This window comes from Streptococcus cristatus (genome assembly GCF_001578775.1).
Taxonomy (GTDB): domain Bacteria; phylum Bacillota; class Bacilli; order Lactobacillales; family Streptococcaceae; genus Streptococcus; species Streptococcus cristatus_A.
This window is the reverse complement of the sequence record NZ_KQ969062.1, coordinates 1,537,604-1,589,593: the sequence shown is the minus strand read 5'-3', so window position 1 is coordinate 1,589,593 and position 51,990 is coordinate 1,537,604. Positions and strand designations below refer to the sequence as shown.

General features: G+C 43.7%; 48 protein-coding genes, 2 tRNA genes, 2 pseudogenes and 1 CRISPR repeat array (1 of these 53 running past the window's edge). Of the genes and pseudogenes, 45 read left to right on the top strand and 7 right to left on the bottom strand.

Annotated features, from left to right (window positions below; genetic code table 11):
- Nucleotides 1-1,282: tRNA uridine-5-carboxymethylaminomethyl(34) synthesis GTPase MnmE (gene mnmE / locus SCRDD08_RS07770; protein WP_231089354.1), on the bottom strand; the 1,282-nt coding region annotated here is incomplete at its 3' end.
- A gap of 219 nt (nucleotides 1,283-1,501) precedes the next feature.
- On the bottom strand, nucleotides 1,502-2,116 hold the full coding sequence (locus tag SCRDD08_RS07765; RefSeq protein ID WP_061423125.1) for a CD20-like domain-containing protein: 615 nt from the start codon (nucleotides 2,114-2,116) through the stop codon (nucleotides 1,502-1,504).
- 229 nt (nucleotides 2,117-2,345) lie between these two features.
- Between SCRDD08_RS07765 and rpiA the strand changes: the two genes are divergently transcribed.
- The 15 genes and pseudogenes from rpiA to csm6 all read left to right on the top strand — a co-directional run bounded on the left by rpiA (nucleotide 2,346) and on the right by csm6 (nucleotide 17,567).
- Nucleotides 2,346-3,023, top strand: a complete 678-nt coding sequence (gene rpiA / locus SCRDD08_RS07760; protein ID WP_061423124.1) for a ribose-5-phosphate isomerase RpiA — start codon at nucleotides 2,346-2,348, stop codon at nucleotides 3,021-3,023.
- A gap of 13 nt (nucleotides 3,024-3,036) precedes the next feature.
- Complete coding sequence (locus SCRDD08_RS07755; RefSeq protein WP_061423123.1) at nucleotides 3,037-4,248, top strand: phosphopentomutase; 1,212 nt, start codon at nucleotides 3,037-3,039, stop codon at nucleotides 4,246-4,248.
- 26 nt (nucleotides 4,249-4,274) lie between these two features.
- On the top strand, nucleotides 4,275-5,087 hold the full coding sequence (locus SCRDD08_RS07750) for a purine-nucleoside phosphorylase (RefSeq protein ID WP_061423122.1): 813 nt from the start codon (nucleotides 4,275-4,277) through the stop codon (nucleotides 5,085-5,087).
- A gap of 224 nt (nucleotides 5,088-5,311) precedes the next feature.
- Nucleotides 5,312-6,019 (top strand): purine-nucleoside phosphorylase, encoded by a 708-nt coding sequence (gene deoD / locus SCRDD08_RS07745; protein ID WP_061423283.1) that lies wholly within the window; start codon nucleotides 5,312-5,314, stop codon nucleotides 6,017-6,019.
- 2 nt (nucleotides 6,020-6,021) lie between these two features.
- Nucleotides 6,022-6,822 carry a hypothetical protein gene (locus SCRDD08_RS07740; RefSeq protein ID WP_061423121.1) on the top strand — a complete coding sequence of 267 codons (801 nt, stop codon included), beginning with the start codon at nucleotides 6,022-6,024 and terminating at the stop codon, nucleotides 6,820-6,822.
- Complete coding sequence (locus tag SCRDD08_RS07735) at nucleotides 6,792-7,523, top strand: NAD-dependent protein deacylase (protein ID WP_061423120.1); 732 nt, start codon at nucleotides 6,792-6,794, stop codon at nucleotides 7,521-7,523. The genes SCRDD08_RS07740 and SCRDD08_RS07735 overlap by 31 nt, the downstream gene beginning before the upstream one ends.
- A 57-nt stretch (nucleotides 7,524-7,580) precedes the next feature.
- Nucleotides 7,581-8,600 carry a CRISPR-associated endonuclease Cas1 gene (gene cas1 / locus SCRDD08_RS07730; protein WP_061423119.1) on the top strand — a complete coding sequence of 340 codons (1,020 nt, stop codon included), beginning with the start codon at nucleotides 7,581-7,583 and terminating at the stop codon, nucleotides 8,598-8,600.
- Nucleotides 8,587-8,913, top strand: coding sequence for a CRISPR-associated endonuclease Cas2 (gene cas2, locus SCRDD08_RS07725; protein ID WP_061423118.1), 327 nt, complete (start codon nucleotides 8,587-8,589; stop codon nucleotides 8,911-8,913). Before cas1 ends, cas2 begins: the two co-directional genes overlap by 14 nt.
- Before the next feature lie 108 nt (nucleotides 8,914-9,021).
- A CRISPR array of direct repeats spans nucleotides 9,022-9,639; the repeat unit is 37 nt; unit sequence GATAGAACCTCCCTAATCCTCGAGAGGGGACGGAAAG.
- 224 nt (nucleotides 9,640-9,863) lie between these two features.
- Nucleotides 9,864-10,598, top strand: a complete 735-nt coding sequence (gene cas6 / locus SCRDD08_RS07720; RefSeq protein ID WP_061423117.1) for a CRISPR-associated endoribonuclease Cas6 — start codon at nucleotides 9,864-9,866, stop codon at nucleotides 10,596-10,598.
- Nucleotides 10,579-12,909 carry a type III-A CRISPR-associated protein Cas10/Csm1 gene (gene cas10 / locus SCRDD08_RS07715; protein ID WP_061423116.1) on the top strand — a complete coding sequence of 777 codons (2,331 nt, stop codon included), beginning with the start codon at nucleotides 10,579-10,581 and terminating at the stop codon, nucleotides 12,907-12,909. Before cas6 ends, cas10 begins: the two co-directional genes overlap by 20 nt.
- Nucleotides 12,910-13,012: 103 nt before the next feature.
- Nucleotides 13,013-13,402 carry a type III-A CRISPR-associated protein Csm2 gene (gene csm2, locus SCRDD08_RS07710; protein ID WP_061423282.1) on the top strand — a complete coding sequence of 130 codons (390 nt, stop codon included), beginning with the start codon at nucleotides 13,013-13,015 and terminating at the stop codon, nucleotides 13,400-13,402.
- A complete protein-coding gene (csm3, locus tag SCRDD08_RS07705; RefSeq protein WP_061423115.1) occupies nucleotides 13,399-14,124 on the top strand; it encodes a type III-A CRISPR-associated RAMP protein Csm3 in 726 nt (241 codons plus the stop codon). Before csm2 ends, csm3 begins: the two co-directional genes overlap by 4 nt.
- Before the next feature lie 11 nt (nucleotides 14,125-14,135).
- On the top strand, nucleotides 14,136-15,044 hold the full coding sequence (csm4, locus tag SCRDD08_RS07700; RefSeq protein ID WP_061423114.1) for a type III-A CRISPR-associated RAMP protein Csm4: 909 nt from the start codon (nucleotides 14,136-14,138) through the stop codon (nucleotides 15,042-15,044).
- Nucleotides 15,041-16,188, top strand: a pseudogene (gene csm5 / locus SCRDD08_RS07695) (type III-A CRISPR-associated RAMP protein Csm5). Before csm4 ends, csm5 begins: the two are co-directional and overlap by 4 nt.
- Nucleotides 16,185-17,567, top strand: a complete 1,383-nt coding sequence (gene csm6 / locus SCRDD08_RS07690) for a type III-A CRISPR-associated CARF protein Csm6 (protein ID WP_061423113.1) — start codon at nucleotides 16,185-16,187, stop codon at nucleotides 17,565-17,567. The pseudogene csm5 and the gene csm6 overlap by 4 nt, the downstream one beginning before the upstream one ends.
- Nucleotides 17,568-17,687: 120 nt before the next feature.
- Here csm6 and SCRDD08_RS07685 read toward each other — a convergent pair whose 3' ends face one another.
- On the bottom strand, nucleotides 17,688-18,596 hold the full coding sequence (locus tag SCRDD08_RS07685) for a LysR family transcriptional regulator (protein WP_061423112.1): 909 nt from the start codon (nucleotides 18,594-18,596) through the stop codon (nucleotides 17,688-17,690).
- 110 nt (nucleotides 18,597-18,706) lie between these two features.
- Here SCRDD08_RS07685 and SCRDD08_RS07680 point away from each other — a divergent pair, with 110 nt between their 5' ends.
- The 12 genes from SCRDD08_RS07680 (at nucleotide 18,707) to nt5e (ending at nucleotide 31,562) form a co-directional block, all read left to right on the top strand.
- Entirely contained in the window at nucleotides 18,707-19,522 is an 816-nt protein-coding gene (locus SCRDD08_RS07680; protein WP_061423111.1) for a hypothetical protein, read from the top strand.
- A 145-nt stretch (nucleotides 19,523-19,667) separates the two neighbouring features.
- Nucleotides 19,668-20,513, top strand: a complete 846-nt coding sequence (locus tag SCRDD08_RS07675) for a hypothetical protein (RefSeq protein ID WP_061423110.1) — start codon at nucleotides 19,668-19,670, stop codon at nucleotides 20,511-20,513.
- Between the two features lie 27 nt (nucleotides 20,514-20,540).
- Nucleotides 20,541-21,512, top strand: coding sequence for a hypothetical protein (locus SCRDD08_RS07670; RefSeq protein WP_061423109.1), 972 nt, complete (start codon nucleotides 20,541-20,543; stop codon nucleotides 21,510-21,512).
- A 213-nt stretch (nucleotides 21,513-21,725) separates the two neighbouring features.
- Nucleotides 21,726-22,532: a dihydroorotate dehydrogenase electron transfer subunit gene (locus SCRDD08_RS07665; RefSeq protein ID WP_061423281.1), complete on the top strand. Its 807-nt coding sequence runs from the start codon at nucleotides 21,726-21,728 to the stop codon at nucleotides 22,530-22,532.
- A 12-nt stretch (nucleotides 22,533-22,544) separates the two neighbouring features.
- Complete coding sequence (locus SCRDD08_RS07660; RefSeq protein ID WP_061423108.1) at nucleotides 22,545-23,483, top strand: dihydroorotate dehydrogenase; 939 nt, start codon at nucleotides 22,545-22,547, stop codon at nucleotides 23,481-23,483.
- A gap of 203 nt (nucleotides 23,484-23,686) precedes the next feature.
- On the top strand, nucleotides 23,687-24,379 hold the full coding sequence (gene pyrF / locus SCRDD08_RS07655) for an orotidine-5'-phosphate decarboxylase (protein ID WP_005589646.1): 693 nt from the start codon (nucleotides 23,687-23,689) through the stop codon (nucleotides 24,377-24,379).
- Nucleotides 24,380-24,426: 47 nt separating this feature from the next.
- Complete coding sequence (gene pyrE / locus SCRDD08_RS07650) at nucleotides 24,427-25,056, top strand: orotate phosphoribosyltransferase (RefSeq protein WP_061423107.1); 630 nt, start codon at nucleotides 24,427-24,429, stop codon at nucleotides 25,054-25,056.
- A 112-nt stretch (nucleotides 25,057-25,168) separates the two neighbouring features.
- Nucleotides 25,169-26,695, top strand: coding sequence for a glycosyltransferase family 39 protein (locus SCRDD08_RS07645; protein ID WP_061423106.1), 1,527 nt, complete (start codon nucleotides 25,169-25,171; stop codon nucleotides 26,693-26,695).
- A gap of 59 nt (nucleotides 26,696-26,754) precedes the next feature.
- A complete protein-coding gene (locus tag SCRDD08_RS07640) occupies nucleotides 26,755-27,408 on the top strand; it encodes a uracil-DNA glycosylase (RefSeq protein ID WP_061423105.1) in 654 nt (217 codons plus the stop codon).
- Between the two features lie 8 nt (nucleotides 27,409-27,416).
- Nucleotides 27,417-27,881 (top strand): NUDIX hydrolase, encoded by a 465-nt coding sequence (locus tag SCRDD08_RS07635; RefSeq protein WP_061423104.1) that lies wholly within the window; start codon nucleotides 27,417-27,419, stop codon nucleotides 27,879-27,881.
- Between the two features lie 12 nt (nucleotides 27,882-27,893).
- Nucleotides 27,894-29,162, top strand: a complete 1,269-nt coding sequence (locus tag SCRDD08_RS07630; protein WP_061423103.1) for a dihydroorotase — start codon at nucleotides 27,894-27,896, stop codon at nucleotides 29,160-29,162.
- Between the two features lie 141 nt (nucleotides 29,163-29,303).
- Nucleotides 29,304-31,562, top strand: coding sequence for a cell surface ecto-5'-nucleotidase Nt5e (gene nt5e, locus SCRDD08_RS07625; protein WP_061423102.1), 2,259 nt, complete (start codon nucleotides 29,304-29,306; stop codon nucleotides 31,560-31,562).
- Between the two features lie 23 nt (nucleotides 31,563-31,585).
- Here the strand turns inward: nt5e and plsY are convergent, their stop codons facing one another.
- Nucleotides 31,586-32,230, bottom strand: coding sequence for a glycerol-3-phosphate 1-O-acyltransferase PlsY (gene plsY, locus SCRDD08_RS07620; protein ID WP_061423101.1), 645 nt, complete (start codon nucleotides 32,228-32,230; stop codon nucleotides 31,586-31,588).
- Nucleotides 32,231-32,452: 222 nt separating this feature from the next.
- Here plsY and parE point away from each other — a divergent pair, with 222 nt between their 5' ends.
- From parE to SCRDD08_RS07555, 13 genes and pseudogenes are all read left to right on the top strand, one after another.
- The gene (parE, locus tag SCRDD08_RS07615) at nucleotides 32,453-34,402 is read left to right on the top strand and encodes a DNA topoisomerase IV subunit B (RefSeq protein ID WP_061423100.1); all 1,950 of its coding nucleotides are present in this window, start codon (nucleotides 32,453-32,455) and stop codon (nucleotides 34,400-34,402) included.
- A 34-nt stretch (nucleotides 34,403-34,436) separates the two neighbouring features.
- Nucleotides 34,437-34,826 carry a DUF1310 family protein gene (locus SCRDD08_RS07610; protein WP_061423099.1) on the top strand — a complete coding sequence of 130 codons (390 nt, stop codon included), beginning with the start codon at nucleotides 34,437-34,439 and terminating at the stop codon, nucleotides 34,824-34,826.
- Nucleotides 34,823-35,212: a DUF1310 family protein gene (locus SCRDD08_RS07605; RefSeq protein WP_061423098.1), complete on the top strand. Its 390-nt coding sequence runs from the start codon at nucleotides 34,823-34,825 to the stop codon at nucleotides 35,210-35,212. Before SCRDD08_RS07610 ends, SCRDD08_RS07605 begins: the two co-directional genes overlap by 4 nt.
- A gap of 348 nt (nucleotides 35,213-35,560) precedes the next feature.
- Nucleotides 35,561-36,307, top strand: a complete 747-nt coding sequence (locus tag SCRDD08_RS07600; protein WP_061423097.1) for a DUF6261 family protein — start codon at nucleotides 35,561-35,563, stop codon at nucleotides 36,305-36,307.
- Between the two features lie 26 nt (nucleotides 36,308-36,333).
- Nucleotides 36,334-36,938: pseudogene (fic, locus tag SCRDD08_RS07595) on the top strand (protein adenylyltransferase Fic).
- A 224-nt stretch (nucleotides 36,939-37,162) separates the two neighbouring features.
- Nucleotides 37,163-39,613, top strand: coding sequence for a DNA topoisomerase IV subunit A (parC, locus tag SCRDD08_RS07590; RefSeq protein WP_061423096.1), 2,451 nt, complete (start codon nucleotides 37,163-37,165; stop codon nucleotides 39,611-39,613).
- A gap of 62 nt (nucleotides 39,614-39,675) precedes the next feature.
- A complete protein-coding gene (locus tag SCRDD08_RS07585; RefSeq protein ID WP_081104271.1) occupies nucleotides 39,676-40,779 on the top strand; it encodes a branched-chain amino acid aminotransferase in 1,104 nt (367 codons plus the stop codon).
- 92 nt (nucleotides 40,780-40,871) lie between these two features.
- Nucleotides 40,872-41,102 (top strand): DUF2969 domain-containing protein, encoded by a 231-nt coding sequence (locus SCRDD08_RS07580; RefSeq protein ID WP_061423094.1) that lies wholly within the window; start codon nucleotides 40,872-40,874, stop codon nucleotides 41,100-41,102.
- A 50-nt stretch (nucleotides 41,103-41,152) separates the two neighbouring features.
- Nucleotides 41,153-41,233, top strand: a tRNA-Tyr gene (locus SCRDD08_RS07575).
- A gap of 9 nt (nucleotides 41,234-41,242) precedes the next feature.
- Nucleotides 41,243-41,314, top strand: a tRNA-Gln gene (locus tag SCRDD08_RS07570).
- Nucleotides 41,315-41,476: 162 nt separating this feature from the next.
- Nucleotides 41,477-42,679 carry a 30S ribosomal protein S1 gene (rpsA, locus tag SCRDD08_RS07565; protein ID WP_061423093.1) on the top strand — a complete coding sequence of 401 codons (1,203 nt, stop codon included), beginning with the start codon at nucleotides 41,477-41,479 and terminating at the stop codon, nucleotides 42,677-42,679.
- Between the two features lie 247 nt (nucleotides 42,680-42,926).
- Nucleotides 42,927-43,643 carry a matrixin family metalloprotease gene (locus tag SCRDD08_RS07560; RefSeq protein WP_061423092.1) on the top strand — a complete coding sequence of 239 codons (717 nt, stop codon included), beginning with the start codon at nucleotides 42,927-42,929 and terminating at the stop codon, nucleotides 43,641-43,643.
- A gap of 4 nt (nucleotides 43,644-43,647) precedes the next feature.
- A complete protein-coding gene (locus tag SCRDD08_RS07555) occupies nucleotides 43,648-44,013 on the top strand; it encodes a hypothetical protein (protein WP_061423091.1) in 366 nt (121 codons plus the stop codon).
- Nucleotides 44,014-44,141: 128 nt separating this feature from the next.
- On the opposite strand, the gene SCRDD08_RS07550 is transcribed toward SCRDD08_RS07555, so the two are convergent.
- From SCRDD08_RS07550 to SCRDD08_RS07540, 3 genes are read right to left on the bottom strand one after another with little or no spacing between them, the layout of a single operon-like run.
- Entirely contained in the window at nucleotides 44,142-44,894 is a 753-nt protein-coding gene (locus SCRDD08_RS07550) for a hypothetical protein (protein WP_061423090.1), read from the bottom strand.
- Nucleotides 44,894-45,751: an ATP-binding cassette domain-containing protein gene (locus tag SCRDD08_RS07545; protein WP_061423089.1), complete on the bottom strand. Its 858-nt coding sequence runs from the start codon at nucleotides 45,749-45,751 to the stop codon at nucleotides 44,894-44,896. Before SCRDD08_RS07545 ends, SCRDD08_RS07550 begins: the two co-directional genes overlap by 1 nt.
- Nucleotides 45,748-46,116, bottom strand: coding sequence for a GntR family transcriptional regulator (locus SCRDD08_RS07540; RefSeq protein ID WP_061423088.1), 369 nt, complete (start codon nucleotides 46,114-46,116; stop codon nucleotides 45,748-45,750). The genes SCRDD08_RS07545 and SCRDD08_RS07540 overlap by 4 nt, the downstream gene beginning before the upstream one ends.
- 152 nt (nucleotides 46,117-46,268) lie before the next feature.
- Between SCRDD08_RS07540 and SCRDD08_RS07535 the strand changes: the two genes are divergently transcribed.
- From SCRDD08_RS07535 to SCRDD08_RS07515, 5 genes are all read left to right on the top strand, one after another.
- Nucleotides 46,269-48,164: an ABC-F family ATP-binding cassette domain-containing protein gene (locus SCRDD08_RS07535; protein ID WP_061423087.1), complete on the top strand. Its 1,896-nt coding sequence runs from the start codon at nucleotides 46,269-46,271 to the stop codon at nucleotides 48,162-48,164.
- Between the two features lie 353 nt (nucleotides 48,165-48,517).
- Nucleotides 48,518-49,381: an Rgg family transcriptional regulator gene (locus SCRDD08_RS07530; protein ID WP_061423086.1), complete on the top strand. Its 864-nt coding sequence runs from the start codon at nucleotides 48,518-48,520 to the stop codon at nucleotides 49,379-49,381.
- Nucleotides 49,382-49,459: 78 nt separating this feature from the next.
- The gene (locus SCRDD08_RS07525) at nucleotides 49,460-50,641 is read left to right on the top strand and encodes an MFS transporter (protein ID WP_061423085.1); all 1,182 of its coding nucleotides are present in this window, start codon (nucleotides 49,460-49,462) and stop codon (nucleotides 50,639-50,641) included.
- Nucleotides 50,642-50,896: 255 nt separating this feature from the next.
- Complete coding sequence (locus tag SCRDD08_RS07520) at nucleotides 50,897-51,301, top strand: PaaI family thioesterase (protein ID WP_005589681.1); 405 nt, start codon at nucleotides 50,897-50,899, stop codon at nucleotides 51,299-51,301.
- Nucleotides 51,282-51,990, top strand: the 5' portion of a protein-coding gene (locus SCRDD08_RS07515; RefSeq protein WP_061423084.1) for an HAD family hydrolase. Its footprint extends 53 nt past the window's final position; only the first 709 of its 762 coding nucleotides appear in the window; the start codon lies at nucleotides 51,282-51,284; the stop codon falls past the right edge of the window. Before SCRDD08_RS07520 ends, SCRDD08_RS07515 begins: the two co-directional genes overlap by 20 nt.

Below are 51,990 nucleotides of genomic sequence, written 5' to 3'. Positions count from 1 at the left end.
GGGTCAGATCGACTTGGAGGAGATCTACAGGCATGCCTAGTTCCAGTCCCTGATTGACGGCTTGCAGGCTTTCGACAGCCTTTTCGATGAGAGAGATATGACGGGCATTGGACAGATAGGTGGCGTCTTGCTCGACAATTCCAGCATTCTCAAAGAAGAGCTGATTGATGCGATCCTCGATTTTATCAATATTTTGGTTGTGGAGGACGGAAATATTGATTGCATCAGTCGGCAGCTGGTCTAGTTCAATCTTCTCTTCAAGGTCAGTTTTGTTAAGTAGGACGATGCGATTGCTGTCTTGGCTGATTTCAAGTAATTGTTTGTCTTGGTCAGTTAGTTGCTCGCTGGCATTGAGAACCAAGAGAACCAAATCAGCTTCCTGTAAGGCTTTTTTAGAGCGCTCAACGCCAATCTGCTCCACAAGATCATCCGTTTCCCGAATCCCTGCGGTATCGATGAGCTTGAGTGGTACGCCGTTAATATTGACATACTCCTCGATCACATCACGAGTGGTTCCCTCGATATCGGTCACAATAGCCTTGTCCTCGCGCAGAAGGTTGTTAAGCAGGCTGGATTTGCCAACATTAGGTCGACCGATGATAGCGGTAGAAATACCTTCTCGCAGAATCTTGCCGCGTCGAGCAGTTTTGAGAAGATGGGTCAGAAGTTGCTCAAATTCAAGTGTTTTTTCACGAATGATTTCCGTAGTTGCTTCCTCAACATCGTCGTACTCAGGATAGTCGATGTTGACCTCGACCTGAGCCAGTGTATTGAGGATTTCCTGACGGGTGCTGTTGATAAGGTCAGAAAGAGAGCCGTCCAGCTGCTTGACAGCATTGTTCATAGCTTTATCTGTCTTGGCCCGGATGATATCCATGACAGCCTCAGCCTGAGTCAAATCCACGCGCCCATTGAGAAAGGCCCGCTTGGTAAACTCGCCAGGCTCTGCCAGTCTAGCCCCCTCGCGGATAGCCAGCTGCAGGATTTCATTGGTGACCGCAATTCCGCCGTGGGTGTTGATCTCGATGATATCTTCACGGGTGAAAGTCTTGGGAGAACGCATGGCCCCGACCATGACCTCATCCAGAATCTCCTGATTTTGAGGGTCAACGATATGGCCGTAGTTAAGTGTGTGGCTGGCCACTTTGCTTAGATCCTTGCCTTTAAAGATTTTTTGGGCAATAGCAAAGCTGTCCGTCCCGCTTAGTCTGACGATACCGATGGCTCCTTCGCCAAGAGGGGTCGAAATCGCAGCGATGGTATCAAATTCTCGTGTTATCATGTATATCCTTTCTGAAAATCTATTTTGCAAACATCTGTCCCAAATTCATCCAAAAAGTTTTTGAGATTTGTGCATCATTTTGTCCTTGTTTTGCATTAATTAATAGGTATAATAGGAAAGTGATAGTTAAATCTTTGTGTCTTAGTAAAATGCGACTGACGGCTAGAGTTCTTTCAAATATTGGTAGAAGATAAACAGCTGTCGGGTAGGATATTTATTTTACTCTAAACCTGTTCCTATCTTGCTAGTCAGTAGGAAAGAACCGTCTTCGTTTTTTGAAAAAGTTAGGATAACGGCTTGATATTTGCTTCCTACTGGTAAGTAGGTGATGGTTTTTAATTCAGAGCCGCTGACAGTAGAAGTAGTTTCGTCAGTTGGTGTGCCGTGGTCGCGAATGACGTCGTCGTATTTTGTTCCGCCTGCACCTCTTTTCAAAATATCGCCCTCTTTGAGTGCATCAAATTCTGCTTTTGTCCATGTAGACTTCGTATTTTCTTCTTTTTCCTTTTCTTCTTCTCTTTCTGACGAATCAATATAGGAACGATAAGAACTCGAAAGAGTATCAAACCTTTTTCCCATTTCATTGAACATACGGGAATAGAATGATAGAGTGACAAGTGCGATGATTAAGGAGAAAAAGGAAATGACAGAGCCAATTATAGCCAAAGTTTTCTGTTTCTTTTGGTTAATAATGAGACCGATAATAGCAAGGATAAGAGCAATAGTACCGATAAAAAAAGATAGATAATTGATGATTGGTATCCAGGAGCCAAGTAAAGCGATTGCTCCAAAGACAATAGCTAAAATACCTAAAACTTTATTTTCTTGTTGCATTATAACAGCCTCCTCAGATTTTCTGTAGCTTACTACTTGAAATATGTATTTCTTTTAGTAATTTGCCTATCTTCATTGTAGCGTAAAATAGAACTAGGAGCAAGATTTTGAGGAGATTTTCGTAAAATGAAGCACTGTTAAATCGTGAAGAACCGTTTAAAAAGCTGAAAACACTTTCAAATTTCAAAGAATTGTGATATACTAAACATAGTTGATTTGAGGAGGTGCTATGGAAACTCTAAAGAAACTAGCAGGCATCAAGGCTGCTGAATTTGTCGAAGACGGGATGGTGGTCGGTCTGGGAACAGGTTCGACTGCTTACTATTTTGTCGAGGAAATTGGTCGACGTATCAAAGAGGAAGGCTTGCAGATTACTGCAGTCACCACCTCTAGCGTTACTAGCAAGCAAGCAGAAGGCTTGGGCATTCCGCTGAAATCCATCGATGAAGTGGATCAGGTCGATGTGACCGTTGATGGAGCTGATGAAGTGGATCCTCAGTTCAACGGCATCAAAGGCGGAGGCGGAGCCCTGCTGATGGAGAAAGTTGTCGCGACACCTACCAAGGACTACATCTGGGTGGTTGATGAAAGCAAATTGGTTCAAAAGCTAGGTGCTTTTAAGTTGCCAGTCGAAGTAGTGCAGTATGGTGCGGAGCAAGTTTTCCGTCGCTTTGCTAAGGCAGGCTACAAGCCAAGTTTCCGTGAAAAAAATGGCCAACGTTTTATCACGGATATGCAGAACTTCATTATTGATCTAGATTTAGGTGTAATCGAAAATCCAGTCGAATTTGGCCGAGAATTAGATCATATCGTGGGCGTTGTTGAGCACGGCCTTTTCACCCAAATGGTCAACAAGGTGATCGTCGCTGGTCAAGGTGGCGTAAACATTTTAGAAGCAAATAACTAGAAAAGAGGTTTTCATGTCAAAATTTAATCGTATTCACTTAGTCGTTATGGACTCAGTCGGCATTGGGGCAGCACCAGATGCTAACAATTTTGTTAATGCAGGGGTGCCAGATGGAGCTTCCGATACGCTGGGACATATTTCTAAAGCAGTCGGTCTAGATGTGCCAAATATGGCTAAGCTAGGCTTGGGCAATATCGAGCGTGAGCAAGCGCTGAAAACTGTACCAGCTGAGGAAAATCCAAGTGGTTACTATACTAAATTAGAAGAAGTTTCTTTAGGTAAAGATACCATGACAGGCCACTGGGAAATCATGGGTCTGAACATTACTGAGCCTTTTGATACTTTCTGGAACGGCTTCCCAGAGGAAATCTTGACTAAAATTGAAGAATTTTCTGGACGTAAAGTTATTCGTGAGGCGAACAAACCTTATTCTGGCACGGCAGTTATTGACGACTTCGGGCCTCGTCAGATGGAAACTGGCGAATTGATTATCTATACTTCTGCAGATCCAGTGCTTCAAATCGCAGCTCATGAGGAGATTATTCCTTTAGATGAGCTCTATCGTATCTGCGAATACGCTCGCTCTATCACCTTGGAACGCCCTGCACTTCTAGGCCGTATCATCGCTCGCCCTTATGTGGGGGAGCCAGGCAACTTCACTCGTACAGCCAATCGTCATGACTATGCAGTCTCTCCATTTGAGCCAACTGTTTTGGACAAACTCAATGAAGCGGGTATTGATACTTATTCTGTTGGTAAGATTAACGATATCTTCAACGGTGCTGGTATCAACCACGACATGGGCCACAACCAGTCCAATAATCATGGTGTAGACAATTTGGTTAAGGCTATCCAGTCTGAGGACTTCAAGTATGGCTTCTCATTTACCAACTTGGTAGACTTCGATGCTCTTTATGGTCACCGTCGTGATCCGCATGGCTATCGTGATTGTCTGCAGGAATTTGACGCTCGCTTGCCAGAAATCATTGAGAACATGCGGGAGGACGACTTGCTCATGATTACTGCTGACCATGGAAATGATCCGACCTATGCTGGAACAGACCACACTCGTGAGTACATTCCTCTCTTGGTCTTTGGTAAATCCCTCAAGGGGAACGGTCACTTGCCTGTCGGACATTTTGCGGACATTTCAGCAACCATCGCTGACAACTTCGGTGTGGACAAGGCTATGATCGGTGAAAGCTTCTTGGACAAATTGGTATAAGCATAAGAGAGTGAGGAAAATATTTTATGACAACATTATCTGAGAAAATCAAAGCAACGGCAGCCTTTCTGAAAGAAAAAGGCATGGCAGAACCTGATTTTGGGCTGATTTTGGGCTCTGGTTTGGGAGAATTGGCTTCTGAAATCGAAAATGCCGTTAGTCTTGACTATGCGGATATTCCAAACTGGGGTCGCTCAACTGTCGTTGGCCACGCTGGAAAATTAGTCTATGGAGACTTGGCAGGACGTAAAGTCTTGGCGCTGCAAGGCCGTTTCCATTTCTATGAAGGAAATCCTTTAGAAATCGTTACTTTCCCAGTGCGTGTGATGAAAGCTCTTGGTGCGACAGGTGTTATTGTTACCAATGCTGCCGGTGGTATCGGTTATGGTCCTGGTACACTGATGGCCATCACTGACCATATCAATATGACTGGTCAAAATCCTTTGATTGGTGAAAACTTGGATGAATTTGGTCCACGTTTCCCTGATATGTCTAAATCTTACACCCCAGAATATCGTGCAACTGCTCATCAAGTCGCTGATAAGCTTGGCATTAAGCTGGATGACGGTGTCTATATTGGTGTTACCGGTCCAACTTACGAAACGCCAGCAGAAATCCGTGCTTATAAGACGCTCGGAGCAGACGCAGTTGGCATGTCTACTGTTCCCGAAGTGATCGTGGCTGCCCATTCAGGCTTGAAAGTTCTCGGAATTTCATGCATTACCAATCATGCTGCCGGTTTCCAAGAAGAACTCAACCATGAGGAAGTGGTTGAAGTAACAGAGCGTGTCAAAGGTGATTTCAAACGACTACTTAAAGCCATTCTTGCTGAATTGTAAGAAAATAAAATATTAAACAAAGGAAAGGTAGAGCGAGGTGTTCAGATGTGAACACGAGCGGAAAACTATCTTTCAAATAAACACAGAAAGGATGGGCGTCCGAGTTTAAATTGAACTCGGGCTAGAGGCGGTGCAAAAAAGATAAATCTACCTAGATGCAGTCGCATCTTCGTTCAATTTCCTATTTTTGCTTTGCCTCTTTTAAGCCCTTAGTATCTTATATTATGTCTATCCATATTGCTGCTAAGCAGGGTGAAATTGCTGATAAAATTCTTCTTCCAGGGGATCCTCTTCGTGCCAAGTTTATTGCGGAGAATTTCCTTGAAGATGCTGTTTGCTTTAACGAAGTGCGGAACATGTTTGGTTACACTGGTACTTACAAGGGTCAGCGGGTTTCTGTCATGGGAACTGGGATGGGAATGCCATCTATTTCGATTTATGCACGTGAGTTGATTGTTGACTACGGTGTGAAGAAATTGATCCGTGTGGGAACTGCGGGTTCGTTAAACGAGGATGTTCATGTCCGTGAATTGGTTCTAGCTCAAGCGGCTGCGACCAACTCAAACATCATTCGCAATGACTGGCCACAGTATGATTTTCCACAAATCGCTAGCTTTGATTTGCTAGACAAGGCCTACCATATCGCCAAAGATCTCGGTATGACCACCCATGTCGGAAATGTCTTGTCATCAGACGTTTTCTATTCGAACTATTTTGAGAAAAATATCGAGCTGGGCAAATGGGGCGTGAAAGCTGTTGAGATGGAAGCTGCGGCACTTTACTATCTGGCTGCCCAGCACCAAGTAGATGCCCTGGCTATCATGACCATTTCTGATAGCTTGGTCAATCCTGACGAAGATACGACAGCAGAGGAACGCCAAAATACCTTCACCGATATGATGAAGGCTGGTCTGGAAACCCTGATTGATTAAGCATGAATCTAGATTTAAAAGAAGAAATTCTCTTTGCGATTTCCCGTTATGACTATGCTTATGCCTATAAGCTGGCGCAACAGTTGATGAGCGGCTCACCAGTTTTGACAAAATTGTTGCATATTCTGGCAGAGCGCAGAGAGCTCAATATTCTGCCAGCCATGGATAAAGAGTTGAAGACTGCCTTGCAGATGCAAAGTGGTTTTCAGCTTTTTTGTCATACCGATTTGGCTGATGAGCAGCTGGCTAACTATCTCTATGATTTGGAAGCCAAGCTGCGCATTGAGCAGATTATTGATTTCGTTCGAGCGGTTAGCCCGGCGATTTATCGGATTTTCATTCGCTTGATCAAGCTGGAAATTCCTGATATTGAGCACTTTATCCATAATTCTCGTGAAGCCAGCTATGACCGTTGGAAGTTTGAACGGATGCGGGAGTCGGATTATGCTGTCTTACAAGCCTTTCATGCAGAAAGCACGGTCAATTCATCCAGTCTGACAGAGTTGATTTTGCATTTGGATCTGCCGGAGTCTGTCAAGGAAGAGGTCAGACAGCTGCGGGAATTGGAGAAGTCAGTCCGAAATCCGCTGGCTCATCTGATTAAGCCCTTTGATGAGGCAGAATTATATCGGACAACAGGCTTTTCCTCCCAGCATTTTATGGAGATTTTGGTGGACTTGGCTCGCTTCACAGGGATTGTCTACGATCGGGAACATTTTTATTTTGATGAGGCAAACCGCTTGGTTAGAGCTTTATTGACAGGAGAGGAAAAATGGATAAAACACAGCAGTTGCAAGACATGATTGACCAAAGTCAGAATATCGTTTTTTTCGGTGGGGCGGGTGTCTCGACCGAGTCTAATATCCCTGACTTTCGTAGTTCGGATGGAATTTATAGTGTCAAGCTGGGTCGGCATTTTACAGCAGAGCAGCTAGTTTCGCATACCATGTTTGAGCGCTATCCGCAGGAGTTTTTCGACTTTTACAAGAAATACCTGCTCTATCCAGATGCCAAACCCAATGCGGCTCACGCCTATCTGGCTCATCTGGAGAAGATCGGCAAGCTCAAGGCTGTAGTGACGCAAAATATTGACAGCCTGCACGAAATGGCTGGATCAAAAAATGTCCTCAAATTGCACGGCAGTGCGGATAGAAATTTCTGTCTAAACTGTCAGCGATTTTATGATTTGGAGGCATTTTTAGCTCTGTCTGGAACGGTGCCCTACTGCCCTGACTGCGGTGGCATAATCAAGCCTGAAGTGACCCTCTATGAAGAGCCCTTGGATATGGAGACTTTTCAGCAAGCTGCGCAAGTCATTCATCAAGCCGACCTGCTGATCATCGGGGGCACTTCCTTGGTGGTCTATCCCGCAGCCAGTCTCATCCAGTACTTTGCGGGCAAGCATCTGGTCGTTATCAACAAGACTAGTATTCCACAGGATAAGCAAGCTAACCTCGTCATCGAAGGCAAGATTGGGGAGGTGTTTGCGCAGTTGAGGCAGTAAAACTAAAAATGTTTTTTTGCTAGAAAAGTTTGGTTAGAAAATGAAAATAGGATTTTTATGGCTGATTTATATATTCAAAATTCCTCTTGTAGCTTGTCGGTGAGGGAGCAGCGTGTGCTTGTGAGAAACGAGGAGCAGATCCTTTTGAAGGAAATTTCTTTTAATCTGATTGATAATATCTTGGTATTTGGTAATGCTCAGCTGTCTACTCAGCTACTGAAAGCCTTGGCTAATAGGGACATTTTTGTGTTCTATTTCTCGAGCAAGGGCGAGTTTCTATTTTCCCTTGATTCCTTTAGGAAGGAAAATTTTGAAAAGCAGCGTAGTCAGGCTCGGGCTTCTTTTGACTCGGACTTTTGCTTGGGCATTGCTCGTAAAATCGCTACGGCCAAAATCGGAAATCAGCTCAATCTGCTTCAGGCTTTTGATGAAAATGACTTGCTGGACCAGGAGGATTTCAAACGCTTTGGAGATGCGCTGGTAAATCTGGAGCAAGCTAGAAGTATCGCGGAAATTATGGGAATCGAAGGGAGATTGGCTAAATCTTACTTTTACCTCTTGAACTTACTGGTCATTGATGGTTTTCATTTTTCTGGTCGAAGTCGGAGGCCAGCTCTGGACAAGTTTAATACCCTGCTAAACTTTGGCTACTCCATTCTTTATTCTTGCTTTATGGGCTTGATTCACAAAAATGGTCTGAGCTTAGGCTTTGGAGTGATGCATCAGCCACACGACCATCATGCTGTCTTGGCGAGTGATTTGATGGAGGAATGGCGGCCGGTGATCGTGGACGATACGGTGCTGGGGCTGGTCAATCGTCAGGAAATTCTTGAGGAGCATTTCATTGAGAAGGAAGACGGTATCTTTTTGACGCCTGAAGGGATCGAAATCTTTTCTCGAGCTATGAGGGAGAGGATCTTGGAGATTCATCACTATGTCGAGCTGGATAAGAACCGCTACACTTTTCTATATGCGGCGGATCAGCAAATCAAATCCTTGATCCGGAGCTTTGAAGCCTTGGATCCAGCTGAGTATGTGTCGAGCTATACGGGAGGAGGGAAAGATGGTCTTCTTTAATCTTGATGATGATGAAAAAGAGTTTGCCAGAAAGAAAACGAAATTTTGTCTGGTCATTTATGATATAGTGAGCCATAAGCGACGCTTGAAGCTATCAAAGCTTTTAGAAGGCTATGGTGTGAGGGTTCAGCGTTCCTGCTTTGAGCTGGCTCTTGATAAGCTGGACTTTGACTGCCTTGTGAGGGAGCTGAGGGCCTTTTATCAGGCAGAAGAAGGGGACAATATCATTATCTATCTGGGGCACAAGGAAGAAAGGGTTGTTTTTAATCCTTATGATGGCGCGGAGTTGATAGACGATATTTTGTTCTTTTAAGCTTTGATTTCTGGGCTAGGCATGGTATAATGAGATTAGGGTTTAACTAGTTTTTAGGGGACACAAGATGTAGTGGTGGATCTTCTGAGGCTTTATACAAGATATGCTGATAGAACCTCCCTAATCCTCGAGAGGGGACGGAAAGTGAAAAAAGTGTGCCTACTGCGATAATTTGTAAATTGTGATAGAACCTCCCTAATCCTCGAGAGGGGACGGAAAGACCAATATCACCTTTATATGCTGGTTTACGTAGTTTGATAGAACCTCCCTAATCCTCGAGAGGGGACGGAAAGAAAAATGCTTTTCGAGGAACGGTCATGGATGCCGTTCGATAGAACCTCCCTAATCCTCGAGAGGGGACGGAAAGATGCCGTTTCTTGTTCACAAGTCTAACATAGTTTTTGATAGAACCTCCCTAATCCTCGAGAGGGGACGGAAAGCCAATGTTGGTATCTATCAGGAACTGTTTCTTACGATAGAACCTCCCTAATCCTCGAGAGGGGACGGAAAGTAAATTCACCGGTTTTTGAGTTGGATGTATTCTGATAGAACCTCCCTAATCCTCGAGAGGGGACGGAAAGGCTCGCCTGCTCCATTTCTCGGATAAATTTCGCATCGGATAGAACCTCCCTAATCCTCGAGAGGGGACGGAAAGAGTTTCATTTTTATAATACGGATTATGCCATTCAGATAGAACCTCCCTAATCCTCGAGAGGGGACAGGGTGGCTGGGGCTTTTTTACTTTCCCTCAGATTCTTGATTTGCCAAGACAGAAGGATATTGACTGCTTAAGCCCGTTTTTTCAAATACTTCAAAAAATATTGACAACGCTTTCAAAGATTGATATAATAAGCTGAGTAAATAATAATCGTTCTAAAGGGCGCCATGAAATCGGTGAAACATTCTTTCGCCTTTTTTCTGGCGCTTTTGCAGTATAGAGAGGAGACCGTGTGAGGAAAGTAGAGTTACATCTATCAAAGACAAGACTAAAAGATGAAGAATTGATCAGTAAGCTTCAGGGCTTTTTGATGGCAAGCATTTCGCCAGACTTTGCGACCTTTCTCCATGAGCAGGAGACCAATCCCTACTCGATGAATCTGAGCTCCACGCGCGATGAGTCGGTATGGGTTGTCAATTTGCTTTCAGAAGAGGCGGAACAGCAAATACTAGCTCCTTTATTAAACTTAGAAACCATCAAGCTAGAGAGCTATGCTGAGAAAATCCTTGTCAAAAAGGTGGAAATCCACTCCCTATCCCAGAAGACCTTGCTGGATATTTACCAAGATGATGATGCTTCCCACCTGATACGGGTGCATTTTTATACGCCAACGACCTTTAAGCGACAGGGGCAGTTTGTGCTATTTCCAGACACGCGTCTGATCTTTCAAAGTTTGATGCAAAAATACAGTCGACTGGTGGAAGGAAGAGCGGAAATCGAAGAGGAGACTCTACAGTTTTTAGCAGACCATAGCCAAATCACCAGCTATCATCTAAAAAGTCATTATTTTCCAATTCATGGACGAAAATACCCCGCCTTTGAAGGCAGGGTGACGATTCAGATAAAGGGAGCATCCACACTAAAAGCTTATGCGCAGATGCTCCTAAGATTTGGTGAGTATGCCGGAGTCGGCACAAAGTGTAGCCTAGGGATGGGAGGGATGAGAATTGAAGAAAGAAAAGATTGATTTGATTTACTGTGCCTTGTTTCACAATCTTGGCCGTATTGTCAGTCGCTCACTTGGCCAGTCTGATGATATAGACGTAGGAAAAGCATGGTTAAAGGAACAACTTCCTCAGCTGGATTTGTATGAAGATAGCAGAGCAGAACAAATTATTTCTCTGGCAAGTCGTATCGCTAGTGGGGTGGATGCAGGTATACCAGAAGTTTTGGTGGATGGATTCAAACCTCTTGCTGATATTTTTAATACTTTCAAAGAGGACAAGGGTTCTCGTTATCAGAAGTTTGAAGTTTTGACAGATGATAGTGAACTCAATATTGCCAGCCACGAAGCAGTTGATATTAGTCAAGACTGCTATGAGGAACTACTGAATATTTTGACTGAAAAACTGCAAGAACTTCCCTTAGAGGAAGAAAGCTTGCCATCCTTTTTCAATCTTTGGCGGATTTTGTTCTCGAAAGTACCTCTACTTCCTGGAGACAAGGATCTGGGAGATCTTTCTCTGGCAGAGCATAGTAGATTAACAGTTGCTTTTGCTACTGTGATTTTCGATTATCTGGAAAATCAAGGTCAAGATTCTCTGCTGGATGATGCGTCGAATCTCTATACAGAATTTGCTTTCTTACTAGCTAGTTTTGATTTGTCTGGTATTCAGGACTTCATTTACAATATCGCCAGCAAAGGGGCTGCTAAACAACTTAAGGCTCGCAGTCTCTATCTGGACTTTATGAGCGAGCATATCGTAGATAGTCTCTTGGAGCAGCTGGCCCTGTCACGCGCCAATGCTCTCTATGTCGGCGGTGGGCATGCCTACTTTATTTTGCCCAATACAGCAGGTACAGAGGCGGTTTTGAAAGAGTTCGAAGCGGAATTTAATTCCTTCCTCCTCAAGCATTTCCAGACAGGTCTCTATGTCGCCTTTGGCTGGGCTCCCTTTGCAGCAGAGCAGATGATGAAGCCTAGCAAGGACTCGGCAGCAGATTATCTGAAAAACTACCGCGAGATTTACCAGCAGACCAGTCGGATGATTTCCGAAAAGAAAATCTCTCGCTACGATGCGGCTACCCTGCAAGAGCTCAATAAGGGCGGTAAACAGTCTGAACGCGAGTGTGAGATTTGCCATGCGGTGGGGGATATCGAGGAATTGCGATTAGGTGATGAGGATGCACAAAACCTCTGTCCTATCTGTCGTGAGCTCAGGTGGTTTGCTGCTAAGATTCATACTTCTGACGACTCTGAAAATCCTGAGAGGAGAGACTACCATTATTTTCAGATTGTAGAGGGAGAAAAGGGGCTTCCAATCGGTCCGGGTGCTGTATTGCAGGCGGTGGTTGAAGAAAATAGCTCCGTATCTGGTCGCTTGTATGTGAAAAACAAGCCTTCTGCTAATAATGCGGCTATCCATGTCTTTATCGGAGACCGACAGGCAGCGAACATTGAAGAATATGCAGGTATGTCCCAAAAAGAAACCGAAGGCAACGAAGATGTAAACAGGGGAATTAAACGACTGGCAGTTCTGCGCTTGGATGTGGACAATCTAGGTGCGGCTTTTATGGCTGGATTTTCTGAGCAGGATGGCGGCCGTTATAATACCTTGGCCCGCTCTGCGGTCTTTTCTCAGCAGATGAGCCTTTTCTTCAAATTTCATATTAATCAATTTGCAGAAGATAAGAACTTGACGATTATCTATGCAGGTGGTGATGATGTCTTTGCGATAGGCAGCTGGCAGGATGTCATTAAGTTTGCGGTTGAGATCAGGCAGAAATTTATCGCCTTTACAAATGGGAAACTGACCCTATCCGCAGGTGTTGGACTCTATCCAGATAAAACGCCCATTCATCTGATGGCCTTGGATGCCGGACAGCTTGAGGAAGCTGCAAAGGACAATGGCAAAGACAGTATTTCTGTTTTTAATGAGCGGTATACTTTCAAGTTTAATGATTTCATTGATGGGATTTACAAAGGAAAATTGGAAGATATCCGGAGATATTTTTCTGGTCAGAAGGAGCGCGGTATCGCTTTTCTCTATCGTTTGGTAGAGCTTTTACAGCTGAATGACGAAGCAATGTATAAGGGGCATGGACCGGCAGACGATAGAAAGATGAATGTCGCCCGCTTGGCCTATCTCTTGGCGCGTATGGAAGATGAAGCTTCCAAAGAAGAGAAGGAGCATTTCAGAGAGTTTAAGAATGCTTTTTGGGATTGGTACAAGAGCAGCCGCAAGACGCAGAGAGAAGCAGAACTAGCCCTCATCTACTATCTCTATGAGATTAGAAAGGAACAAAAAGATGATGCCGTACGGAAACAATCAGAATAAAAGAAATAATGGTAGAAAACGAAATCAAGAGAATTATAATCAAGATGATTTTAGCAATCAAAATAATGAACCTAAGCCGCAAAGGTTCAAAATTAAGCCGCCTATTTTGACTGATGATTATGTCGACAAGGCAGAGCAGGTCATTCATAGCTTGAAAAATTCAGGGACATACAAAGAAGGGCCAAATGAAGGCAAGATAAAATTCAAATTAACCAGTACACAAATTCGTAATTTAGCAGCCTTGACTAGTAATCTTTTTGACGAGAGTAAAACCAGAAAGGATATTGAGGAACTGAGAGAAAAAATTTCTTATTTGAGGATTCAGTTCGTTTACCAATCTGGAAGAGAACCAGCTGTAGAGGATTTTGTCAAAAAAGCAGGTTTGTTAGAAGCATTGAAAGAAATTCAAGATATACCAAGTTTACAGCGCTTCTGTCGGTATATGGAAGCTTTGATTGCATATTTTAAATTCAATGGAGGAAGAGATCAATGACCTATTCAAAAGTGAAAATTTCGGGAATTATTGAATTAGAAAGCGGCTTGCATATTGGTACCAGCAATGCCTTTGCGGCTATTGGTGCTACCAATAATCCCATTATCAAAGATCCCCTTACGAATCTTCCCTTTATTCCTGGATCAACTTTAAAGGGGAAAATGCGCAGCCTGCTCTACCGAACAGACTATAATAAAAATACAACTAGAGACTTAAGCGAAGATAGTCCGGCTATTAGCCGTCTCTTTGGGAATGCAGAAACTTATAAGATTGGCCGCTTAGTCTTTCGGGATTCTTTTTTGAGCAACAAGGATGATCTGGACAAAAAAGGGTTGACGACTTATACAGAAGTTAAGTTTGAAAACACCATCAACCGTATTACAGCTGTTGCAATGCCTAGACAGATGGAGCGGGCCATCCGTGAAAGTGAGTTTGAATTTGAGATTATCTATTCCATCCAGGAGAAGGAACAAAACGAGATCGAAGAGGATATGGAAATTCTTAAGGCTGGTTTTGATTTGTTGGAATGGGATTATTTAGGCGGTTCTGGCAGTCGTGGCTATGGTAAAGTAAAGTTTAAAAACTTTGAGGTTAAGACTGTCTTTAGTGACTCTAAGGAGGATGGAATCAAGAGTAGGATTATAGAAGCCCTGAAACCATACACTAAGGATGAGCATAATGAGGGAGAGGATGCCGAAGTCCCAGAATCAGAAACTAAGTAAGGAGGTCTGCTATGGCCTATCAACTTTATAAACTAGACTTTAGTTCTGCCCATTTTGGTGAAGGCAATTTGGATGATTCGGTCATCACTTTCACAGCGGCCCGTCTTTACTCTGCCCTTGTGCTTGAAGCTATCAAGATGGGAGTCTTAGATGAGTTCGAGCGCTTGTCTCAGAAGGAAGATTTTGTGCTGACGGATGCTTTCCCCTATATGAGCGCACCTTATCTTCCCAAGCCTATCGGCTATCCATTATTGGATAAAATCAAACAAAATGAGGACATCATCAAACAGCGGGAAGAAGCTAAAAAAGCTAAAAAATTAGCTTTTATCAAGTTGGAAGATTTTGATTATTTTCTGGCTGGAAAAAGTATTGCTGGTGAGTCGCTGGTTACAAAATCAGTAAACACCAAAAATCAGCCCCTTCAGGATGGAAATCTTTATCAAGTTGCTTCAGTTCACTTTGACAAGAGCAGTTTGTATTTCATTGCCAATCAGTCTGAATTATTAGAAAAATTACTAGAGAGTTTGCAGTATACTGGCCTTGGCGGCAAGCGCAGCAGTGGTTACGGTGGGTTTACTCTGGATAAAACTATTAATCAGCCGTTGGATTTTTTGAAAAAATTAACCGTTAGTCATTCAGGAAAAGTAATGGCTTTGACTACTTCTCTGCCGGTAGATGATGATTTAGCAGATGCAATGGATGGTGGGAGATACTTACTGAAAAAAGCGAGTGGCTTTGCTTTTAGTGAGGTGACGGTATCTAACTATCGCAAGCAGGATTTGTATACGTTTAAAGCGGGATCAACCTTTTCCAAGACTTATAAAGGGCAAATCCGCGATGTCAGACCAAGTGCTGATTTTCCTCATCCAGTCTGGCATTATGCCAAACCCTTATTCTACATATTGGAGGAATCCAAATGAAGACAAGATATAGAAAATTCAAATTAGTTCTTTGGACTTTGGGGCCAGTGCATATCGGGAGTGGGGAGCTTCGTACTGCCCGTGAGTATATCCTTGAAGGAGATGAATATTATTTTCCAGATATGACTCTGCTTTACAATGAGCTTATCGAGCGGGGGATTGCTGAAAAGTTTCAAGAGTTCTTAGTTGACCCCAATAATAAAACCAATCGAATAAGTGATTTTCTGGCAATGCATGGTCTGGCCAATCATGATTTCGGAGGCTACCGCCTGAAAGCAACAGGACTGGAAAAACCTAAGGGAAAGCATGCGACTCGAAATCAGGAGACGACAGATCCTGGTGAAATCAATGGCGTTCATCAATTTATGCGGGACAGTTACGGCAGACCTTATGTTCCCGGCAGTTCTCTTAAAGGAGCCATTCGCACGATTTTGATGAATACTCACTGGCATTCAGAAGATTTTAAAAAGAAAGATAAAAAAGAAAAATCGTTGAAAATAAAAATGTAATCCCTTGGGGACCGAGACAACAAAAGCGAGGACAAGATCCCAAACACCACGATGATATTTTTAATGAAATCCGGGTTTCAGACAGTCAGCCTCTGTCAAATAATGATTTAATTCTTGTTCAAAAGTGGGATTTTACCCCAGGTAAGGATATAAAGCCGCATTCACTAAGTATCTATCGTGAAGCTCTGAAACCTGCAACCAAACTAGAGTTTGAAATCATTACAGCTTCAGCTTTTAAGGGTGGAAGAGCCGGGAAACTCATTGCTTCACTTGGAGAATCTGCGCAAAAATTCTACTTTGGGGTGACAGATGACCAGCTTGAAGAGGAAGAACGTTATGAAGGGTATAAGGATTTCTTCCTGAAAGAAGAATACTTCCCGAATCATTTTATTCAAGACAATCAACTCAATCCCCTATATCTGGGTGGCGGCAGCGGTGCTTGGACCAAAACAGTGTTTAGGCAGGCGGATGGTGAAGTTCAAAAACGGCACAAGAAAATGTCTGAACGAGGCGCTTTAAAGTTAGCAAAGGCACCAGAAGGAAGATTTGAGGGCAGTCTATTGATTAAAAACAATCATAATTTCTATGAAATGGGCAAAAGCTGCTTTACAATTACGGAGGTAGATGCAAGATGAAAACATTGATTACATTTGTCAGCCAGTATGATCCAGTGAGCGTTAAATTTACTGAAAGAATGGATTTTGGACAAGAAATTTCTTTAGAAAAAGTAGAAAAATATGCTAAAGATAATATTTATGACGGACCCGTTCTTCATATAATTAGGAAAGAAATGCCAAATAGAATTATCGCTCTTTTGAGTGAGGGAATGAAGAATAAGAAATGGAATCTTGAAAGGGCTATTCGGAAATTTTATCCTGATGAAAGCCAACCAAACTTCCAAGTAATAGATATTGGAGATGAGGTTTATAAATTTGATAGGATGTATGAAGAAGTTGCAAAAATTTTAGATAGAGAAACATTGCCTGCTGAAAATGATGAGGAAACGGAGTACCTACTGAATGTAACGAGTGGAACCGCTCAATGTCAGGCTGCTATGTACGCAATCAATTTTATCAAAAATTACCAAACAAAATTATATAGAGTAGATAGCCCAGACGGAATGAATTTGCCTGCACCCTATTATTCATCGGAAGCTATTGAGAGACTTCTGGATAAAAATTTGGATAATGAAAAGATAGATAACGACAGATCTCATATTGAAACAGGTGAAAAATTAAGAAGCAATCTTTTGCAGCGGACCTATAAAGATTTCATTTTAAAGTATGAATACAAGGCAGCGCTAGAGATTTTGAAGGATAATCCCCATATCATTTCTGATGTGAAAGCTGAGGGAAATTCGGAAAAGCTGTTAGAGAATATGGTCAGTGTATTCCAAAAACAGACAGTTCTTAAAAAGATAGCAGATGATGATAGTTTGCAATATGATGACACAGATGAGTTTCAAAAAGTTTTAAATTATTATCTGATGATTGATATTCTAAACCGCAGAGGTCAGGTAACCGATGTGCTCGTCAAGGCGAAATCTTTTGCGGAGTTTGTTATTGAAAAATATTTATTTAAAAATTACAGTAGGTATATCACAGAAACACCCACCGGCTTCAAGCTAGATTTTGAAGTACTTGATAGTGATGAAGTTAATATGATTTGCAAATATATTAATGATGAATATAAAAAGCAAGGTTTTAAAAAACTAAAATTTACAAAATATAAAAAACTGATGATACATTCATTTAGACACCTTGTAGGCTTTTTAGAGGGAAGAAATGCGATAGTCACTAGCAGTCAAAAAGTGTCAGACTTAAATAGTAGACGAAATCAAGTCGCTCACGGACTGGCTGAGATTTCAGTGAAGCAAGAGGAATTGGACGAATTGGTGAAGGGATTGAGAGAGCTCGTCATAGCCGTATATTCTGATATAGATGCCTCTTTATATCAGAAATATTTTGATTATTATGATATAAAGAATCGAGAGTTAATCAGCTGTATTAAATAGACTCGCAACCTTCCCTAACCCTTTCCCCTACCTGATAGACCTGACAGGAAAGCCAAGTTTCAAAAATAGAAAAAAACACCTAGATCCTGCAGTAAGCTGCCTGCTTCTAGGTGTTTTGCTTTACTTATCAAACTGCACTTCCTCAATCAGGTACTCGATAAATTTTTCTCCCATTTTGGACAGGCTGGCTTTTTCGTGCTGGATATAGACCAGCTCGATCGGGTCGTCGATGTCCAGAGGGATGGAGACGATGTTGTCGCCATTGAGGTTGCTGTTGAGGATGCCGGTGGCAATGGTGTAGCCGTCCAGACCGATCAAGAGATTAAAGAGCGTTGCCCGGTCGCTGACTACGATGGATTTCTTATGGTGCTCCTGAGAGAGAATTTCCTCAGAAAAGTAGAAGGAGTTGTGAGTCCCTTGGTCATAGCTGAGATAGGGGAAATTCTCCAAATCCGCCAGCTGGACCAGTTTTTTCTTGGCCAGCGGATTGGACTTGCTGACAAAGATATGGGGCTGGGCTGTGAAAAGATGGGTGGCAATCAGGTGATTGTCGTCCAGCATCTTGGACAGGACATCGCGGTTGTAGCTGTTGAGAAAGAGGACGCCAATCTCGCTGCGGAAGTTTTTGACATCATCGATGATTTCCCAGGTCCGGGTCTCCCGCAGAAAGAGCTCGTATTTTTCCATGTCGCTTTTCTTGAGCAGGGAGACAAAGGCATTGACCACAAAGGCATAGTGCTGGGAGGAGACGCTGAAGAGCTCGCGGTTGGCTACCGGGTTTTTATAGCGTTCCTCCAAGAGCTGGGTCTGCTCGACCACCTGACGGGCATAGGACAGAAACTCCATGCCGTCCTTGGTCAGGGTAATGCCCTTGGGATTGCGGATAAAAATTTCAATGCCCATCTCGTTTTCCAGATCCCGCACCGCGTTGGACAGGCTGGGCTGGGTGATGAAGAGCTGCTTGGCAGCTTCGTTCATGCTGCCGGTTTCGACGATTTTGATAATATAGTGTAACTGTTGAATTCTCATAGGTCTATTTTATCACAAACTGGGGATTTTTTCCTGATAAATCAGAAGTTTAGCAAATGTTTGCTTGCTAAAGTTTCCTATGCTAAAATGAAGGAAATAAGGAGGGCGATATGGCCAAAGATGCTGACTATAAAAAGCGTTCAGTAGTTGGACCGATTCCTATTTTTATAGTATTTTTGACAATTTGCTTAATGATTCCACTTGGGAAGGTGATGATCATGTGGGGGATTAAGTCTGCTTATGAGGGACTTGAGCGAAGCAGTGTGTCTTCAACTGTTCGTCAAAAGTCACCAGAGGAGCTTAAGCTAGAAGAGAAAGTTTTAGAGAGAGGAAACCATCGTTTTACATGGACAACTGATGAAATCCTCAATCTGCAAATTAAGGATACCGCTGCTGGTCAAAACGGAGCTTCTCTGGATCAAATCCTTGAAAAGCATGGCAAGGCTTCAAGCTTTTTTTATACTGAGAGCAATGGAAATATTGAATTAAACTATACAAGTGAGATTATTCAAGGCCGTCATAGTCATTTAAGGTTGACATTTGAAAAAGATGGAGCAGGTTATCATCTCATTGGTAAGAGAGCGAATATTCTTGATGAGGCTTATCCAAGTTTGCCTCAGGGAGATAGTCTCCATCTCTGGACCAAGGCTGATATTGCTGCTTTACAAGTTGGTGACGAGAGCACAGACCATCCTGGTATGTCCTATGAAGAAATCGTCCAATTATTTGGTCTACCTAAAGAATCAGAAGTTGTTATTTCTCACTTGGATGTGGCAGATAGTCAGCATATTGGCTTGGAACTCAAATACTTAACATCAGATCAAGTCTATGATAATGAATGGGTTCATTTAATCTTTCATCGTCAAGAAGATGGCGTCTTTCGGTTGACGACAGTTACTAGTCATATCGATAGAAGAGAAAGATAGGGAGGTTGATGTTCTCCTTAGGCAGACAAAGCAAGCAGAAAAGACGGGGAATTTGTGCTTTCTTTTGTATAAACAGACTGAAGTACATTTTGCAATCTCGATCTATTCGTGATATGATGAATTTTTAGACTGATAAGGAGTAGTGATGAAGAGACAAGAAGATTCGTTTGAAGATATTGCTTTTGAGTTAGAAAAGCAAACCTATAAGTCCAAGTTTTTGCCATTCATGGTAGTAGCTATTGTTGTATTTTCTATTATTGGAACAGTTTTTTTAACACTTTCTCTGTCAGAAAAAAGCAAAGCTAAGCAGGTGCCAACTCCGTCCAGCCAGATTAGTTCGTCATCAAATAGTTTGGAAGATGAGAAAGCTGAAGCAGAACAATTCGCTAAAAGTCTTATCGTTTCTCCAGAAAAAAACGGTCCCTTTCTTTGGACAGTTGAAAAGGCAGTCGCGCTTCCCATAAACAAACACAAGGGCGGAGCCGTCTTGGAAGATGTTTTAAAGGAATTTGGGAAACCAGTTCAAGGTGGGGCCTGGATTGATTTTTTGCCAAATCATAAAGTTCAAAAACATATTCGCCTTATCTGGGAATCGAAAAATGGTAGTATGGGCTATGTATCTTTAACCTTTGCTGAATTTGATGGTGTCTATAAGCTCATTTCAAAATACCATTTTAGCCTTTCAAGTGATAAAATTCAGGTGGATAACAATCCTAAAAGACCCTTTTTATGGACGCAAGCATACATCGATAGTCTTGTTATTGGTGCTAGAGAAGGAACAGCTAAAGGTACACCATATGATGAGATTGTTTTAAAAGTCGGCTTACCTCTATATCAGACGATTTCTGGAGACGACAATCAACTGAAGATGCGGGTTGATTATGTTAATCCGCATTCTTGGCAAAATCCAGAACAATTGAAAAGAGTTCATTTAGAATTCTACAAGCAAGGAGATGGTAGATGGCGTTTGGTGTCTAAAGAAAGTGAGTAAACTAAATCGATAAGAAAGAGGAGGAAAATGAGGAGAAGTAGCAAGAAAAAACGTGATCTTCATTCGTTTAGAGAGATCAAAAGAGACCTTTATTGTCAACAAAAGCTAAAACGAGAAGAGCTCAGAATGATGACGATGAAGGAGGAGAAAAAAAGAATTAGCTTGGCTTTTACCCTTCTTTGTTTGGCAATCTCTTTTGCTTTGTTCTTTGGCTTCTATTATTTATCGCAACAGGTTCCTAATAAAACTGAATTGAAGTACAAATATGACGATAAATCCTCGTCAGTTAGTGGAGACAGCTCAGCTAGTCGGCAAGATGATGATGAATCAAAATTGACCCAAGAACAAAAGGAGCTGAAAAAGAAAATTGTTGAGGAAGATGAAGAGAAGTTTGCTTTTAATTGGACATTGGATAATTTTGTAGAACTCAAAATAGCAAAAGTTGGTGAGTGGGAAAATAATCCGACTTTGGAAGAGGTTATTACGAAATATGGTAAGGGTTCAGCTGTGAGTTTTGCTACAAAAGGATTGACACTAACTTATAAGACAAGAATTATAGATATTCCGAGATATGGCTCATCGGGACATCCTCAGGAAATCAATTTGGTTTTTTATGACCCTGATTCGAATGGCAAGAACTATTATTTGATAAGTAAAAGTGCAGTATATTTAGATGACAGTAACTATCCTTCAGCGACAAAAGATGAATTTGTCTTTAAGTGGAAGCCAGAAGATATGGATACATTGACAGTGGGTGATAGTCAATATGGAAAAGGCGGGATGACATATCAAGAGGTTGTTGAGCGTTTCGGACTTCCTTCAGAACTTAATATTTATGGAAGTGGCATGAGCGATATCCCCTTATCACTACGGGCCAATTATAGAAACTTTCGAAATAGAGAACGAAAATATGATTCAGTAACCTTGATTTTCAAGCGGCAGGAAGATGGCAGTTTTTATCTGGCAAATGCAAATAGTGAATTTGATAAGAGCTGGTAAGACTGTGATTCCTGATAGAACATTTGAAAGTTCTAATGTTTTTTCTGTCTTGACATTCCTCATCTCTAACGATATAATGTTTACAATTTAACCTTTAATCAAGTCCAGTGAGGCTGCAAGGTAGGAAAAACGGTATAAGGGGCAATTTGACTGCCTCGTTTTTTGCAAAACCTTGCTGCGGCGAGGTTTTTTCTTGTAGAAAGTGAGGTTGTCATGGTTAGTGACAGTTGCAAAAAGAGATTTGGCAAGATTATGCTGGAGCAGATGGAGCTGCTGGAGCAAGTAGAAATTGCGCCTCAGATTTTTTCGATGCGCCTGAGAGGCCAGATGGTGAGTCAGATGCAGGTTGGGCAATTCCTGCATATCCGAGTGCCAGATGATAGCAAGGTCCTGCGGCGTCCGATTTCCATATCGGAGATTGATCGGGAGCGGCAAATCTGCCGGATTATTTATCGGGTCGAAGGTGGCGGGACGGCCCTATTCTCTCAGCTTCCTGTCGGTAGCTATCTTGATGTCATGGGGCCTCAGGGAAATGGCTTTGATTTGTCTCCGGTAGAAAAGGGTGACAAGGTCTTGATTATTGGTGGTGGTATCGGTGTGCCTCCTCTCTTGCAAACGGCTAAAGAACTGCATGCTAAGGGTGCCCACGTTACAGCAGTATTAGGTTTTGCCAATCAATCTGCGGTTATTTTGGAAGAAGAATTTCGTGAGTGTAGTCAGTTGTTTATCACTACAGATGATGGCAGTTACGGACGAAAAGGCTATGTATCAACCATTGTCGATGAGCTGACAGAAGAGTTTGCAGCGGTCTATTCTTGTGGGGCGCCCGGTATGCTCCAGTATGTGGATCGGAAATTTCACGATCATCCCCATGCCTATCTATCAATGGAGTCTCGGATGGCTTGTGGTATGGGTGCCTGCTATGCCTGCGTCGTTCATGTAGCAGGTCAGGATGAGGCGGTCAATAAGCGGGTTTGCGAAGACGGTCCAGTTTTTGAGACTGGGACCATTGTGCTTTAGGAGGATAAGGAAATGACTGAAAATCGTTTGAAAATTTCTTTGCCAGGATTAGAGCTGAAAAATCCAATCATTCCAGCTTCAGGCTGTTTTGGCTTTGGCCAAGAATATGCCAAATACTATGATTTGGATCTACTGGGCTCTATCATGATCAAGGCGACGACGCAACATCCCCGCTTTGGCAATCCAACGCCCCGTGTGGCTGAGACGCCAGCTGGCATGCTCAATGCTATCGGACTCCAAAATCCAGGTGTCGATGCCGTTTTGGCTGAAAAACTTCCTTGGCTGGCTCAGCACTATCCAGATTTGCCAATTATTGCCAATGTGGCTGGTTTTTCCAATGAAGAATATGCTTATGTATCTGAGAAAATTTCCCAAGCTCCCAATGTCAAAGCGATTGAGCTCAATATTTCCTGCCCCAATGTGGATCATGGCAATGCGGGTCTTTTAATCGGGCAAGTTCCTGATCTAGCCTATGAAGCGGTAAAAGCAGCAGTTGCTGCCTCCCAAGTCCCAGTCTATGTCAAATTGACCCCCAGCGTAGCAGATATTACCCAAGTGGCCAAGGCGGCAGAAGATGCGGGCGCGAGCGGACTGACTATGATCAATACCTTGGTGGGAATGCGTTTCGACTTGAAAACGAAGCGGCCAATCATTGCCAATGGAACGGGAGGCATGTCTGGTCCAGCTGTCTTTCCTGTGGCGCTCAAGCTGATTCGTCAGGTCGCGCAGTTTACCAAACTGCCAATCATCGGCATGGGGGGAGTTGACTCGGCAGAGGCAGCGCTGGAGATGTTTATCGCTGGTGCATCGGCTATCGGCGTCGGAACAGCGAATTTTACCGACCCGTATGCCTGTCCTAACATTATAGAAAAGCTTCCGCAAGTCATGGATAAATACGGCATTGAAAGCTTAGAAAGCTTGAGAAAAGAAGTCAGAGAAAATTTGCTTTAAGCTTGATTTTCTCTTGACAAACTTCCCAGTAAATTATAGAATGTTTAAGACAAAACCTTTAAAGAAGTCCAGAGAGGCTCTAAGGCGCATACGTTTAAAATGGCAGATTTTGCCACATTTTCGTGTAACCTTGCTCTCGGGCAAGGTTTTTTCTATGATTGTAATTATCTTTATAGTAAGTAAAAAGCAAGGAGAAGAACTGCATGCGTGAAGAACGTCCTATTATCGCCCTAGACTTTCCATCTTTTGATGATGTCAAGAACTTTCTGGAGCATTTTCCTGAAGATGAAAAGCTGTACGTCAAGATCGGCATGGAATTCTTTTATGCCATTGGTCCAGAAATTGTGCATTATCTGAAAGGCTTGGGACATAGCATTTTCCTCGATTTGAAATTGCACGACATCCCTAATACCGTGCGTTCAGCTATGTCTGTTTTGGGAACATTTGGCATTGATATGGTGACGGTTCACGCAGCTGGCGGCGTTGAGATGATGCGGGAGGCCAAAAAAGTTCTCGGTGACAATGCGAAGCTAGTAGCGGTGACCCAGTTGACTTCGACCAGTGAAGAAGATATGCGCGACTGCCAAAATATCCAAACAACCGTGCAGGAATCGGTTGTTAATTATGCCCGCAAAGCCAAGGAAGCTGGGCTGGATGGGGTTGTTTGCTCAGCCTTGGAAGTTGAGCTCATCAAGGCAGCTACAGCGGACGATTTTCTTTGCGTGACACCGGGTATCCGGCCGGCCGGTGCTGAAATCGGTGACCAAAAGCGGGTTATGACACCGCAGGAAGCCCATCAGATTGGCAGTAATTACATTGTGGTTGGTCGCCCGATCATTCAGGCTGAGAATCCTTGGGATGCTTATCACGAAATTAAGAAACAGTGGAATAGCTAAATAAGAATTTTAAATGGAACGAATAACAGATTTATAAGGAGTAAAAAATGACTTTAGCCAACGATATTGCACGCGACTTGTTGAAAATCAAAGCAGTTTACTTGAAACCGGAGGAGCCTTTTACTTGGGCTTCTGGGATTAAATCACCGATTTACACAGATAACCGAGTGACTTTGGCCTACCCAGAGACTCGGACTTTGATCGAAAATGGCTTTGTCGAAAAGATTCGTGCAGAATTTCCTGAAGTGGAAGTGATTGCGGGCACGGCAACGGCGGGCATTCCTCACGGTGCTATCATTGCCGACAAGATGAATCTGCCTTTTGCCTATATCCGTAGCAAACCCAAAGATCACGGAGCGGGCAATCAGATTGAAGGCCGAGTGGCTCCTGGTCAAAAGATGGTTGTGATTGAAGATTTGATTTCCACTGGTGGCTCTGTCTTGGATGCTATCGCGGCAGCTAAGCGTGAAGGAGCAGATGTAATCGGTGCCGCAGCTATCTTCACCTACGAATTGCCAAAGGCAGATAAGAACTTTGCGGATGCAGGCGTGAAGTTGGTGACCTTGTCTAACTACACAGAGCTTATCCACCTGGCTGAGCAAGAAGGCTACATCAATGCAGACGGATTGACTTTGCTGAAGAAGTTTAAAGACGATCAAGAAAACTGGCAAAATTAAGAAAGTACGAGGAGGCGGGACTAGCATGTTCCTGTCTCCTTTTTAGGATTTACTTGACCTCTGCCCACTTTTTAAAATAGCAAAAAGTGGCTGATTTTGTTATAATAAAGCCATGTCTAAGATTTATCATATCACTTTTTTGATTCTGCAAAAAATCATGCTGGTATTGAGTCTTCATTGGCTGTTTACAGCTATTTTTCATGTATCGCAGTTGAGTAGCTTGGCTCTGATTTTGTTTGGAGTCTTGGCAATCCTAGCGAATCGCTATCGGTTTCAGCTTAAAAAGTCTTATCATTTTCTCATGAGGCACAAGCTGGCTATTGCTTTGGCAGCTCTCCTTTTTCAGCTTATCGTGCTCTTATCGGCTGAGCTTTTGATTCGACGGGACGCGGCAGTGGTTTTCACAGGGGCTTTCAAGTACCTGAAGGAGTCCTCTATTTCCAGCTATCTGACGCGCAATCCTAATAATCTGCCACTCTTTCTCTATGAGCGTTTTTTCTTTAACCTTTTTGGTGAAGCAGCGCTCTGGATTATGCAGGGACTCAATCTTTTTTACGTCAATATTGCGACTTGGATCCTCTACAAAGGCTGTCAGCGATACTTTTCGCAGGCTACAGCAGATGCGGTTTTTAGCTTTTATGTGGCCTTGGTCGGATTTTCGCCTTACTACATGTCCATGTACACGGACATTCCTCCCTTGCCTTTGATTAGTCTACAGATTTTTCTGGCTCTGAGTCTGTTGGAAAATAAGGCGAATAGTCGCCAAATCATTGCTAGAAGCCTTATATTAGGGATTCTGACCAGTCTTGCCTTTTTGATCCGTCCGACAGTGATGATTCTGTTGATTGCTGTTTTTGGAGTTTTGTTTTTGAGACAGAACTGGAAAAAGTTTTTCTTGACTGCGGCGGTCTTTGGCCTAAGCTTTTCAGCAGGCTACCTTTCACTTCATTATAGTCTGGCTCACCAGACAGAAGTGCCGATCATCCAAGGTGAAGGACTGGCCAAAGGGCCACTGCTGTTCATTAATCTGGGCCTAACCAATATCGGTCATGATCAGGAAGACATGAAGGAAGGGCTCTTGCAATACGTGGAACCTGACAAGCGGGCTGACTACAATAATGGCATGTTTGCAAGGGAAAATGTCATCAAAGAAATCAAGCGTCGTTTGAAAGAATACACTCCGCTGACCTTTCTACAGCACCTGTATTATAAACACTCTTTGACAGTTGCTGAAGGAAACTTGGGCTGGCTCTATCGCAGTGTTGAAAATGAAAAGACGCCATATATTTCACCGCTTTATGAGTTCACAAAAGACAATGCATTCGCCCAGTTTGTCCGTGATTTCTTCCTCAATTCTGATAAGGATAGTTTTCGATTTTATTCGCTGCTCAAGCAGGCAGTTTGGATTATTATGGCTTTGGGTCTTGTATTTGCCCTCTGGAAATACCGACCAAATGATTCCTTGAATTTCTTAAGTTTGGCAGTTTTCGGTGGCCTCCTCTTTTTGCAAATTTTCGAAGGAGGGAAGACCCGTTATCTGATTCAGTTTTTGCCACAGATTTTGATTCTGTCAGCTGTGGGGTTGACTCAATATCCGCTAGACTTGACTCGCATGAAATTTTGGAAAAAGAAGGTCTAACTAGACTTGTCAGCTTAGTTGCCCATAGGTATGGAATGTAAAATAAAAAGGAGACAGATATGCAGCATTCAGCTTGGCACGCTTTGATTAAGGAGCAGCTGCCAGAAGGTTATTTTGCAAAAATCAATCGTTTTTTAGACGAAGTGTATGCTTCGGGAACCATTTACCCACCGCGGGAAAAGGTGTTTAATGCGATTCAGACGACAGATTTAGCGGATGTTAAGGTGGTTATTTTGGGGCAGGATCCCTACCACGGACCGAGACAGGCGCAAGGCTTGAGTTTTTCGGTGCCTGATGACATTCCAGCCCCGCCTTCTTTGCAGAATATTCTCAAAGAATTGGCCGATGATATCGGCGTGAAAGAGTCGCATGATTTGACTTCCTGGGCTGAGCAAGGAGTTCTCTTACTAAATGCTGGTCTGACAGTGCCTGCTGGCCAGGCCAATGCCCATGCTGGCTTAATCTGGGAGCCTTTTACAGATGCTATTATCAAGGTCGTCAATGCAAAGTCGGATCCAGTTGTCTTTATACTCTGGGGATCTTACGCCCGCAAGAAAAAATCCTTGATAAGCAATTCCCAACATTTGATTATCGAGTCAGCTCACCCAAGTCCGCTGTCTGCGTATCGTGGTTTCTTTGGCAGCAAACCCTTTTCGCGGACCAATGATTTCTTGGTGGCTAAGGGCTTGGAACCTATCGATTGGTTAGCATAGGAGGTAGTATGGTTCAGTTAGCAACGATTTGTTATATCGATAATGGCCGTGAGCTTCTCATGCTGCACCGCAACAAAAAGCCCAACGATGTTCATGCTGGGAAATGGATTGGAGTCGGTGGTAAGTTAGAGCGAGGAGAAACCCCGCAGGAATGCGCGGCACGCGAGATTTTAGAGGAGACAGGGCTAAAGGCCAAGCCTGTCCTCAAGGGCATCATCACTTTTCCGGAGTTTACTCCCAATTTGGACTGGTACACCTATGTCTTTAAGGTGACGGAGTTTGAGGGGGAACTGATTGACTGCAATGAAGGGACTTTGGAATGGGTGCCCTATGATCAGGTTTTGTCTAAACCAACCTGGGAAGGCGATCATACCTTTGTTGAGTGGCTTTTAGAAGACAAGCCTTTCTTTTCAGCCAAATTTGTTTATGCTGGTGATAAACTGCTCGACACGCAGGTCGATTTTTACGAATAAAGGAGATACAAAATGCTACTAATCAAGAATGGCCGTGTAATGGATCCTAAGTCTGGTCTGGATCAAGTGTGCGATGTGCTGGTGGAGGGCAAGAAAATTGTCAAAATTGGCCAAAATCTGAAAGCGGCTGATGCCCAAGTCCTAGATGCTAGTGGTTTGGTCGTTGCTCCTGGTCTGGTTGACATTCACGTTCACTTCCGGGAGCCGGGTCAGACCCATAAAGAAGACATTCACACAGGAGCTTTGGCAGCAGCAGCAGGTGGCTTTACGACTGTTGTTATGATGGCCAATACCAATCCGACCATTTCTACAGTTGAAACCCTGCAGGAAGTGCTAGAGTCGGCTAGTCGCGAAAATATCCATATCAAGTCGGTCGCGACAATCACAGAGAATTTCGATGGGCAGCATTTGATAGACTTTAAAGCTCTCTTGGATATTGGTGCGGTTGGCTTCTCAGATGACGGAATTCCGCTGACTAACGCTGGGATTGTCCGCCAAGCCCTGATAGAAGCACGTAAAAACGATACTTTTATTAGCTTGCACGAGGAAGATCCTAATCTCAACGGCATCCTTGGTTTCAATGAGCATATTGCCAAAGAGCATTTTCATATCTGTGGCGCGACAGGTGTGGCAGAATACAGTATGATTGCCCGTGATGTTATGATTGCTTATGATGCCAAGGCTCATGTGCATATCCAGCATTTGTCCAAGGCTGAGAGTGTAAAGGTAGTGGAATTCGCTCAGAAGCTAGGTGCTCAAGTCACCGCTGAAGCAGCACCTCAGCACTTCTCTAAGACAGAAGCATTGCTATTGACCAAGGGCAGCAATGCTAAGATGAATCCACCTCTGCGATTAGAATCGGACCGTCTGGCGGTTATTGAGGGACTCAAGTCTGGTGTCATTTCTGTCATTGCAACGGACCATGCTCCACATCATGCTGACGAGAAAAATGTGGCGGATATTACCAAGGCGCCGTCTGGTATGACTGGTCTTGAGACCTCGCTTTCTCTAGGGCTGACCTATCTGGTAGAAGCAGGGCATCTTAGCCTCATGGAGCTTTTAGAGAAGATGACGGTCAATCCAGCTAGTCTCTATGATTTTAATGCTGGTTTTCTAGCCGAAGAAGGCCCAGCGGATATCACTATTTTTGATCCTAAAGCTGACCGTCTGGTTTCCGACCACTTTGCCTCCAAGGCAGCCAATTCACCTTTTGTTGGCGAAGAGCTGAAAGGCCAAGTCAAATATACTATCTGCGATGGAGAAGTCGTCTTCCAAGCCTAGCAGATATTCATAGAAATTCAACGTTCCATTTCGTTTTGGAACGTTTTTCGTATTAAGAAGAAGGATTCTTTGAAATGGCATTCCCTTTTTACAATAAAAACAGTATAATAATAGAAAAAACATAGACTGGAGCTTTTATTTATGAAAAAGAAGCATCTTATTTTACCTGTTTTGTCTACGGTTCTGTTGGCACCTGCCTTTTTGGACCATCAAGTTGCTGCGGATGAGGTTCAGCCAGCAACTGCTGTGGCAAATGTGAACGAACCAGCTCAAAAACCGGCTGAAACGGATTTGGCACAAGCAGGTGGAGTTTCTGCCGATGAAGCTAGCGTAAATGCGGTCATCGCAGCTAATGCTCAAGATGTATCAGGAGCGTCTGACACAAGCTTGCCTGAAGCTACCATTCTTCATACAAACGATGTGCACGGTCGTATCGTCGAAGAAAAAGGTGTTATCGGAGATGCCAAACTTGCAACAGTTATCAAGGAAGAACGTGCAAAAAATCCTCAAACGCTGGTCGTAGATGCAGGAGATGCTTTCCAAGGTCTGCCAATTTCTAATAGCTCCAAAGGGGAAGAACGCGCGAAGATCCTCAATGAAATCGGTTATGATGCCATGGCGGTCGGAAACCATGAATTTGACTTTGGTTTGGATGAGGCTAAAAAATATAAAGAAATCCTTAATTTCCCACTTCTCAGTGCTAATACCTATGCCAACAATGCCCGTGTGTTCCAAGCATCAACCATTGTGGACAAGGATAAGAATGTAGAAGGTGATGAATTTGTCGTAATCGGGGTGACCACTCCTGAGACAGCTACAAAAACGCACCCAAAAAATATTCAAGGTGTGACTTTCGCGGATCCAATCACAGAGGTTAATCGGGTGATTGACGAAGTTGAAGCGCGTGCAGCAGCTGAAGGCAAGACTTACAAAAATTATGTCGTTCTGGCTCACTTGGGTGTGGATACTACGACACCAGTTGAATGGCGCGGTTCTACCTTGGCTGAAGCCCTTTCTAAAAATGCCAAGCTGAAGGGCAAGCGCGTTACAGTGATTGACGGCCATTCTCACACAGTAGAGTCCACTACTTACGGTGAAAATGTGACCTACAACCAGACTGGTAGCTATTTGCACAATATCGGTAAAGTTACTTTCAAGGCTAACCAACTTCTGGGCGATCCTCAGCAAATCCCAGCTGCAATAGCTAAAAAAGCTAGTCCAGACCCAGTTGTAGCAGAGATGGTCAAGAAAATTAAGGAAAAATACGATGCAGAAAATGCCAAGGTGATCGTGGCCAAGAGCCCTGTGGAGCTTAACGGGGACCGTGAAAATGTCCGCGTTCGAGAAACCAATCTGGGAAATGTGGTAGCAGATGCCCTTTACAAATACGGCCAAACAGGCTTTGCCAACAAAACAGACTTGGTTGTGACTAATGGTGGCGGCTTACGGGAAACCATTGCCAAAGACAAGCCAATCACAAAGGGAAGTGTCATCGCTGTATTGCCTTTTGGAAATACTATTTCACAAATCAAGGTAACCGGTCAGAATATCGCAGATATGTTTGCCAAATCTTTGGGCTCAATCCTTCAAGAAAAAGATGGAAAACCTGTCTTGGATGAAAACGGCCAACCATTGCTAGAGCCAAGCGGCGGTTTCTTGCAAGTTTCTGGTGCTAAAGTTTACTATGACACAACTCTGCCAGCAGAGAAACGGATCCTTCGCATTGAAATCAAAAACAAAGAAACAGGTGCTTATGAAGCCCTTGACTTGGCTAAGACCTACTACCTGACAACCAATGACTTCCTAGCAGCTGGTGGTGATGGTTATACTATGCTGGGTGGTGCGCGTGAGGAAGGTCCATCTATGGACGTGGCCTTTGCAGAATATCTGGAAAGTGCAGATTTGACAGCCTATGCAGCAATCAATCCAAATTCTCGCACGATTTCTATGTCTGCTAGCAAGGATACAGATGGAGATGGTTACACAGATATCGAGGAAATCCAGCAGTGCACTGATCCAAAAGATGCCGCTTCTAAGCCTGGACAAAGCAATCCAGCAAACCCAACCAATCCGACTAACCCAGCAAATCCTACCAACCCAACTAATCCAACAGTTCCAACAAGACCAAGCAATCCAGTAGTTCCTAGCCAACCTAATCATCCAGTTGTGCCTGAGACAAAACCACAAGAACAACCTGCTGTTGAGAAGCCAAATACAGCTCAGCCAGCAGCTAATAAGGTAACTTATCAAGCTCCAGCACAGGTTCGTCCGACAGGACCAACAAGCAAACAAGGCACTCTTCCGAAAACAGGAAGCAAGAATCCTTTCCTTCTTTCTATGTTTGGCTTGGTATTCGGAATGCTGGGTGCAGCAGGCCTGAAAAAAACTCAAAAAGATTAAAAAATAAGCTCGTTTCGACGAGCCTATTTTTTTGGATTTTGCTTGGTTAGGTTAATGCCCCAAGGGATTAGGTTTTCAGTTTTATTTCGAATCCGCTGGATATTGTCCCGATGACGAAGGATGATAATAGCCGCTAAGAGGATGATAATCAGGGTAAAGAGGAAATCATAGCTTGGTAAGAGAAAGCCTAAAGCAGGAAAAATCAAGACAGACAGGATAGCCACGCTTGCAGAAATCACACTGGCGAGGGAAATCATACTTCCCAGATAGAGGGTTGTCACAAAGACCAATATCAGATAGACAAAGAAAGCAGGTGAGAAGCCCAGAACAGCTCCTGCACTAGTCGCCACGGCTTTGCCGCCCTTGAAGCCAGCAAAGATTGGAAAGGTATGGCCAATCACGGCCAAGAGGCCAAAAATCAGTGGTGAAATCCCTTCAATATGCAGGAAAAGCGGCAGCAGCGTTGCCAGTGTACCCTTGAAAAAGTCAATGGCAAAAGTGGCAGTGCCGGCCGTCTTTCCCAAAATACGGAAAGTATTGGTCGTGCCAGTATTGCCACTGCCGTATTCGCGGAGGTTCTTTTTAAAGAAAATCTGTCCAATCCACAAACCTGTCGGAATGGAGCCCAGTAAATATGCTAGTAATAATCCAATTATCGTGTTCATCATGATTTTATTATACCATGATTTGGAACTTGGACAAAGAACTATGATAAGAATATTTTAAGTGAATTGTCTAGTCTGACGCTTACAGCTAGGTTGCCTTTCTCCAAAATCACTTAAAATCCAGATTCTATCAGCCTTTAAAGGGGATTTTGTAGAAAAAAACTTTGCAAAATTTACTAAAAACTTGTAAGATAATAAGGATGACTATCATGCAGGAGGTTCCTTGTGGCAAAAAAGGAAATCAATATTAACAATTACAATGACGATGCCATTCAGGTATTAGAAGGGTTGGATGCAGTCCGCAAACGTCCAGGGATGTATATCGGATCAACCGACGGCGCAGGACTGCACCACTTGGTCTGGGAAATCGTCGACAATGCGGTGGATGAGGCCCTGTCAGGCTTTGGCGACCGCATTGATGTGACCATCAATAAAGACGGCTCTGTGACCGTGGCTGACCATGGCCGGGGCATGCCGGTCGGGATGCACGCTACGGGAATCCCAACCGTTGAGGTCATTTTCACCGTTCTCCACGCCGGCGGTAAGTTCGGTCAGGGCGGATACAAGACTTCGGGCGGACTCCACGGGGTCGGCTCCTCGGTCGTTAATGCCCTGTCCAGTTGGCTGGAAGTGGAGATTACCCGCGATGGAGCAGTCTACCGGCAGCGTTTTGAAAATGGCGGTAAGCCCGTTACCACGCTTAAGAAAGTTGGCACGGCGCCTAAGTCCAAGTCGGGTACTAAGGTGACCTTTATGCCCGACGACAGCATATTCTCAACCATTGATTTTAAGTACAATCTGATTGCTGAGCGGCTCAATGAGTCCGCCTTCCTGCTCAAAAATGTCCATCTGTCGCTTACCGACGAGCGCAGCGGTGAAAAGGCAGAATTTCACTATGAAAACGGCGTTCAGGACTTTGTCAGCTACCTCAATGAAGACAAGGAAACCCTGACTCCGGTCCTCTATTTTGAGGGAGAGGAAGGTGGATTCCAAGTTGAAGTTGCTCTCCAGTACAATGATGGTTATTCGGATAACATCTTATCGTTTGTCAATAACGTCCGCACTAAAGACGGCGGGACGCATGAGACTGGACTCAAGACCGCTATCACCAAGGCTATGAATGACTATGCCAGAAAGACCGGTCTGCTCAAGGAAAAGGACAAAAATCTGGAAGGCTCGGACTACCGCGAAGGTCTGGCTGCTGTCCTGTCCATCTTGGTGCCGGAAGAGCATTTGCAGTTTGAGGGTCAGACCAAGGACAAGCTAGGTAGTCCGCTGGCCCGTCCTGCGGTGGACTCCATTGTGTCCGACAAGCTGACCTTCTTCCTCTTGGAAAATGGCGAGCTGGCCTCCAATCTTATCCGCAAGGCTATCAAGGCCAGAGATGCCAGAGAAGCGGCCCGCAAGGCGCGTGATGAAAGCCGGAATGGCAAGAAAAACAAGAAAGACAAGGGCCTCCTGTCCGGCAAGCTGACTCCGGCCCAGTCTAAGAATGCGGCCAAAAATGAACTCTATCTGGTCGAGGGGGACTCTGCCGGCGGCTCTGCCAAGCAGGGACGGGACCGCAAGTTTCAGGCCATCCTGCCCCTGCGCGGTAAGGTCATCAATACGGCCAAGGCAAAAATGGCCGACATTCTCAAAAACGAAGAAATCAATACCATGATCTACACCATTGGTGCAGGAGTTGGCTCAGACTTCTCGCTGGAAGATGCTAACTATGACAAGATTATCATCATGACTGATGCCGATACAGACGGTGCTCATATCCAGACTCTGCTTCTGACCTTTTTCTACCGCTATATGCGCCCGCTGGTCGAGGCCGGCCGCGTCTATATCGCCCTGCCGCCTCTCTACAAGATGTCCAAGGGCAAGGGCAAGAGCGAAGTCGTCGAGTATGCCTGGACCGATGGCGAGCTGGACGACCTGCGCAGGAAATTCGGCAAAGGCGCCATGCTCCAGCGCTACAAGGGCCTTGGTGAAATGAACGCCGACCAGCTCTGGGAAACGACCATGAATCCTGACACCCGTACCCTCATCCGCGTCACCATCGAAGACCTGGCCCGCGCCGAACGCCGCGTCTCCGTCCTCATGGGCGACAAGGTCGAACCCCGCCGCAAGTGGATTGAGGATAATGTTAAGTTTACGCTTGAGGAGAGTGGGGAGATGGTGTTTTGATGTGGCTGTTTCATAATAAAGGAGCAAAACGCAAATGAAAAAATTATCATATATCCTAGGGATTCTAGGAATCATTATTTTTATTGGAGGATGTAGCATAAACAAACAAACGCAGGATGAAAAGCTTAAGGAAGAAATGCTTAGGGTTGTCAAGAGTGAGGAGGTAAAAAAAATGTCTGAAGAAGCGATTAAGAATATTGATGATAAAGCTTTTACAGACGATGGTATCATTAAAAGTTATAAAATAGATTATGATAGTGTTTCTCGTAATCCAATGGGTGGGATTCAATTTAATGTAATTATTAATAACAATCCAAAATTAAAAATTTTTGGAGGAGTTGATAAAAATTCAGATGGTGCATTAGAAAGTCATTTTGGTGGCTATTCTGCAGACTTGGATCAATCACTTGAGGAACTCAAATGAAAAAAATATCATATATTCTAGGAATTCTAGGAATCATTATTTTAATAGGAGGCTGCAGTATGAACAAACAAACGCAGGAAGAAAAATTAAGGGAAGAAATGCTTAAGGTTGTAAAAAGTGATGAGGCGAAAGAGGTATTTGAGAGGACGATTAAAAATATTGATCCAATTGCTTTTTCAGATCAAGGTGTAATACAATCTTATGATATTGATTATGATTCAATCAAACATAATCCAATGGGTGGCATTAGTGTAAAAATAATTATTAATAAAAACAAAGAGTTGTATATACAAAACATACTAGAAAAAGAAACTAATGGAAAACTAAGAAATGCTTCGGGGAGTTCATCAGTTGAACTTGATAAATTATTGGAGGCAAAAGAATGAGTGTATATAGCGACAGAGATAGATTAGACATTGCAAGACAAGAATATTCTGCCTCAATAGAGTTAGAATTGGACGATAGCTGTCTATGAGAGCTTTTGCGAATGTGAAACAAGAAATATTCCTCATCAGATTTTCTGACAAGCTTCTTCAGGGCTTGAAAGAGTCCGTCCGATTTTCTGACGAAGCCTTTCATGGCAAATTCTGTTTGGCAGAAAATCTGGCGAGCATTTCTTGAGTGAAAGACGAACGTTTGTTTTTCTGCCGAGCTCTGGCAAGAGTAAAAAACTTTTTCAGAAAATCTGACCAAGTAAAAACAAATTAAATTTAAAAAATTAGGAGATTGTAAAAATGAAAAGAATTTATGGAATTACCAGTGTAGACGTTAGAACTTTAGAAAACAACGAATTTTTCCAGCTCATGTCCGAGAGTCGGAGCGAGGTTGCGGCATTTATCAAGGAAAATAAGGTGGATGGCATTTACACGACTAAGCTGGATGAGATGGACAAACTTCTGGAACAGCTGCAGGGCGGGCTTCATCAGACCAAGTCCAGCAAGCTAGTGGCTAGTCTGGATCAGGCTGACCGTGAGCGTGACGATGCTTTGGCTACGCTCCAGTCTTTGGTTCGGGCCTTTGCACGGGTCAAGGATGCAGCGACCAAGGAAGCTTATGAGACCCTGTCTCAGCTCCTGAAAAACTACACTGGTCTAGCTGCAACTAGCTTGGAAAAGGAGACCGAGGGCATCAACCACCTACTCCAGGAGCTGAAAAAGCCGGCCAGCCAAGCGGCCCTGGCTAAGCTTCACTTAGAGAGCCATGTCGAGCATCTGGCCGCAGCCCAGAAGGCCTTTGACAAGGCCTACAAGGAGCGCCTGACCGAGCTCAAGGGCAAGTCACCAAGCCAGAATAAGACCGTCCGCCTCAAGCTGCAAGAAATCTATGATTTTCTGGTGGACTTCACTGCAATCATTGCCTACGCTTATCCCGAAAGAACGCACGTGGTCAATCTCCGCGACCACCTCAACACCATCCGCAGTCGCTACAAAAAACGCAAACCTGCTAAGAAGGTGAAAGAAGAAGTGGTGGAGGCGAACTAGCAACTTCTGACGAAAGGAGACAGCCAATGACTCTTGACAATAAACTGGGCATAACTGATTCACTGGAACTAGCAAAGATGGAAGAAAAGATCAGTAAAGCCCGTGCCAAACAGCTTTTTGAAGAGCAGCTTTTGGACAGCAAGCCGGCTGGCACTTATGAGACTCTGACCTTTATTCATAAATTCTTGTTTGAAGAAATCTATGACTTTGCTGGCCAGATTCGCACGGTTAATCTTGCCAAAGGGGCTTTCCGCTTTGCGCCTGTCATGTATCTGGCAGCTTCTTTGGAAAATATCGACCGCATGCCTCAGCAGACCTTTGACCAAATCATCGAAAAGTATGTTGAGCTAAATATCGCCCACCCTTTCCGAGAGGGGATGGCAGAAGTATGAGGCTGTGGCTGGACCATCTGCTCAAGGCTGAGCTGGAGCAGGTCATCGACTGGTCCCAAGTCGACAAGGAAGACTACCTCCTAGCCATGGAACGCAGCCCCATTCGAGATACAGAGATTAAGCATGTCCTCAAGCAAGCCCTCACAAAGGACATTCATAACCGCAACCTCTACATGAAAGGTGTTGATCATAGCTATTACTATGAAGGCTACAGTCTTTACCGGACTGGGGAGCTTTAAATGGAAAACTAATTCCCAGCTCTGCTGATTAAAAACGAAAACGTAGTTTTCGCTAATATAGGCGATACTCTCCGCCGTGGTGAAAAGAGTGACGCAGTCACTCGGGGGAGACTTAAAAGACCTTGGGCTTTTAAGCTAGCAATGAAACGACGAAGTCGTTTGCTTGCGACCCCACCACTTAAGGAGAGTATCAAAAAAGAAAACATTTAAAAAAGAGAAATATTATGAGTAATATTCAAAACATGTCCCTCGAGGACATCATGGGAGAGCGCTTCGGTCGCTACTCCAAATACATTATTCAAGAGCGGGCCTTGCCGGACATTCGCGATGGCTTGAAGCCTGTTCAGCGCCGTATTCTTTATTCCATGAATAAGGACGGCAACACCTTTGACAAGGGCTACCGCAAGTCGGCCAAGTCGGTCGGGAACATCATGGGGAATTTCCACCCCCACGGTGACAGCTCCATCTACGACGCCATGGTTCGCATGTCTCAGGACTGGAAAAACCGTGAGATTCTTGTTGAGATGCACGGAAACAACGGCTCCATGGACGGCGATCCGCCGGCGGCCATGCGGTATACCGAGGCGCGGCTGTCTGAGATGGCCGGCTATCTCCTGCAGGATATTGAGAAGGACACGGTGCCTTTTGCCTGGAACTTTGACGACACGGAGAAGGAGCCGACCGTTCTGCCGGCTGCCTTTCCCAATCTTTTGGTTAACGGAGCAACTGGGATTTCCGCTGGTTATGCGACGGACATTCCGCCTCATAATCTAGCCGAAGTCATTGACGCGGTCATCTATCTGATTGACCATCCGTCTGCCAAGGTGGACAAGCTCATGGACTTTCTGCCTGGGCCGGACTTTCCGACAGGGGCCATAGTCCAAGGCCGGGATGAGATTAAGAAAGCTTATGAGACTGGAAAAGGTCGCGTCGTGGTACGCTCTAGAACTGAGATTGAAAAGCTAAAGGGCGGTAAAGAGCAAATCGTCATCACCGAGATTCCTTATGAGATTAATAAGGCGGTCTTGGTCAAGAAGATTGACGATGTTCGGGTCAATAACAAGGTGGCCGGCATTGCCGAGGTGCGGGACGAGTCCGACCGGGACGGCCTGCGCATTGCTATCGAGCTTAAGAAAGATGCCAATACTGAGCTGATTCTCAATTACCTTTTCAAATACACTGACCTGCAGATTAACTACAATTTCAACATGGTGGCTATTGACAATTTCACGCCGCGTTTAGTTGGGATTGTGCCCATTCTGACCAGCTACATTGCTCACCGCAAGGAGATTATCCTGGCCCGCAGCCGCTTTGACAAGGCCAAGGCTGAGAAACGCCTGCATATCGTGGAAGGACTGATTCGGGTCATTTCCATCTTGGATGAGGTGATTGCCCTGATTCGTGCTTCCGAAAACAAAGCAGACGCCAAGGAAAATCTGAAAGTCAGCTATGATTTTACTGAGGAGCAGGCTGAGGCTATCGTCACTCTCCAACTCTACCGTTTGACCAATACAGACGTAGTGGTTCTGGAAGAGGAAGAAGCAGAGCTCCGCGAGAAGATTGCCATGCTGGCTGCTATTATCGGTGATGAGCGCACCATGTATAATCTTATGAAGCGAGAGCTACGCGACGTCAAGAAGAAGTTTGGCAATCCTCGTCTCAGTGAGCTGCAGGATACGGCAAACGCTATTGAGATTGATACGGCTAGTCTGATTGTTGAGGAAGAGACCTATGTCAGCGTGACACGTTCTGGTTATATCAAGCGGACCAGTCCGCGTTCCTTCTCTGCTTCGACACTGGAGGAAATGGGCAAGCGTGATGATGACCGACTGATTTTCGTCAGTCCAGCCAAGACGACTCAGCATTTATTGATTTTCACCAGTCTTGGAAATGTTATTTACCGGCTTGTTCATGAACTATCAGATATCCGCTGGAAAGAAATCGGAGAACACCTCAGCCAGACCATCAATAACTTCGATACCAAAGAAGAAGTTATCTATGCAGAGTTGCTGGACAGCTTTGAGGAAGGCACTTACTTTGCAGCGACCAAACTGGGACAAATCAAGAGAGTGGAGCGCAAGGAGTTCAGTCCTTGGCGGACCTACAAGTCCAAGTCGCTTAAGTTTGCCAAACTAAAAAATGAAGACGATCAGGTCATTGCTCTAGCACCGATTAAGCTGGATGATGTTATGCTCGTGACTAGGAATGGCTATGCCCTGCGCTTCAATATTGAGGAAGTACCTGTCATCGGAGCTAAAGCAGCTGGGGTTAAAGCCATCAACCTCAAGAAAGACGATGTCCTAGCAGCAGCCTTTATTGCCAATACTGACTCGCTTTACATCCTGACTCAGCGCGGTTCGCTCAAGCGTATGGCAGTCGCAGATTTTCCTGTTACCAGTCGGGCAAATCGCGGTCTTCAAGTTTTGAGAGAGCTTAAAACTAAGCCCCATCGTGTTTTCGCAGCTGGTCCAGTCTATGGCCAAGCAGTGGACTTCGACCTCTTTACTACCGAAGCAGAAGCCAGTGAGCAGCAGATTTTGCAGGTGCTTTCCAATAAAGGAACTGCCTATGAAATCAATCTAGCTGATCTTAGCCTGTCTGAGCGCACCAGCAACGGCAGCTTCATTTCTGATACCATTTCAGACGAAGAAGTCTTCTCGGCTTATATCAAGTAATCAACAAGCCAGTTCATACGAACTGGTTTTTTAAAAAATAAATTTTCAGAAAATTGAAAATAATGATTGAATTTTTCAGAAAAAGGTGTACAATAGGGAGTATCTATAAATTGAAAGATAAGGAAAAGAGGAAAAAGACTATGACAGTAAATCTTGATTGGGAAAATCTTGGCTTTTCATATATGAAATTGCCCTATCGCTATATCGCTTATTATCGGAATGGTCAGTGGGAGGAAGGACAGCTGACAGAAGATGCGACCCTGCATATTTCTGAGTCTTCACCAAGTCTTCACTATGGCCAGCAGGCTTTTGAAGGTCTAAAGGCCTATCGGACTAAGGATGGCAGTGTCCAGCTTTTCCGTCCAGATGAGAATGCTAAGCGTCTGCAACGCACATGCGATCGTCTCTTGATGCCACAAGTTTCAACTGAAATGTTTGTGGAAGCGTGTAAGGCTGTTGTCCGTGCCAATGAAGACTATGTACCGCCATATGGAACAGGAGGAACTCTCTACCTTCGTCCCCTTTTGATTGGTATCGGAGATATCATCGGGGTAAAACCAGCAGAGGAGTATATTTTTACAATTTTTGCTATGCCAGTTGGAAACTACTTCAAGGGTGGTTTGGTTCCAACTAATTTCTTGATCCAAGACGAATATGACCGTGCAGCTCCACATGGTACAGGTGCTGCTAAGGTGGGTGGTAACTACGCAGCTAGTCTTCTACCAGGTAAGATGGCTAAGTCTCGCAACTTTTCAGATGTTATCTACCTAGATCCGTCGACTCATACCAAGATTGAAGAAGTCGGATCAGCCAACTTTTTTGGAATTACAGCAAACAATGAATTTGTGACTCCGCTTAGCCCGTCCATTCTGCCATCCATTACCAAATATTCTTTGCTTTACTTGGCAGAACACCGCTTGGGCTTGACGCCAATTGAAGGTGACGTTCCAATTGACAATTTGGATCGCTTTGTAGAAGCGGGAGCCTGTGGTACTGCGGCTGTTATCTCACCAATCGGAGGTATCCAGCATGGCGATGATTTCCATGTATTCTATAGTGAGACAGAAGTCGGGCCAGTGACTCGCAGACTCTACGATGAGCTGACTGGTATCCAATTTGGTGATGTGGAAGCCCCAGAAGGTTGGATTGTCAAAGTAGACGAATAACCCAAGAGCCCTTTGAGGCTCTTTTTATTGAGGAAATCACTTGCCAGCTTTGCTATTTTTGTGTAAAATAGAAACTTGAAAGAGGTAGAAGAATGAGTAAAAAAGATAAAAAAATTGAGATTCAGATTGCGGATAGCAAGGTGACGCTTGGTGCTGATCAATTTGATGGCTACACCCTTTCTATTGGGAAAAAGGTCATTGGCGAGATTGCTGAGTTTGACGGCCAATTTGCTATTATCAAGAATGGAAATGTTGAAAGTTTATATAAAAGGCTTGAAAAAGCGGTGGAAACTTTGATTGAAACCTACAATTTAGGAAAATAAGGGCTTGCGCTTTTATTAGATTAATGATATAATTGATATCGTTGATTGTCGGAGAGATAGCGAAGAGGCTAAACGCGGCGGACTGTAAATCCGCTCCTTCGGGTTCGGGGGTTCGAATCCCTCTCTCTCCATTTCATCAATGGGGTATAGCCAAGCGGTAAGGCAAGGGACTTTGACTCCCTCATGCGTTGGTTCGAATCCAGCTACCCCAGTTCTTAGGTAATATATCAGATAAAGGATAAGATATCGTCGGATATTTTATTTCTTTATAAGATGGAAAACGGTAAAGATAAATCAATGTCGTTTGCGGGTGCTTAGGAAAAAAATTATAAGTATGTCAAGTAGTATACTTGATTGTTGGAGGATTTTTTTAGATGAATGAATTTGAAGATTTGCTAAACAGTGTTAGCCAAGTCGAGCCAGGTGATGTCGTTTCTGCTGAAGTATTGACAGTGGATGCTAACCAAGCTAATGTTGCCATTGCTGGTACTGGTGTTGAAGGGGTTTTGACTCTGCGTGAGTTGACAAATGATCGTGATGCTGACATCAATGACTTTGTAAAACCAGGTGACACACTTGAATTGCTTGTTCTTCGTCAAGTAGTAGGTAAAGATACAGATACAGTTACTTACCTAGTATCTAAAAAACGTTTAGAAGCTCGCAAAGCATGGGACAAATTGGTTGGTCGTGAAGAAGAAGTTGTTACTGTTAAGGGCACTCGTGCTGTTAAAGGTGGACTTTCTGTTGAGTTTGAAGGACTTCGTGGATTTATTCCAGCTTCAATGCTCGATACTCGTTTCGTTCGCAACACTGAACGTTTTGTAGGTCAAGAATTTGATGCTAAGATCAAAGAAGTAGATCCAAAAGAAAACCGCTTCATCCTTTCACGTCGTGAAGTTGTAGAAGCAGAAGCTGCAGCAGCACGTGCAGAAGTATTTGGTAAATTGAATGTTGGTGATGTTGTGACTGGTAAAGTTGCGCGCATCACAAGCTTCGGTGCTTTCATTGACCTTGGTGGTGTTGATGGTTTGGTTCACTTGACTGAACTTTCTCATGAGCGCAACGTTTCACCAAAATCTGTTGTTTCAGTTGGTGACGAAATCGAAGTGAAAGTTCTTGATTTGAACGAAGAAGAAGGCCGCGTGTCACTTTCACTTAAAGCTACAACTCCTGGACCATGGGATGGTGTTGAACAAAAACTTGCTGCTGGCGATGTAGTTGAAGGTACAGTAAAACGTTTGACTGACTTCGGTGCTTTCGTTGAAGTATTGCCAGGTATCGACGGACTTGTTCACATCTCACAAATTTCACACAAACGTGTTGAAAATCCAAAAGATGCTCTTAAAGTTGGTCAAGAAGTAACTGTTAAAGTTCTTGAAGTGAATGCTGCTGCTGAGCGTGTATCACTTTCTATCAAGGCTCTTGAAGAGCGTCCAGCTCAAGAAGAAGGCCAAAAAGAAGAAAAACGTCAATCTCGTCCACGTCGTCCACGTCGTCAAGAAAAACGTGACTTCGAGCTTCCAGAAACTCAAACTGGTTTCTCAATGGCTGATCTTTTCGGTGATATTGAACTGTAATTAGCAATATAAAAGGAGTTGAGTTTCTCAACTTCTTTTTTGATATCATTCTCAGCTGTACTAACAATAAAAATGGATAGTGTAAAGAATAGATAGCTTGCTTTTTTCTTTTTTAGGTTGTTAGGAAGTGAAATATTTGGATGGTATAGGAAAACATTTTTCTCATTTTAGTCTTTAGAGGTATTTAGTTTTCTTTAAGTGATAAACGCTATACTTTTTCTTTTACAATCTGAGAATGGAGGTTGCTATGCGATTTATTTTTAACTTTTTTCGTTTTTTATTTCGCTTTGTTTGGCGACTGATTTGGGGATTCATCTGGTCGGTAGTTCTTAGTTTTGTGGTCATTGTTGGTATTTTTTATTTTACGGCGTCGACGGATAGCGGTGCGGAGGGCTTGTCCCAAGCTGTTCAAACTGCAGTTGTCCGAGTGGACCAATTTCTTAATGGCCAAGGGCTGACAACAGGATTTGGCAGCTACAGCCCGCAAACAGACCAGATGACGGATGAGCACACATCCACAGGCGGCCGCTGGAATCAGGCCAGTGCCAGCGTTTATATCGATACGCAAAACGAGACCTTTCGGACGGCTTATCTGGAAGCCATCCAATCCTGGAATCAAACAGGAGCCTTTACTTTTAATATCATTGACGACAAGGACTCGGCAGATATTATTGCGACGGAGATGAACGACGGGAATGTATCAGCTGCCGGCGAAGCAGAGTCACAGACCAATCTTCTGACCCAGCGCTTTACCAAGGTTACCGTCCGTTTAAATGCCTACTACTTGCTCAATAACCGCTATGGTTACTCGCAGGAACGTATCGTCAATACAGCAGAGCATGAGTTAGGTCATGCTATTGGCTTAGATCATAATGAGGAGGATTCAGTGATGCAGTCGGCTGGTTCTTTTTACAGTATTCAGCCTGCAGACATTCAGGCTGTGAAAGACTTGTATCAATCCTAGTACCATGTTAAAAACAATTTTTTACTTTATCAGACGTTTTCCGGAGCAGGTCTTTCTCTTTGTCTTTAACTCAGGTGTCTTTGCCTGGCTCTGGAAAAGCGGGACAGATATTGCCAATCAGATCGGCCTGACCGAGGCTTGGCAAAATCATGTTCCAGAACCTATTCAAGCCTTTTTCGGGGAAAACAGTCAAGCTGTTCAGTCCTTCTTTAACAACTCAGCGGTCATGTGGCTGGTCGGTTCCATGATTATTCTCTTGGTTATCCGCTTTGTTAAAGGAGTCATTAAGTTGGTTCTTTTCGTCCTGATTATTCTCTTGGGAATCTACCTGATTATGCAAAATCAGGAAATCCTGCGCAGTTTTATTTAGTATAATACTTAGTCTTATTAAGATGTGTTAAAAGATATATGAAAAGTGCAACCGAAAATTTGATTGCACTTTTTATATATCTTCTAATAGGGGGTAATATAATATGTAGGTTAGCTAGAATGTTTTCATTATCCAATACTGCTTTGATGATGTTTAAACAGTCCCCATTGAACCCACATCAACAGCAAGAGCAGACTACCTAAAACAGCCAAAACATTGAATGACATTTGTCCAGACAGAAAAGCAATGACAAAATCACGGATAAATTGAACGCAGACTTGGACAATAGCTTGTGGTAAAATAGCTGACAAACCTGTTATGAGAATCGTCAGCAGAATGGTTAAGATTCCTGGTAGAAACCAGATAAGAGCAATCAGCCAAATTAAGGCAATTTTTCCAGCGAACTTGTCGAAAAACATGCCAATACAATTACCGATAAATTTGATGCCTAGTAGAATACCGGTCAGCAAGGTCAGCCAATAAAAGGAGCTCAGCAGAGTCCAGTTTTGAAAACTGAAGCCAGACAAGTTCAGATGAAAGAATTGGGCAAAGCTATTAAATAAAAAACCAACTAAAATAATGCTCAAAGAAGAAATCAGAGCCACTAAAGCAGAGCTAATGATTTCAGCTAAATATTGATTTTTCCGTGTTAATCCTAGCTGGTTAAACATCCGAAAGAAGTGTGGTGTATAATAAATGCCGAGAACCAATATAAAGATGCCAGCTAAGATGGGAAAGTTAAAGTTAGCATTGACAGTTGTATTGCCTGAAAGGAGCAGAATCGTCAGCAAAAGCAGGGTGGCAGCTATGACGCCCGCAATTCCTTTTGCGAGGACCAGTAACAAGTTTTTGGCTTCATATAGATAAGCGCGTTGTAACATCAGATTTCATTCTCCTTTCTGGTGATGTGGACAAAGTATTCTTGTAAACCAAGCGGTCCAATGGTAATCTCATCAGGAATATCGTTAGGAATATCTCCTAAGACAACGACCTGCTTGAAAGGACCGAGATTTTCTTGTGCAATGATGCTGCAACCAGCGGTGTATTCATCAACCAGATTAGCCTGTCCAGAAATCGTATGACCGATGCTTAAGAGACTTTCGATATCGGCTTCCTCCATAATCACGCCATCTTGAATGATAATGACTTCCTGTAACAAAAAAGCAATTTCCTCAATAATATGAGTTGAAATAATGAAAGAGCGTGGTCTGCGATCATAGGCTTCCAGTAATTTTTTATTAAAGAGCTGCCGGTGATTGGCATCTAGTCCCAGAGCGGGTTCATCAAGAAAGACATAATCGGCCGGTACACAAAAAGCGATGATGATTTTGGCAATGGTCTTGTAGCCGGTAGATAGTGATTTGAATCTTTTATTTGGATCAAGAGCGAAGGCACGGGTTAGATTTTGAGCAAATTCCCAATCAAAATCACCCGTCACGTCGTCGACAAAATGGAAGATTTCATACATCTTCATATTATTGTTGAACCAATTATCATCATTCATCAGATAAATGCGGGACATATTATCTTGATTTTCCCAAAGGGGAGCTTGATTTAAGAGTAATTCACCGCTATCCTTGTTAATCCGGTGACTGATAATTTTTAATAGGGTGGATTTGCCTGCCCCATTGCGTCCTAATAAACCATAAATCGTCTCTGGTTTAAAGGTTAAAGAAATATCGTGCAGAATCATTTGATTTCCATACTGCTTACGAATACGATTTAAGACAAGCGTCATCTGTCATAACCTCCTTTAATGAGAACAATGAGCTCTTCGTAACTGATATGCAACGCTTTTGCTTCTTTGACAAATCTTTCCACGTGTTGGGCAAGAAATTCATTGCGCCGCTTGGCTTCAATTAAAGCCAGAGCACCACTTGTCACAAACATACCAATACCGCGGCGTTTTTCTAAGATTTTTTGTTCAACCAAAAGATTCATGCCTTTTAGAACGGTTGCAGGGTTGATTTGATAGAGTTGCGAGATTTCAGTCGTCGAAGGAACCTGCTCATTTTCTTTGAAAGTCTCATTGAAAATCTCATTTTCTAATTGGTTTGCAATCTGTTTAAACAGCGGAACAGAACCATTGTAATCTAATTTCATTGGGTTCTCCTTGGCCAAAGGATTGTTAGTTAGTTACTCAACTAACTAACCTAAATATACAACTTTGCTTTTTTCTTGTCAAGAAAAAAGTTGATTTTGAAAATCTGTAAGAAAAGATTGTAAATTCAGCAAAATCAAGGTAAAATGAATCTATGATTATTTTACAAGCAAGCAAAATTGAACGCTCTTTTGCAGGGGAGCTTCTTTTTGATAATATCAGCCTGCAGGTGGATGAGAGTGACCGGATTGCTCTGGTCGGTAAAAACGGAGCTGGGAAGTCAACCCTGCTCAAGATTTTAGTGGGCGAGGAAGAGCCGACGTTTGGTCAGATCAATAAAAAACGAGACTTGTCCCTGTCCTATCTGGCTCAGGACAGCCGCTTTGAGTCGGAGAATACTATCTACGACGAGATGCTGCTGGTCTTTGATAGTCTGCGCCAGCAAGAGAAGCGCTTGCGGCAGATGGAGCTGCAAATGGGAGAATTGTCTGGGGAAGAACTGAGTGCTCTCATGACTCAGTATGACCAGCTGTCAGAGGACTTTCGCCAGAAAGGTGGGTTTACCTACGAGGCCGATATTCGAGCGATTTTGAATGGCTTCAAGTTTGACCAGTCCATGTGGCAGATGAAGATTTCTGAGTTGTCGGGCGGGCAGAATACCCGTCTGGCGCTGGCTAAGATGCTTTTGGAAAAGCCAGAGCTGCTGGTACTGGACGAGCCGACCAACCATTTGGATATCGAGACCATTGCCTGGCTGGAGACTTACTTAGTCAACTACAGCGGTGCCCTGATTATCGTCAGCCACGACCGCTATTTCCTAGACAAGGTTGCAACCATCACGCTGGACTTGACCAAGCATTCCTTGGATCGCTATGTGGGCAATTACTCTAGCTTTGTGGTCCAAAAGGAGCAGAAGCTGGCCACTGAAGCCAAGAACTATGAAAAGCAACAGAAAGAAATCGCTGCGCTGGAGGACTTTGTCAATCGCAATCTGGTTCGAGCCTCCACTACCAAGAGGGCTCAGTCCCGTCGCAAGCAGCTGGAAAAGATGGAGCGTTTGGACAGACCGGAGACAGATAGCCGCTCGGCTAATATGACCTTCAAATCCGATAAGGTTTCTGGAAATGTTGTGCTGACCTTGGAAGATGCAGCTATTGGCTACGGCGAGGAAGTCCTGTCGGAGCCGATTAACCTTGACATTCGCAAGTTTAATGCGGTAGCTATTGTCGGGCCAAATGGGATTGGAAAGACGACCTTGATTAAATCACTAATCGGTCAAGTGTCCTTCATCAGAGGCAAGGAGCAGCTGGGAGCTAATGTGGAAGTGGGCTACTATGACCAGACCCAGAGCAAACTGACTGCCAGCAATACAGTTCTCGATGAGCTGTGGAATGACTTCAAGCTAACGCCGGAGGTCGAGATTCGCAATCGCTTGGGAGCCTTTCTCTTTTCAGGTGACGATGTCAAGAAGTCGGTCGGCATGCTGTCGGGTGGAGAGCGGGCGCGGCTGCTCTTAGCCAAGCTGTCTATGGAAAACAACAACTTCCTCATCCTGGACGAGCCGACCAACCACCTGGACATTGACAGCAAGGAAGTGCTTGAAAATGCCCTGATTGACTTTGACGGCACCCTGCTCTTTGTCAGCCATGACCGCTACTTTATCAATCGTGTAGCCACCCAGATCATCGAGCTCTCTGAGACAGGCTCCACCCTTTATCTGGGTGATTATGACTACTATCTGGAGAAAAAGGCAGAGCAGGAAGCTTTGCGTGAGGAGTCAGAGCAGGCTAGTCCTGACAAACCTGCCCCTGCCAATGACTATCAACTTCAAAAGGAAAACCAGAAAGAACAGCGCCGGCTGGCCCGCCGCCTAGAGCAATTGGAAGCGCAAATTGAGGACTTGGACAGGCAGATCAGTCAGCTTCAGGAAGCCATGCAGGCTACCAACGACGCCAGCGAACTCATGGAGAGCCAGCAGCAAATCGACCAGCTGACCGCTGCCCAAGAAGAAGCCATGTTAGAATGGGAAGAACTGGCGGAGAAGGTGTAGGAGTATGCAGTTTCTGTGAGAAATGAGCTCCCCAGAGCTTAGAATGCTTAATTCACATGTGAAATAAGCCAAAAAAGAGTAAAAAACGAACTTTTACATGTCTTCTGAGATTTTTTCGAGAAAAATAAACTATTCTTCATGTAATCTAAGTTCTTTTAAAGACAAGTCACTCCGTCAGATTTTCTGAAAAGCTATTTTGGAGCAAAGTGACTCTGTCAGATTTTCGGCCGAGAAGATTTTGACGAAATGAGGCTCGTCCGAAAGTAGAATCCGAACAAGGGGCGGTGAAGGTAATTTTGAAAGAGCGACTAGGGAAGTGAAACAGCAATTAAAGGAATTGAAGTGGTAAATAAATGGAATATTTAGGCAAAGTTTTTCGCGATTTTCGTTTAAATGGGCATTATTCATTGAAGGAAGCGGCGGGTCAGGTTTGCTCGACTTCTCAGCTGTCTCGTTTTGAGCTGGGTGAGTCGGACATGACCCTCTCGAAATTTTTAGATCTCTTGGATAATATTCATGTGACTCTTGAAAATTTTATGGACAAGGCACGGAATTTCCAGCAACATGAACACGTGGCCATGATGGGTAAGATTATCCCTCTTTACTACTCAAATGACATCAAGGGATTTCAGGACTTGCAAGCGGAGCAGTTGGAAAAGGCCAAGGCCAGCAGTGCGCCTCTTTACTATGAGCTGAATTGGATTTTGATGCAGGGCTTGATTTGTCAGCGAGACAGTCAGTTTCGCATGAGGCAAGAGGATTTAGATAAGGTGGCTGATTATCTTTTCCAAGTGGAAGACTGGACCATGTATGAGCTGATTCTCTTTGGCAATCTCTACAGCTTCTATGATGTGGACTATGTCTACCGTCTGGGCAAGGAAGTTATGGAGCGGGAAGACTACTACAAAGAAATTGGTCGCCATAAGAAATTAGTCTTGATTATAGCGCTCAATTGCTACCAGCATTGTTTGGAAAGTCGTTCTTTTGATAAGGCTAGTTATTTTGAGACTTACGTAGAGAAAATCATTGGCAAGGGCATCAAACTCTATGAACGCAATGTGTTCCTCTATCTCAAAGGTTTTGCGGCTTATCAGAAGGAGCAGAAGAAGCAGGGAATCACGCAAATGCAGGAAGCCATGCACATCTTTGAAGTGCTGAATTTACCTGAGCAGGTCGCCTATTATCAAGAGCATTTCGATAAGTTTGTAAAAGTCTAATTTCCCAAATATGGGAAAAATAAAGAACCTCCCTCTATTCCTGTTACAATAATTTCAGAAATGGAAGGAGGTATTTTTATGAATCGACAGGCAGCACAGCTGATTACACGGGCTGCTATTAATAAAATTGGGAATATGCTCTATGATTATGGGAATAGCATCTGGCTTGCTTCTTTGGGAGCTCTGGGACAGACGGTCTTGGGCATTTATCAGATATCGGAGCTAATCACTTCTATCTTATTCAATCCTTTGGGTGGGGCCATTACGGATCGCTTTTCCAGACGTAAGGTTTTGATGGTAACAGATTTGATTTGTGCTGGTCTTTGTCTGCTGATTTCTTTTATTTCAAATGACCAGCTCATGATTGGAGCGCTGATTTTTGCCAATGTGGTTCAGGCTATAGCTTTTGCCTTTTCTCGGCCAGCTAATAAGTCTTATATTACCGAAATTGTGGATAAGGAAGACATCGTGGCCTACAATTCTCATCTGGAACTGGCCTTGCAGGTCATCAGTGTCTCAGCTCCAGTTTTGTCTTTTATCGTGATGCAGTATGCAAATCTGCGCGTGACCCTTCAGCTGGATGCCCTGAGCTTCTTTCTGGCCTTTGCCTTGGTTTACTTTCTGCCTAATCATGAGCCAATCAAGCAGCAGTCTCCCATCAATCTTGGCAATATCCTGAGAGATATCAAGGAAGGTTTAGTTTATATCCGTCAGCAAAAAGAGATTTTCTTTCTGCTTTTAGTAGCTTCTGCAGTCAATTTTTTCTTTGCGGCCTTTAATTATCTATTGCCTTTTACCAATCAGCTTTACGGCAAGACTGGCTCTTATGCAACCATTCTGAGTTTGGGTGCGATAGGCTCAATCATCGGAGCCATTCTAGCTAGCAAGGTTAAGGCCAGTATGGGAAATTTACTTGTAGCCCTGCTATTGACCGGTGTTGGAGTCGCAGTCGTGGGCATCTCTACCTTGCTACCAGTTCATCCATATTTCTCCTATTCTGGTAATCTAATCTGCGAGCTCTTTATGACTGTATTCAACATTCATTTCTTCAGTCAGGTTCAGACCAAGGTGGACAAGCAGTATCTAGGCCGCGTTTTCTCAACGATCTACACGCTGGCAATTCTTTTTATGCCTCCTGCGACTTTTCTGATGACGCTTCTGCCAAGTGTCCGCACCCTTTCCTTTCTTCTGATTGGTCTGGGGGTAATAGGACTGGCTTTGATTTCCTATCTTTATCAAAAGAGAATACAAAGAGACTAGGTTGGAGTGATTTCCAACCTAGTTTAATGTTTTGGCTTGCAAATCTTCAGCTGAGAATTTTTAAATTCATTACTAGCCTAATTTGGCTTAGAACTTTATTTCCAAGCTACTAGTCCAATTGGCTGATAGATCAGGAGTACTGGGGATTTGAATAGCTGGTAGAAAAATTTTTTCCATTGGAATGTGCATATAATCATTGCTCCTTGCTAGTAAAAGTAGTATGATGAAGTATAAGCAAAATTAATGGAGTGAGGAATGAAAGATTTTCATTTTGATGCGATTTCAGCATTTGAAAACTATAAAATTGAGGAGGCCAAAGATGGCCATGTTTTAGTAACCACAGAGGTCGTCCCCTCTTCTCTAAACTATTATGGTAATGCACATGGAGGCTACTTGTTCACCTTGTGCGATCAGATAAGTGGTTTGGTTGTCATTTCACAAGGAGCTGACGCTGTGACCTTGCAATCTTCTATCAATTATCTAAAAGCGGCTAAACTAGGCGATACTCTGAGCATTGAGGGGAACTGTATCCATGCCGGCCGGACGACTAGAGTGGTGGATGTGGATATTGTCAATCAAGATGGGAAGAATGTCTGCAAGGGGACCTTTACCATGTTTGTCACTGGCGAAAGGGGCGAAAATGCACAAGTTAGAATATAAACATTATATTTTTGACTTTTACGGAACACTAGTAGATATTCGGACTGACGAAGATGATCCGACTTTATGGTTGTATCTTTCCCATATCTATGCAGCTTATGGAGTAGATTATCAGCCAGAAGACTTGAAAAAGAAATATGGACAATTGGTAGTAGAGCAGGAAAACAAGATAGCTCAAGAGAAAAGCGTTGCCTATCCAGAGGTTGATTTGGTGGCGGTTTTCATTCAGCTTTTGCAGGAAGCTCCAACTAAACATGAAAGCCAGACTCCGCTTCCTGACTTGCAGGCTTGGGGAGAGCAGCTGGCCGTAATGTTTCGGAGTTTGTCCCGTCGTCAGCTCCATGCCTATCCAAATACCCTAAAAGTTTTAAAGGCCATTAAGGACCAGGGCGGCGATGTTATCTTGCTCTCTAATGCTCAAAAGGCTTTTACAATGCCAGAAATTGAATTGACGGGTTGTGCCCCCTATCTGGACAAAGTTTATATTTCTTCTGATTACCAGATCAAAAAACCACAAGCAGAATGGTTAGAGCTCGTACTGGAGGAGAATCAGTTCAATCCAGAAGACACGGTGATGGTTGGCAATGATTTTTCTACAGATATGGCTATTGCTGAAGCTGTTGGGATTGATGGCGTTTTGCTGAACACTTTCCCATACTCAGCTGCAGAGGTAAACAAGCTTAATAAAA

Excerpts from the sequence above, each read along its gene's own strand:
- pyrE (WP_061423107.1), top strand. The coding sequence starts at position 24,427 with ATGACTTTAGCCAACGATATTGCACGCGACTTGTTGAAAATCAAAGCA.
- parC (WP_061423096.1), top strand. The coding sequence starts at position 37,163 with ATGAGTAATATTCAAAACATGTCCCTCGAGGACATCATGGGAGAGCGC.
- nt5e (WP_061423102.1), top strand. The coding sequence starts at position 29,304 with ATGAAAAAGAAGCATCTTATTTTACCTGTTTTGTCTACGGTTCTGTTG.
- SCRDD08_RS07550 (WP_061423090.1), bottom strand. The coding sequence starts at position 44,894 with ATGTTACAACGCGCTTATCTATATGAAGCCAAAAACTTGTTACTGGTC.
- SCRDD08_RS07600 (WP_061423097.1), top strand. The coding sequence starts at position 35,561 with ATGAAAAGAATTTATGGAATTACCAGTGTAGACGTTAGAACTTTAGAA.
- SCRDD08_RS07675 (WP_061423110.1), top strand. The coding sequence starts at position 19,668 with ATGAAGAGACAAGAAGATTCGTTTGAAGATATTGCTTTTGAGTTAGAA.
- SCRDD08_RS07635 (WP_061423104.1), top strand. The coding sequence starts at position 27,417 with ATGGTTCAGTTAGCAACGATTTGTTATATCGATAATGGCCGTGAGCTT.
- SCRDD08_RS07610 (WP_061423099.1), top strand. The coding sequence starts at position 34,437 with ATGAAAAAATTATCATATATCCTAGGGATTCTAGGAATCATTATTTTT.
- SCRDD08_RS07585 (WP_081104271.1), top strand. The coding sequence starts at position 39,676 with ATGATTGAATTTTTCAGAAAAAGGTGTACAATAGGGAGTATCTATAAA.
- SCRDD08_RS07740 (WP_061423121.1), top strand. The coding sequence starts at position 6,022 with ATGAATCTAGATTTAAAAGAAGAAATTCTCTTTGCGATTTCCCGTTAT.
- rpiA (WP_061423124.1), top strand. The coding sequence starts at position 2,346 with ATGGAAACTCTAAAGAAACTAGCAGGCATCAAGGCTGCTGAATTTGTC.
- SCRDD08_RS07545 (WP_061423089.1), bottom strand. The coding sequence starts at position 45,751 with ATGACGCTTGTCTTAAATCGTATTCGTAAGCAGTATGGAAATCAAATG.
- SCRDD08_RS07645 (WP_061423106.1), top strand. The coding sequence starts at position 25,169 with ATGTCTAAGATTTATCATATCACTTTTTTGATTCTGCAAAAAATCATG.
- deoD (WP_061423283.1), top strand. The coding sequence starts at position 5,312 with ATGTCTATCCATATTGCTGCTAAGCAGGGTGAAATTGCTGATAAAATT.
- SCRDD08_RS07555 (WP_061423091.1), top strand. The coding sequence starts at position 43,648 with ATGTTAAAAACAATTTTTTACTTTATCAGACGTTTTCCGGAGCAGGTC.
- SCRDD08_RS07735 (WP_061423120.1), top strand. The coding sequence starts at position 6,792 with ATGGATAAAACACAGCAGTTGCAAGACATGATTGACCAAAGTCAGAAT.
- SCRDD08_RS07580 (WP_061423094.1), top strand. The coding sequence starts at position 40,872 with ATGAGTAAAAAAGATAAAAAAATTGAGATTCAGATTGCGGATAGCAAG.
- SCRDD08_RS07520 (WP_005589681.1), top strand. The coding sequence starts at position 50,897 with ATGAAAGATTTTCATTTTGATGCGATTTCAGCATTTGAAAACTATAAA.
- SCRDD08_RS07665 (WP_061423281.1), top strand. The coding sequence starts at position 21,726 with ATGGTTAGTGACAGTTGCAAAAAGAGATTTGGCAAGATTATGCTGGAG.
- cas1 (WP_061423119.1), top strand. The coding sequence starts at position 7,581 with ATGGCTGATTTATATATTCAAAATTCCTCTTGTAGCTTGTCGGTGAGG.
- SCRDD08_RS07540 (WP_061423088.1), bottom strand. The coding sequence starts at position 46,116 with ATGAAATTAGATTACAATGGTTCTGTTCCGCTGTTTAAACAGATTGCA.
- SCRDD08_RS07560 (WP_061423092.1), top strand. The coding sequence starts at position 42,927 with ATGCGATTTATTTTTAACTTTTTTCGTTTTTTATTTCGCTTTGTTTGG.
- SCRDD08_RS07660 (WP_061423108.1), top strand. The coding sequence starts at position 22,545 with ATGACTGAAAATCGTTTGAAAATTTCTTTGCCAGGATTAGAGCTGAAA.
- SCRDD08_RS07525 (WP_061423085.1), top strand. The coding sequence starts at position 49,460 with ATGAATCGACAGGCAGCACAGCTGATTACACGGGCTGCTATTAATAAA.
- csm6 (WP_061423113.1), top strand. The coding sequence starts at position 16,185 with ATGAAAACATTGATTACATTTGTCAGCCAGTATGATCCAGTGAGCGTT.
- SCRDD08_RS07750 (WP_061423122.1), top strand. The coding sequence starts at position 4,275 with ATGACAACATTATCTGAGAAAATCAAAGCAACGGCAGCCTTTCTGAAA.
- SCRDD08_RS07605 (WP_061423098.1), top strand. The coding sequence starts at position 34,823 with ATGAAAAAAATATCATATATTCTAGGAATTCTAGGAATCATTATTTTA.
- cas2 (WP_061423118.1), top strand. The coding sequence starts at position 8,587 with ATGGTCTTCTTTAATCTTGATGATGATGAAAAAGAGTTTGCCAGAAAG.
- SCRDD08_RS07755 (WP_061423123.1), top strand. The coding sequence starts at position 3,037 with ATGTCAAAATTTAATCGTATTCACTTAGTCGTTATGGACTCAGTCGGC.
- SCRDD08_RS07640 (WP_061423105.1), top strand. The coding sequence starts at position 26,755 with ATGCAGCATTCAGCTTGGCACGCTTTGATTAAGGAGCAGCTGCCAGAA.
- plsY (WP_061423101.1), bottom strand. The coding sequence starts at position 32,230 with ATGATGAACACGATAATTGGATTATTACTAGCATATTTACTGGGCTCC.
- rpsA (WP_061423093.1), top strand. The coding sequence starts at position 41,477 with ATGAATGAATTTGAAGATTTGCTAAACAGTGTTAGCCAAGTCGAGCCA.
- SCRDD08_RS07630 (WP_061423103.1), top strand. The coding sequence starts at position 27,894 with ATGCTACTAATCAAGAATGGCCGTGTAATGGATCCTAAGTCTGGTCTG.
- SCRDD08_RS07685 (WP_061423112.1), bottom strand. The coding sequence starts at position 18,596 with ATGAGAATTCAACAGTTACACTATATTATCAAAATCGTCGAAACCGGC.
- SCRDD08_RS07765 (WP_061423125.1), bottom strand. The coding sequence starts at position 2,116 with ATGCAACAAGAAAATAAAGTTTTAGGTATTTTAGCTATTGTCTTTGGA.
- csm3 (WP_061423115.1), top strand. The coding sequence starts at position 13,399 with ATGACCTATTCAAAAGTGAAAATTTCGGGAATTATTGAATTAGAAAGC.
- csm4 (WP_061423114.1), top strand. The coding sequence starts at position 14,136 with ATGGCCTATCAACTTTATAAACTAGACTTTAGTTCTGCCCATTTTGGT.
- SCRDD08_RS07680 (WP_061423111.1), top strand. The coding sequence starts at position 18,707 with ATGGCCAAAGATGCTGACTATAAAAAGCGTTCAGTAGTTGGACCGATT.
- SCRDD08_RS07535 (WP_061423087.1), top strand. The coding sequence starts at position 46,269 with ATGATTATTTTACAAGCAAGCAAAATTGAACGCTCTTTTGCAGGGGAG.
- SCRDD08_RS07530 (WP_061423086.1), top strand. The coding sequence starts at position 48,518 with ATGGAATATTTAGGCAAAGTTTTTCGCGATTTTCGTTTAAATGGGCAT.
- pyrF (WP_005589646.1), top strand. The coding sequence starts at position 23,687 with ATGCGTGAAGAACGTCCTATTATCGCCCTAGACTTTCCATCTTTTGAT.
- SCRDD08_RS07670 (WP_061423109.1), top strand. The coding sequence starts at position 20,541 with ATGAGGAGAAGTAGCAAGAAAAAACGTGATCTTCATTCGTTTAGAGAG.